The sequence below is a fragment of the Roseateles sp. FW301-B2 genome (genome assembly GCF_058788955.1).
The window spans coordinates 110,959-157,872 of sequence record NZ_JBYTBE010000009.1; the positions used below are offsets into that span (position 1 = coordinate 110,959).

The 46,914-nt window shown below is 70.2% G+C and carries 37 protein-coding genes, 1 tRNA gene and 1 riboswitch (1 of these 39 only partly in view); of the genes, 22 read left to right on the forward strand and 16 right to left on the reverse strand.

Annotated elements, in window-relative coordinates:
* Together AC3WQY_RS08680 and AC3WQY_RS08685 are read right to left on the reverse strand one after the other, a co-directional pair.
* On the reverse strand, positions 1 to 585 hold the 5' portion of the coding sequence (locus AC3WQY_RS08680) for a branched-chain amino acid ABC transporter substrate-binding protein (protein WP_492707487.1). It extends 558 nt beyond the left edge of the window; only the first 585 of its 1,143 coding nucleotides appear in the window; its start codon is at positions 583 to 585; its stop codon lies off the left edge, out of view.
* Between the two features lie 167 nt (positions 586 to 752).
* Positions 753 to 845: riboswitch (glycine riboswitch) on the reverse strand.
* A gap of 111 nt (positions 846 to 956) precedes the next feature.
* The gene (locus AC3WQY_RS08685) at positions 957 to 2,195 is read right to left on the reverse strand and encodes an FAD-dependent monooxygenase (protein WP_492707489.1); all 1,239 of its coding nucleotides are present in this window, start codon (positions 2,193 to 2,195) and stop codon (positions 957 to 959) included.
* A 111-nt stretch (positions 2,196 to 2,306) separates the two neighbouring features.
* Between AC3WQY_RS08685 and AC3WQY_RS08690 the strand changes: the two genes are divergently transcribed.
* On the forward strand, positions 2,307 to 3,287 hold the full coding sequence (locus AC3WQY_RS08690) for a potassium channel beta subunit family protein (RefSeq protein ID WP_492707491.1): 981 nt from the start codon (positions 2,307 to 2,309) through the stop codon (positions 3,285 to 3,287).
* Between the two features lie 65 nt (positions 3,288 to 3,352).
* Positions 3,353 to 6,523 carry a ligand-binding sensor domain-containing diguanylate cyclase gene (locus AC3WQY_RS08695; RefSeq protein ID WP_492707493.1) on the forward strand — a complete coding sequence of 1,057 codons (3,171 nt, stop codon included), beginning with the start codon at positions 3,353 to 3,355 and terminating at the stop codon, positions 6,521 to 6,523.
* Here AC3WQY_RS08695 and AC3WQY_RS08700 read toward each other — a convergent pair.
* The 3 genes from AC3WQY_RS08700 to AC3WQY_RS08710 form a co-directional block, all read right to left on the reverse strand.
* Positions 6,520 to 7,989, reverse strand: a complete 1,470-nt coding sequence (locus tag AC3WQY_RS08700) for a sensor domain-containing diguanylate cyclase (RefSeq protein WP_492707495.1) — start codon at positions 7,987 to 7,989, stop codon at positions 6,520 to 6,522. The two genes, AC3WQY_RS08695 and AC3WQY_RS08700, sit on opposite strands and share 4 nt — an antisense overlap.
* A gap of 64 nt (positions 7,990 to 8,053) precedes the next feature.
* The gene (murU, locus tag AC3WQY_RS08705) at positions 8,054 to 8,770 is read right to left on the reverse strand and encodes an N-acetylmuramate alpha-1-phosphate uridylyltransferase MurU (protein WP_492707497.1); all 717 of its coding nucleotides are present in this window, start codon (positions 8,768 to 8,770) and stop codon (positions 8,054 to 8,056) included.
* Positions 8,771 to 8,799: 29 nt separating this feature from the next.
* Positions 8,800 to 9,384 carry a hemerythrin domain-containing protein gene (locus AC3WQY_RS08710; RefSeq protein WP_285234044.1) on the reverse strand — a complete coding sequence of 195 codons (585 nt, stop codon included), beginning with the start codon at positions 9,382 to 9,384 and terminating at the stop codon, positions 8,800 to 8,802.
* 133 nt (positions 9,385 to 9,517) lie between these two features.
* Here AC3WQY_RS08710 and tkt point away from each other — a divergent pair, with 133 nt between their 5' ends.
* The 3 genes from tkt (at position 9,518) to AC3WQY_RS08725 (ending at position 14,761) form a co-directional block, all read left to right on the forward strand.
* The gene (gene tkt / locus AC3WQY_RS08715) at positions 9,518 to 11,572 is read left to right on the forward strand and encodes a transketolase (protein ID WP_285234043.1); all 2,055 of its coding nucleotides are present in this window, start codon (positions 9,518 to 9,520) and stop codon (positions 11,570 to 11,572) included.
* Positions 11,573 to 11,649: 77 nt separating this feature from the next.
* On the forward strand, positions 11,650 to 12,648 hold the full coding sequence (gene gap, locus AC3WQY_RS08720; protein WP_492707500.1) for a type I glyceraldehyde-3-phosphate dehydrogenase: 999 nt from the start codon (positions 11,650 to 11,652) through the stop codon (positions 12,646 to 12,648).
* 148 nt (positions 12,649 to 12,796) lie between these two features.
* Complete coding sequence (locus AC3WQY_RS08725; RefSeq protein WP_492707502.1) at positions 12,797 to 14,761, forward strand: S8 family serine peptidase; 1,965 nt, start codon at positions 12,797 to 12,799, stop codon at positions 14,759 to 14,761.
* On the opposite strand, the gene AC3WQY_RS08730 is transcribed toward AC3WQY_RS08725, so the two are convergent.
* The 3 genes from AC3WQY_RS08730 to AC3WQY_RS08740 are packed head-to-tail and all read right to left on the reverse strand — an operon-like array spanning position 14,762 to position 16,877.
* Positions 14,762 to 15,478: a hypothetical protein gene (locus AC3WQY_RS08730; RefSeq protein ID WP_492707504.1), complete on the reverse strand. Its 717-nt coding sequence runs from the start codon at positions 15,476 to 15,478 to the stop codon at positions 14,762 to 14,764. It abuts the gene before it with no gap.
* On the reverse strand, positions 15,478 to 16,341 hold the full coding sequence (locus AC3WQY_RS08735; RefSeq protein ID WP_285234039.1) for a biotin--[acetyl-CoA-carboxylase] ligase: 864 nt from the start codon (positions 16,339 to 16,341) through the stop codon (positions 15,478 to 15,480). The genes AC3WQY_RS08730 and AC3WQY_RS08735 overlap by 1 nt, the downstream gene beginning before the upstream one ends.
* 23 nt (positions 16,342 to 16,364) lie before the next feature.
* A complete protein-coding gene (locus AC3WQY_RS08740; protein WP_285234038.1) occupies positions 16,365 to 16,877 on the reverse strand; it encodes an SET domain-containing protein in 513 nt (170 codons plus the stop codon).
* A gap of 128 nt (positions 16,878 to 17,005) precedes the next feature.
* On the opposite strand from AC3WQY_RS08740, the gene AC3WQY_RS08745 reads away from it, so the two are divergent.
* Entirely contained in the window at positions 17,006 to 19,621 is a 2,616-nt protein-coding gene (locus tag AC3WQY_RS08745; RefSeq protein ID WP_492707506.1) for a DNA topoisomerase III, read from the forward strand.
* Here the strand turns inward: AC3WQY_RS08745 and AC3WQY_RS08750 are convergent.
* Positions 19,618 to 20,535 carry a LysR family transcriptional regulator gene (locus AC3WQY_RS08750; RefSeq protein WP_492707508.1) on the reverse strand — a complete coding sequence of 306 codons (918 nt, stop codon included), beginning with the start codon at positions 20,533 to 20,535 and terminating at the stop codon, positions 19,618 to 19,620. The genes AC3WQY_RS08745 and AC3WQY_RS08750 overlap by 4 nt on opposite strands.
* Positions 20,536 to 20,643: 108 nt before the next feature.
* Here AC3WQY_RS08750 and AC3WQY_RS08755 point away from each other — a divergent pair, with 108 nt between their 5' ends.
* The 9 genes from AC3WQY_RS08755 (at position 20,644) to AC3WQY_RS08795 (ending at position 29,347) form a co-directional block, all read left to right on the forward strand.
* Positions 20,644 to 21,243, forward strand: a complete 600-nt coding sequence (locus AC3WQY_RS08755) for a glutathione S-transferase family protein (RefSeq protein ID WP_492707511.1) — start codon at positions 20,644 to 20,646, stop codon at positions 21,241 to 21,243.
* Positions 21,240 to 22,151, forward strand: a complete 912-nt coding sequence (locus tag AC3WQY_RS08760) for a flavin-nucleotide-binding protein (RefSeq protein ID WP_492707513.1) — start codon at positions 21,240 to 21,242, stop codon at positions 22,149 to 22,151. Before AC3WQY_RS08755 ends, AC3WQY_RS08760 begins: the two co-directional genes overlap by 4 nt.
* A gap of 64 nt (positions 22,152 to 22,215) precedes the next feature.
* Positions 22,216 to 24,084 carry an ATP-binding protein gene (locus tag AC3WQY_RS08765; protein ID WP_492707515.1) on the forward strand — a complete coding sequence of 623 codons (1,869 nt, stop codon included), beginning with the start codon at positions 22,216 to 22,218 and terminating at the stop codon, positions 24,082 to 24,084.
* Positions 24,081 to 24,869 carry a substrate-binding periplasmic protein gene (locus AC3WQY_RS08770; RefSeq protein ID WP_492707518.1) on the forward strand — a complete coding sequence of 263 codons (789 nt, stop codon included), beginning with the start codon at positions 24,081 to 24,083 and terminating at the stop codon, positions 24,867 to 24,869. Before AC3WQY_RS08765 ends, AC3WQY_RS08770 begins: the two co-directional genes overlap by 4 nt.
* Before the next feature lie 3 nt (positions 24,870 to 24,872).
* Complete coding sequence (locus tag AC3WQY_RS08775) at positions 24,873 to 25,916, forward strand: AEC family transporter (RefSeq protein ID WP_492707523.1); 1,044 nt, start codon at positions 24,873 to 24,875, stop codon at positions 25,914 to 25,916.
* Positions 25,913 to 26,773 (forward strand): GNAT family N-acetyltransferase, encoded by an 861-nt coding sequence (locus tag AC3WQY_RS08780; protein ID WP_492707526.1) that lies wholly within the window; start codon positions 25,913 to 25,915, stop codon positions 26,771 to 26,773. Before AC3WQY_RS08775 ends, AC3WQY_RS08780 begins: the two co-directional genes overlap by 4 nt.
* A 50-nt stretch (positions 26,774 to 26,823) precedes the next feature.
* Positions 26,824 to 28,095 (forward strand): glutamate-5-semialdehyde dehydrogenase, encoded by a 1,272-nt coding sequence (locus AC3WQY_RS08785; protein ID WP_492707528.1) that lies wholly within the window; start codon positions 26,824 to 26,826, stop codon positions 28,093 to 28,095.
* Entirely contained in the window at positions 28,092 to 28,805 is a 714-nt protein-coding gene (gene queC / locus AC3WQY_RS08790; protein WP_285234028.1) for a 7-cyano-7-deazaguanine synthase QueC, read from the forward strand. Before AC3WQY_RS08785 ends, queC begins: the two co-directional genes overlap by 4 nt.
* Complete coding sequence (locus tag AC3WQY_RS08795; protein ID WP_285234027.1) at positions 28,802 to 29,347, forward strand: LemA family protein; 546 nt, start codon at positions 28,802 to 28,804, stop codon at positions 29,345 to 29,347. Before queC ends, AC3WQY_RS08795 begins: the two co-directional genes overlap by 4 nt.
* A 7-nt stretch (positions 29,348 to 29,354) precedes the next feature.
* On the opposite strand, the gene AC3WQY_RS08800 is transcribed toward AC3WQY_RS08795, so the two are convergent.
* The gene (locus tag AC3WQY_RS08800; protein WP_285234026.1) at positions 29,355 to 29,777 is read right to left on the reverse strand and encodes a BLUF domain-containing protein; all 423 of its coding nucleotides are present in this window, start codon (positions 29,775 to 29,777) and stop codon (positions 29,355 to 29,357) included.
* 10 nt (positions 29,778 to 29,787) lie between these two features.
* The gene (gene folE / locus AC3WQY_RS08805; RefSeq protein ID WP_285234025.1) at positions 29,788 to 30,507 is read right to left on the reverse strand and encodes a GTP cyclohydrolase I; all 720 of its coding nucleotides are present in this window, start codon (positions 30,505 to 30,507) and stop codon (positions 29,788 to 29,790) included.
* 116 nt (positions 30,508 to 30,623) lie between these two features.
* Here folE and rsmB point away from each other — a divergent pair, with 116 nt between their 5' ends.
* The 5 genes from rsmB to AC3WQY_RS08830 all read left to right on the forward strand — a co-directional run bounded on the left by rsmB (position 30,624) and on the right by AC3WQY_RS08830 (position 35,740).
* Positions 30,624 to 31,982 (forward strand): 16S rRNA (cytosine(967)-C(5))-methyltransferase RsmB, encoded by a 1,359-nt coding sequence (gene rsmB / locus AC3WQY_RS08810; protein ID WP_492707535.1) that lies wholly within the window; start codon positions 30,624 to 30,626, stop codon positions 31,980 to 31,982.
* Between the two features lie 8 nt (positions 31,983 to 31,990).
* Positions 31,991 to 32,620: a DUF4390 domain-containing protein gene (locus AC3WQY_RS08815; RefSeq protein ID WP_285234023.1), complete on the forward strand. Its 630-nt coding sequence runs from the start codon at positions 31,991 to 31,993 to the stop codon at positions 32,618 to 32,620.
* Positions 32,617 to 34,878, forward strand: coding sequence for a sensor histidine kinase (locus AC3WQY_RS08820; protein ID WP_285234022.1), 2,262 nt, complete (start codon positions 32,617 to 32,619; stop codon positions 34,876 to 34,878). The genes AC3WQY_RS08815 and AC3WQY_RS08820 overlap by 4 nt, the downstream gene beginning before the upstream one ends.
* 13 nt (positions 34,879 to 34,891) lie before the next feature.
* A complete protein-coding gene (locus tag AC3WQY_RS08825; RefSeq protein ID WP_285234021.1) occupies positions 34,892 to 35,596 on the forward strand; it encodes a response regulator in 705 nt (234 codons plus the stop codon).
* A gap of 68 nt (positions 35,597 to 35,664) precedes the next feature.
* Positions 35,665 to 35,740, forward strand: a tRNA-Phe gene (locus AC3WQY_RS08830).
* A gap of 156 nt (positions 35,741 to 35,896) precedes the next feature.
* Here AC3WQY_RS08830 and AC3WQY_RS08835 read toward each other — a convergent pair.
* Positions 35,897 to 36,865 (reverse strand): DMT family transporter, encoded by a 969-nt coding sequence (locus AC3WQY_RS08835; RefSeq protein ID WP_492707538.1) that lies wholly within the window; start codon positions 36,863 to 36,865, stop codon positions 35,897 to 35,899.
* Between the two features lie 152 nt (positions 36,866 to 37,017).
* Between AC3WQY_RS08835 and AC3WQY_RS08840 the strand changes: the two genes are divergently transcribed.
* Both AC3WQY_RS08840 and AC3WQY_RS08845 read left to right on the forward strand, forming a co-directional pair.
* Positions 37,018 to 37,905: a LysR family transcriptional regulator gene (locus AC3WQY_RS08840; protein WP_285234005.1), complete on the forward strand. Its 888-nt coding sequence runs from the start codon at positions 37,018 to 37,020 to the stop codon at positions 37,903 to 37,905.
* A gap of 119 nt (positions 37,906 to 38,024) precedes the next feature.
* Entirely contained in the window at positions 38,025 to 38,393 is a 369-nt protein-coding gene (locus tag AC3WQY_RS08845; protein WP_285234004.1) for a hypothetical protein, read from the forward strand.
* A 6-nt stretch (positions 38,394 to 38,399) separates the two neighbouring features.
* Here the strand turns inward: AC3WQY_RS08845 and AC3WQY_RS08850 are convergent, their stop codons facing one another.
* The 4 genes from AC3WQY_RS08850 to AC3WQY_RS08865 all read right to left on the reverse strand — a co-directional run bounded on the left by AC3WQY_RS08850 (position 38,400) and on the right by AC3WQY_RS08865 (position 46,892).
* Complete coding sequence (locus AC3WQY_RS08850; protein ID WP_492707541.1) at positions 38,400 to 38,828, reverse strand: Hsp20/alpha crystallin family protein; 429 nt, start codon at positions 38,826 to 38,828, stop codon at positions 38,400 to 38,402.
* Positions 38,829 to 38,971: 143 nt separating this feature from the next.
* On the reverse strand, positions 38,972 to 40,540 hold the full coding sequence (locus AC3WQY_RS08855) for a methyl-accepting chemotaxis protein (RefSeq protein ID WP_492707543.1): 1,569 nt from the start codon (positions 40,538 to 40,540) through the stop codon (positions 38,972 to 38,974).
* 130 nt (positions 40,541 to 40,670) lie between these two features.
* Complete coding sequence (locus AC3WQY_RS08860; RefSeq protein WP_492707545.1) at positions 40,671 to 41,246, reverse strand: YcbK family protein; 576 nt, start codon at positions 41,244 to 41,246, stop codon at positions 40,671 to 40,673.
* 21 nt (positions 41,247 to 41,267) lie between these two features.
* Positions 41,268 to 46,892 (reverse strand): DUF7379 domain-containing protein, encoded by a 5,625-nt coding sequence (locus AC3WQY_RS08865; protein WP_492707547.1) that lies wholly within the window; start codon positions 46,890 to 46,892, stop codon positions 41,268 to 41,270.
* Positions 46,893 to 46,914 lie beyond the last annotated feature (22 nt).

Consider the following 46,914-nt stretch of genomic DNA (forward strand, 5'->3'; position numbering starts at 1 on the left):
CGCGCCGGCGGCCTTCGCGGCCTTCTCGAACTCGCTGGCAACGCCCTGGCCATAGGCGGTGCGGTCGTCGATGACCGCAACGGTCTTCGCCTTCAGCGTCTGTGCAGCGTAGCGGCCCAGCGTGCCACCGAGCTGGGCGTCGTCGGCGACCATCCGGAAGGTCGTCTTGAAGCCCTGGCGGGTGTAGCGCGGGTTCGTCACCGACGGCGCAATCTGCGGGATGCCGGCGTCGGCGTAGATGCGCGCGGCAGGGATTGCGGTGCCCGAATTCAGGTGGCCGACGACGCCGTTGACTTTGTTGTCCACGAGCTTCTGCGCCGCGGCAGTGCCTTGCTTGGGGTCGCCGGCGTCGTCCTCGGCCAGGAGCACGAAGCGGGCCGGGCGGCCGCCGATCTGCAGACCCTTGGCGTTCAATTCCTCGATCGCCATGCGGACACCGCTTTCGTTGTCACGCCCGAGGTGTGAGGCGGGGCCGCTGAGTGCGGCGACATGGCCGATCTTGACCACGAGGGGCTCCGCTGCGTGCGCGGACATGGCGAGGCAGGCCAGGGCGATGCCGCCGAGGCGTGATGGGGTAGGTTTCATGAAATCTCTTTTGTCGACGTCGGTGGGTCAAGTGACGCCACCGGACCGCGGTGGTCGTCGCCCCCTCTGTTGCTGACACCTGAGAGATTCGTGCGGCCCCCGGGGGCCAGACTTGCTCCTTCGGCGTACCGGCGGACGTCAGGCAGCCGGCAACTCTGCAGAGTTCATCCGCGACATCGGTCCGTTTGCCTGAGAGTTTCCGGGGCGGTTGCTCCTTCGGCGCCGCGCGGGTGGCACGCGGACTCTCCCGACGTCGCTCGGGCTCGTGGCCGGCAAGACGGTCGACAAGCGACCTCGGTCTTGCGGTGAAGTCGATGACTATACCTGAGGCAAGGGTTAACCCTTGTTGCGGCCGCCTCGACGCCGGCGCCTCAGCGCCTTCCGAACATCATCTGCCGCGCCAGCGCGCGCTTCAGCGGCGGGGCGGCCTGCAGCGCGGCCAGCGCCAGGCCGCGTGCGCCCGGCAGGCCGGGCCAGCGCCAGGCAAAGCTGCGCGCCAGGAAATCGGTGGCGGCGATCATGCTCCAGCGGTCGGGCGCGCGCTGCCATTCCACGCGGCGCAGCGCGCTGTCGATCGCGCCCTCCGTGCGCAGCGCCTGCACCAGCGCATAGGCGTCGCGCAGGCCCAGGTTGAGCCCCTGGCCGGCCACCGGGTGCAGTGTCTGGGCGGCATTGCCGATGCGGACAACGCGGCCCTCCACCAGGGTGCGCTCGGCGTTCAGGCCGAGCGGGAAGCACTTCAGCGCGCCGATGCCGCGCAGCGGCGGCAGGCCCGGCGGCAGCAGGGTGTTGAGCACCGCCAAGCGCTGCGCGTCGCTGAGCGTGCCGATCTCGTCCTCGGCCTGCGGCAGGCACCAGACCAGGGCCGCACGGCGCTGGCCGGCACGCTCGGGCAGGGGCAGCAGGGCCAGCGGGCCGTTGCGGGTGAAGCGCTCGTAGGCCACGCCCGGCGGCGCGGCCGGGTCCAGCTCCACCGTGCCGACCCAGGCGTTCTGCGCATAGTCGCGCGCCACCGCCTTGCGGGCCTGCTCGGCAAACACGCCGCCCTCGGCCACCACGGCGAGGTCGAAGCGCTCGGCCAGATGGGCATCGCCGGCGTCGATCTCCACGCCCGAGCCCTCGGGCTTGATGGCCGACACGCCCTGGCCGAAGCGCGCGGACAGGCGATGCGGCGCGCGCGCGCAGGCTTGCAGCCAGGCGGCCTGCAGCGGCGCCACCAGCTGGCCGTAGCTGAGCACGGCACCGAGCTGCTCCACGCCCTGCTCGCGCGCGCTGATGCTGACCTCGGGCTGGCCGCCGGCACCGAACAGCCAGGGGTGGCTGAGCGTGGGCGGGGCCTGGCTCACCTGCACCTGCAGGATCGCCTGCGCCTGCGCGGCCTGGCCCGCCTGCCAGGTGCCCAGGCGCTGCAGCAGCTGCACGCTGCCCAGCGAGAGCGCGAGGGTGCGCGGGTCGCCCGAGACATCGCGTTCCAGCGGCCGCGCGTCGAACAGGCTGATGGCCGCCTCCGGCAGCAGCTGAGCGGCCAGCAGGGCCAGGCTCAGGCCGGCCGGCCCGGCGCCCACCACGGCGAGTGACATGCGGGTCGGCGTGCTGGCTTCGGTGGGCATGGTGCGCATAGCGTATGAATTCGGGGTACGCCGGCGGGCTTTGCCGTGCGCCGCCCACTATAGCGGCGGGAGTCCGCTACGCTCTGGCCCTTCTCGATAGGAGTCCAACACATGCAATACCGTCGCCTGGGCCGCAGCGGCCTCAAAGTCTCCGAGCTCTCGCTGGGCTCCTGGGTCACTTATCACAACCAGGTCGACACCAAGGCCGCCACCGAGATGCTGGCGGCCGCCTTCGACGCCGGCGTGAACTTCTTCGACAACGCCGAGGTCTATGCCATGGGCAAGAGCGAGGTGGTGATGGGCGAGGCCTTCAAGGCGCTGAAATGGCCACGCCTGTCCTACATCGTCTCGACCAAGTTCTTCTGGGGCATCAGCCGCGAGGCCAATACCGTCAATGCCAAGGACACGCTCAACCGCAAGTACCTGATGCAGGCGATCGATGGCTCCTTGCAGCGCCTGGGCCTGGACTTCATCGACCTGGTCTATTGCCACCGCCCCGATCCGCACACGCCGATCGAGGAGACGGTGCGCGCGATGAGCGACATGATCACCCAGGGCAAGGCGCTCTACTGGGGCACCAGCGAATGGTCGGCCGCCGACATCCGCGCCGCCTGGGAGATCGCCGAGCGCCACCACCTGCACAAGCCGGTGATGGAGCAGCCGCAGTACCACCTGTTCCATCGCCAGCGCGTCGAGCAGGAGTACGCGCGCCTGTACGAGGACCTGGGCCTTGGCCTCACTACCTGGAGCCCGCTGGCCTCGGGCCTGCTCACCGGCAAGTACAAGGCCGGCATTCCGGAGGGCAGCCGTGGTTCGCTGGAGAACATGGCCTGGATGCGCGAGCAGCTGCAGGATGCCGCCAAGAACGCCGCGGTGGCCGAGCTGGAGAAGCTGGCCGCCGAGCTGGGCGGCAATGTGGCGCAGCTGGCGATCGCCTGGGCCAACCACAACCCGCATGTCTCCACCGTGATCCTGGGCGCCAGCAAGCTCAGCCAGCTGCAGGACAACCTCGCCGCCCTGGCGCTGGCGCCCAAGCTGACGCCGGAAGTGTTGGAACGCATCGACGCCGTCACCAAGCCGCTGGCCAAGTAAGGCAAGAACTGACCCCGGCCGCATTGCACTGCCTGGGTGGCGTCGCGGGCCGCTAATATCGCGGCATGCTCGGGCGCGCCTTGATCCTGTGGTTTCTGTGCCTGCTGTGCGGCCCGGCGGCGGCGCAGCAGCCGCTGCTGGCGGAGCCGCGCTTCGATTCGGTGGGCGATGCCGGCTCGATCGCCGACGGCGTGGTGGCGGCGATCGCCCAGGACGGCAGCGGCTTCATCTGGGTCGGCACCAGCGTTGGCCTGGTGCGCTTTGATGGCTATCAAGTCAAGTCGGTGGCCATGCACAACGAGCAGCGCCGCCAGCTCGGCACCAGCTTCGTCCGCTCGATCCTGGCGGCGCGCGATGGCCGGCTGTGGGTGGGCACCGAAAGCGATGGCCTGGGCCTCTACGACCCCGCGGCCGACCGCTGGACCTTCTACCGCAGCAATGCCGCCGATCCCAAGTCGCTCGCCCCCGGCACGGTGCGGGCGCTGGCGCAGGACCGCGATGGCAGCATCTGGGTCGGCACGATCGGCGGCGGGCTGGACCGCGTCGACCCCGCCAAGGCGGTGTTCCAGCATTTCAACCGCGCCGGCGGCGGCATTCCCGACGACCGCATCCAGAGCCTCTATCTGGACCGGCGCGGCCAGCTCTGGGCCGGCACCTGGAACGGGCTGGCGCGGCTGAGCCCGGGCGGGCAGCGCTTCGAGCCGGTGTTCTCCGATGCGGCGCAGCCGCAGCAGCTGGCGGGCAAGATCATCTCGATGCTGGCCGAGGCGCCCGACGGCCGCCTCTGGGTCGGCACCCAGCAGGGCGAGCTGGCCATCGTCGATCCCGTCAGCGGCGCCGGCCGTTGGCTGGCGCGCGCGCCCGCCGGCCAGGGCGGCAACAAGTCCAGCTCGGTCTATGCGCTGGCGGCGCTCAACGACACCGAGGTCTGGGTGGCCAGCGCCACCGGCCTGGAGCTGCGCGCGGTGCAGGACGGCGCCCTGCTCAAGCAGCTGCGCCACGACGACGCACGCCCCTGGGGCCTGGCCGCCAACGATGTGCGCGTGCTGCTGCGCGACGCCGCCGGCTGGATCTGGGTGGGCAGTTATGGCGGTGGCCTGCAGCGCCACAACCCGGCGGCCACCGGGCTCTGGGTGCGGCGCGCCGATGCCGATGCAGCGAGCGTGTTCGGCGAGGCCGATGTGCGCAGCCTGCTGCAAACCCGCGAGGGCGAGATCTGGGTCGGCACCAACGAGCGCGGCGTGGCGGTGATGGATGCGCAGCTGCGCGTGATCGGCGCGATCCGGCCGCAGCATGGCGTGGCCGGGCGCTTCCAGGGCGGGCGCGTGGGCGGTCTGGCGCAGGCCCTGGATGGCGGGGTCTGGGTGGGCACCGATACCGCCGTCTACGAATTCAGCCCGCGGCGCGAGCTGCTGAGTGTGCACAGCGCCGGCAAGGGCCGGGCGCGCTGTCTGCGCGCCAGCCGCGACGGCGCGATCTGGATCGGCACGCAGGACGGCCTGTACCGGCACGATCCGGGCGCGCGCGGGCTCGAGCGCGTGCAGCTGGCCGGCGGCCAGACCCTCAGCGGCGATGTCAACGCGCTGGTGGAGATGCCCGATGCCAGCCTCTGGGTGGGCGGCGAGAGCGGCCTCTACCGGGTGGCGGCGGGCGCGCGCGAGCTGCAGCCCATCGTCGCCAAGCCGGAGGCGGGCCTGGCCAGCAAATCGGTGCTGGGCCTGCTGGTGGACGCGCAGCAGCGGCTCTGGATCGATACCGCCGCGGGCCTGCACCGGCTGCAGGCCTGGGACGGCCGGCTGGCGAGCTTCGAGCGCGTGGCCGAGCGTCATGGCTTTGGCGGGCGCGGCTTCGGCGCCAATCTGCTGGCCGATGCCCATGGCCGCATCTGGACGCATCGCGCCGTCTTCGATCCGGCCGATGGCCGCTATTACGAGCTCAGCCCGGCGGATGGCGCCGACATCGGCACCGGCTGGTTCCGCGCCTATGCCCAGCTGGCCGACGGGCGGCTGGCCTATGGCGGCAACAAGGGGCTGCTGGTGGTGGAGCCCGGGCGCTTCAAGCGCTGGGCCTATGCGCCGCCGGTGGTGCCCACCGAGCTGCGCGTGGACGGCGAGCGCCGCCCCCTGGCCACCGTGGCGCAAGGCCTGACCCTGGCGCCCGGCGAGCGCGGTTTCAGCCTGGAGTTCGCGGCGCTGGACTACAGCAACCCGGCACGCAACCGCTACCGCTACCAGCTGCAGGGGCTGGACGCCGACTGGGTCGACACCGACGCCGATTTCCGCGTCGCCAGCTACAGCAATCTGAGCCCCGGCGACTACCTGCTCAAGGTGCGCGGCAGCAACCGCGTGGGCGACTGGAGCGCGCAGGAGCTGAGCCTGCCGGTGCATGTGCGGCCCACCTGGTGGCAGACCTGGTGGGCGCGCGCCCTGGCGGTGCTGCTGCTGGGCGGCCTGGTCTATGCGCTGGTGCAGTGGCGCACCGGCTATCTGCAGCGCCAGCAGCTGGCGCTGGAGGCCAAGGTGCGCGAGCGCACCCTGGCGCTGGAAAACCTCTCGCAGGCGATGCGCGAATCCAGCCTCACCGATCCGCTCACCGGCCTGCGCAACCGCCGCTTCCTGGCCCAGCACATCGAGGCCGACGTGGCGCTGGCGATCCGCCGCCACGAGGGCCATCAGCAGCATGGCGCGCCTCTGCACGACGACGCCGACCTGCTGTTCTTCCTGGTCGACGTGGATCACTTCAAGCAGGTCAACGACCAGCATGGCCATTCCGCCGGCGACGCGGTGCTGCAGCAGATGCGCGGCCGCCTGTTGTCGGTGTTCCGCGATGCCGACTACCTGGTGCGCTGGGGCGGCGAGGAGTTCCTGATCGTGGCGCGCGCCACCTCGCGCCATCATGCCGCCGAGCTGGCCGAGCGCGCTCGCGCCATGGTGGCGGACCGCCCCTTTGTGCTGGACGACGGCAGCCTGCTGCACAAGACCTGCTCGGTGGGCTTTGCCTGCTTCCCGCTGGCGCCGGCGCATGCGCGCGCGCTCGACTGGTCCAGCGTCATCGACGTGGCCGATGCGGCGCTCTATGCCGTCAAGCGCGCCGGCCGCAACGGCTGGCTGGGGGTGGTGAGCGCCAGCGCCGCGTCGGACGAGGAGCTGCGCGCCTGGCGCCAGCGCCCGCTGGCCGAATGGCTGGCCACCGGCGCGCTGCAGATGGCGGGCTCGCGCGAGCGGCCGGCGAACTAGGCTTCCGAGAACACTGGCGCCACCACGGCGCGGTCGCGCCCCTGCGACTTGGCCTGGTAGAGCGCCAGGTCGGCCTGGGCCAGCCATTGCGAGGCCGAGCTGCCGCGGTAGGGCACGCCGCTGACCATGCCGATCGAGAGCGTCAGCAGGCCACCGCCTAGCGGCGAGAGTTCATGCGCCAGGGCCAGGCCGGCCAGCAGCTCACGGCAGCGCGTGGCCACCGCCCGCGCGCCCTCGGTATCGGTCTGCGCCAGCAGCAGCACGAACTCCTCGCCGCCATAACGCGCCACCAGATCGGCCGGGCGATTGGCGCTGTTGCGCAGCACCGAGGCCACCGCCACCAGCGCATCGTCGCCGGCCTGGTGGCCGTAATGGTCGTTGTAGAGCTTGAAGTAGTCCACGTCGACCAGCAGCAGCGACAGCGGCGCGCCGGTGCGCAGGCCGCGCCGCCATTCGTCCTCCAGGCGCTGCATCAGCAGGCGGCGGTTCGCCAGCTCGGTGAGGGCATCGGTGGTGGACAGGCGCAGCAGCTGCTCGTTGGCATGCTGCAGCTCGATCTCGAAGCGCTTGCGTTCGGTGAGATCGCTGATCACCGCCACGAACAGCTGCTCGGCCTCGCTGCGCACTTCGGAGACCGAGAGCTGCACCGTGAGCGGCCGGCCGCTCTTGTGCAGGGCGTTGAACTCGCGCGCGCGGCCCATCAACTGGCCGCCCTGGCCCTGGCGGAAGCGCAGCAGGTAATGGCCATGGGTGCTGCGCTCGGGTTCGTCCATCAGCATCGCCACGTCCTGGCCCAGCATCTCGTCCAGCTCGTAGCCGAACAGGCGCAGCGCCGCCGGGTTGGCGCTGCGCATGCGCCCCTCGGCATCGGTGGTGACGATGGCCACGCCGGCGGTGCTGATGATGGCCCGCAGCTGGGCCTGGCTGGTCTGCAGGGCCTGCTGGGTGCGCACCAGCTCGGTGACGTCGGCGCGGATGCCGATGGTGCCGCCCGAGGCGGTCTTGCGTTCGTAGATGCGCACCCAGCGATTGCCGGGCAGCTCCTGCAGCCAGGGCTCGCCCGGCGCGCGGTGCATCTGCATGCGCTCGGCCAGCCAGGCTTCCTCCTGGCCGATCGCCGGCGTCACCTCGCCGGCGGCGATGATGCCGCGCAGCAAGTCTTCGTAGCGCATGCCGGGCCGCCAATGCGGCGCGCTGGCCGGGTAAAGGCGCGCAAAGGCCTGGTTGTAGATCAGCAGGCGGTCGTCGGCGTCGAACATCGAGTAGGCCTCGCTGAGCGTCTCGATGCCTTCGATCAGCTCGGCGCGCTCGGCCCGGGCGGTGCGTGCGAGCGCCTCGCACTGGCGCTGGGCATCGCGGGCGCGCCGCCAGCCATGGGCCAGCCAGCCCAGCGCCAGCAGCAGCGCCAACACCAGCCACCAGGCCAGGCTGGCGGGCAGGTCGGCGGAGGGTACGGCGGGCGTCATGGCGGGTGCGCGGTGCGCACCGATTCTCGCCCTCGCCCCGCCCGGCCCGGCCCTGGGCTAGACCCTAGCGCGTCACTGCATTCAGTGACGCGAGGCGCTCGGGCGTGCCCACGTCCTCCCAGGCCTGGGTGTAGAGCTCGGCACTGATGCGGCGCGCGGCGATGGCCATTTCCAGGCAGGGGCGCAGCGCGGCATGTTCGCCGACGCGCACGCCCTCGAACAGGGCACGCTTGAACAGGCCCACGCAGGACCAGGTGTAGCGCGGCCCGCTGGCGTCGGGCGCGCTGGCCGCGCTGGTGGCCAGGCCCTGGGCGTCGATGCCGAAATCGCCGCCGGGCTTGTGCGGCCGGTTCGGCACCATCCACAGATGGGCCAGCATGTCGCTGTGCGCAAAGGCCTCGGCGCGCGCCCCCGAGGCGCGGAAGTCCGGCAGGTGCACATCGGCCGAGGCGACCCAGAAGCTCTCGTCGCCATCGGCGCACAGCAGCGGCAGGGCCTTGGCAATGCCGCCGGCGGTCTCGAGCGCACCGCCATGGTCGCGCGCCTCGTCGCTGTAATGCAGGCGCAGGCCCCAGCGGCTGCCGTCGCCCAGCTGCTGCGGGAACTGCTCGGCCAGCCAGGCGGTGTTGATGACGATGTCGCGCACGCCGGCGGCCGCCAGGGCCTCGATATGCCAGACGATCAGCGGCTTGCCGGCGACCTGCAGGAGCGGCTTGGGTTGGTGGTCGGTGAGCGGCCGCATGCGCTCGCCGCGCCCGGCCGCGAGGATGATGGCTCGCATGGGCCGGGAGTGTAGTGAGATGCGGCTCGCTAGAGCGCCGGCCCCAGCCCGATCGGCGCCGGCACGGCCGCCAGCACCTTCTGGAACAGGGCCTGGTATTCCTCGGCCGCGGCATGGCCGGTGAGCGGGTCCTGGTTGGCGGCGAAGGCCTCGTCGAGGTCGGCCCAGTCGGCCGGGCTGAGCATCTTGACCGCCAGCGGCAGGATCTCGCGCTCTTCGGTTTCCATATGCCTGAGATAGGCCGTCACATAGCGCTGCGCCATCTCCTCGAAGGCGTCGCGGCGTGCCTCGCCCATCATCTCGAAGGCCAGCAGCGCATGCTCAAGCTCGCGGATGGCGCGCTCGCCGCGGCCATGGTCCTGGTCCAGCTGGTCCAGCACCTCGCGGATTTCCGGGGCGCGCGCGCGCAGCTTGGGAAACAGCAGCTCGCTCTCCTTGGGGTGGTGCAGGCGCTCGGGGAATTCGTCCACATAGAACAGCATCGCGCGCAGGGCGTGGAAGTCCGGCAGGCTGTTGTGGCGGCGGTGCTCGGCCAGCAGCAGCGGGATGGAGCGCAGCATCGCGGCGAGGGCGCGGTGCTCGTCGCGGATCACGGTGAGGGTCAGGGCTTGCATGGTCTTGTCTCCGTTCTATGCCAGAGGTTGAAGCCTAGCGGGCCGTGACGCATTGCTCTGGATCAAGATTGGCGCCGCCGCGGACGCACGTAAAATGCCGGGTTTTCCCCCGCAACTCCATCCCGCACACACCATGGCCGATACCGCTGCCCGCAACACCACCCTGATGGCCAACGCCATTCGCGCATTGGCCATGGACGCCGTGCAGCAGGCCAATTCCGGCCACCCGGGCGCCCCCATGGGTATGGCCGAGATCGCGGTGGCGCTGTGGAACCGCCACCTGCGCCACAACCCGGCCAACCCGCAATGGGCCGACCGCGACCGCTTCGTGCTCTCCAACGGCCATGGCTCGATGCTGATCTATGCGCTGCTGCATCTGACCGGCTACGCGCTGCCGATCGAGGAGCTGAAGGCCTTCCGCCAGCTGCACAGCAAGACCCCGGGCCACCCCGAGGTGGGCATCACCCCCGGCGTCGAGACCACCACCGGCCCGCTGGGCCAGGGCATCACCAATGCCGTGGGCCTGGCCCTGGCCGAGAAGATGCTGGCCAAGGAATTCAACCGTGAAGGCCACGACATCGTCGGCCACCACACCTACGCCTTCCTGGGCGACGGCTGCCTGATGGAGGGCATCAGCCACGAGGCCTGCGCCCTGGCCGGCGCCTGGAAGCTCAACAAGCTGATCGCGATCTACGACGACAACGGCATCTCCATCGACGGCCAGGTCGCGCCCTGGTTCATCGACAACACCGCCCAGCGTTTCGAGGCCTATGGCTGGAACGTGATCGGCCCGGTGGACGGCCACGATGTGGAGTCGGTCGACACCGCCATCAGCCTGGCCAAGATGAGCACGGACATGCCGACGCTGATCATCGCCAAGACCACCATCGGCAAGGGCTCCCCGAACCGCGCCGGCACCGCCAAGGCGCACGGCGAGGCCCTGGGTGGCGAGGAGATCAAGCTCACCCGCGAGGCGCTGGGCTGGGCCCATGAGCCCTTCGTGATCCCGCAAGAGGTGTATGCCGACTGGGATGCCAAGGCCACCGGCGCCACGCTTGAGGCCGCCTGGGATGAGCGTTTCGACGCCTATGCCACCGCCCACCCTGAGCTGGCCGCCGAGTTCCAGCGCCGCATGGCCGGCGTGCTGCCCGCCAACTTCGCGCAGACCGCGGTGGACGCGGTGATCGCCGCCCATGGCAAGGCCGAGACCGTGGCCAGCCGCAAGGCCAGCCAGCTGGCGCTGGAGGCTTTCACCGCCGCCGTGCCCGAGCTGCTGGGCGGCTCGGCCGACCTGACCGGCTCCAACCTCACCAACACCAAGAGCACCCCGGCCTTCCGCCTGGAGGCCGATGGTTCCTCGAACGGCGGCCGCCACATCAACTACGGCGTGCGCGAGTTCGGCATGGCCGCCATCATGAATGGCGTGGCCCTGCATGGTGGCTACATCCCCTACGGCGGCACCTTCCTGACCTTCAGCGACTACAGCCGCAATGCCATCCGCATGGCCGCGCTGATGAAGCAGCGCGTCATCCATGTGTTCACGCACGACTCCATCGGCCTGGGCGAAGACGGCCCGACCCACCAGTCGATCGAGCATGTGGCCTCGCTGCGCCTGATCCCGGGCCTGGACGTCTGGCGCCCCGCCGACACCACCGAGACCGTGGTGGCCTGGACCATGGCGATCGGCAATGCCCAGCGCCCCAGCGTGCTGGCGCTGTCGCGTCAGAACCTGCCCTATGCGCCCAAGACCGCGGTGGACGACATCGCCAAGGGCGGCTATGTGCTGGCCGAGCCCAAGGAAGTGGGCGTGAAGGGCAAGGCCCGCGCCGTCATCATCGCCACCGGCTCCGAGGTGCAGCTGGCCCTGCGTGCGCAGGAGCTGCTGGCGCTGGACGGCATCGGCGTGCGCGTGGTCTCGATGCCCTCGACGAATGTGTTCGACCGCCAGGACGCCGCCTACAAGAAGGCCGTGCTGCCCGCCGGTCTGCCGCGCATCGCGGTGGAAATGGGCGTCACCGACGGCTGGTGGAAGTACGGCTGTGCCGCCGTGGTGGGCATCGACACCTATGGCGAATCGGCGCCGGCCCCGGTGCTGTTCAAGCACTTCGGTTTCAGCGCGGAAAACGTGGTGGACACCGTCAAGGTGGCGCTGGGCGTGGCCAAGCTCAAGGTCAAGAAGAGCAAGTGATATGACGGGGGTGCCAGCGGCACCCCTTTTGCATAGGTTCGACGGTTTTTGTTTTCTTTTCTCTCAAGGAGACTCACGTGACGATCAAGATCGGTATCAACGGCTTCGGCCGCATCGGCCGCATGGTGTTCCGCGCTGCCATCGCCAACTTCAAGGAAATCGAAGTGGTCGGCATCAACGACCTGCTGGAACCCGACTACCTGGCCTACATGCTCAAGTACGACAGCGTGCACGGCAAGTTCGAGGGTGAGGTCTCGGTCGAGGGCAATACCCTGGTGGTGAACGGCAAGCTGATCCGCTTGACGCAGGAGCGCGATCCCGCCAACCTGAAGTGGAACGAGGTCGGCGCCGACATCGTGGTCGAGGCCACCGGCCTGTTCCTGGACAAGGCCGGTGCCGAGAAGCACCTCGCCGCAGGCGCCAAGAAGGTGGTGATGTCGGCTCCCTCCAAGGACGACACCCCGATGTTCGTGTTCGGCGTGAACGACAAGAGCTACGCCGGCCAGGCCATCATCTCCAACGCCTCGTGCACCACAAACTGCCTGGCCCCGGTCGCCAAGGTGCTGAACGACAAGTGGGGCATCAAGCGCGGCCTGATGACCACCGTGCACGCCGCCACCGCCACCCAGAAGACCGTGGACGGCCCCAGCAACAAGGACTGGCGCGGCGGCCGCGGCATCCTGGAAAACATCATCCCCTCGAGCACCGGCGCTGCCAAGGCCGTGGGCGTGGTGATCCCCGAGCTCAACAAGAAGCTCACCGGCATGAGCTTCCGCGTGCCCACCAGCGACGTGTCGGTGGTGGACCTGACGGTGGAACTGAACAGCCCCGCCACCTATGCCGAGATCTGCGCCGAAATGAAGGCACAGAGCCAGGGCGCCATGAAGGGCGTGCTGGGCTACACCGAAGACAAGGTGGTGGCCACCGACTTCCGTGGTGACGCCCGCACCTCCATCTTCGACGCCGACGCCGGCATCGCGCTGGACGGCACCTTCGTCAAGCTGGTGTCCTGGTACGACAACGAGTGGGGCTACTCGAACAAGGTGCTCGAGATGGTGCGCGTGATCGCGAAGTAATCGCGCTGCCATCGCGATGACGAAGGCCCCGCTTGCGGGGCCTTTTTTGTGTCCGCGACTGGCTTGTTTTTTTGCGTTTCTTTACGGCTGCGGAAATGGGCCCGACGCCTACACTGGGCCGGATAGCCATGCGTCTGGAGATCCTGCCGTGAAGACCTTTCGTCGAACCCTTGCCGCCAGCGCCTTGCTGGCCGGCCTGAGCCTCGCCGCCGTTTCGCCGCTGCCGGCGAGCGCGGCCGCCAGCAGCGTGAGCGCGAGCAGCCAGGCGCGCGTGATCGTGCGCTTCAAGGCCGCGGCCCAGAGCGTGCGCGCCAAGATCCTGGCCGCCGATGCGCTGCCCAGCCAGGCCATCCAGGTGGCGCAGACGCGCGGTACGGCGCTGGGCCTGCGCATGGGCCTCGCGCTGACCCATGCGGGCCGCAGCCTGGACGCGCGCACCCATGTCTATACGGCGGCCGGTATCGATGCGGCCACGCTGGCCAAGCGCCTGGCGGCCGATGCCGAGGTGGAGCTGGTGGCGGTGGACCAGCGCCGCCGCGCCACCGCGCTGCCCAACGATCCGCTGTTTGCCGAGGGCAACAGCGCCCTCGCGGCGGGCCAGTGGTATCTGCGCGCCCCGGACAGCACGGTGGTCTCCAGCATCAACGCGGTGAAGGCCTGGGACAGCAGCACCGGCAGCGCCGTGGTGGCGGTGCTGGACACCGGCGTGCGCTACGAACACCCCGACCTGGCCGCCAAGCTGCTGCCGGGCTACGACCTGATCAGCGAGACCCTGGTCGCCAACGACGGCAATGTGCGCGACAGCGATGCCAGCGACCCCGGCGATGGCGTCACCCAGGCCGATGTGGACGGCCCGCTGAAGGACATCTGCAGCAGCAGCGATGTGGGCGGCAGCTCCTGGCATGGCACGCGGGTGTCCGGCCTGATCGGCGCGGCCACCGACAACGGCGTGGGCATCGCCGGCGTCAGCTGGGGCAGCAAGATCCTGCCGGTGCGGGTGCTGGGCCGTTGCGGTGGCTACGACTCCGACATCATGGCCGGCATGCGCTGGGCCGCCGGCATCAGCGTGCCCGGCCTGCCGCTCAACGCCAACGTGGCACGCGTGCTGAACATGAGCCTGGGCAGCGACGGCTCCTGCGCCGCCAGCGACGCAACCGGCCAGCTCTACCGCGAGACCATCGCGGATGTGGGCGCCAAGGGCGCGCTGGTGGTCGCCGCCGCCGGCAACAATGCCGGCCAGGCGGTGGGCATCCCGGCCAACTGCCCGGGCGTGCTGGCGGTGGGGGCGCTGCGCCATATCGGCAGCAAGGTGGGCTTCTCGGCCGTGGGGCCCGAGGTGGGCTTGAGCGCGCCGGGCGGCAATTGCGTCAACGAGACCGGCGCCTGCCTCTACTCCCTCATCACCACCACCAACCTGGGCGCGCAGGCGCCGGGCGCCAGCGGCTACACCAACAGCAATGCCAATGTGGGCACGAGCTTCTCGGCGCCCCTGGTGTCGGGCACGGCGGCCCTGCTGCTGTCGACGCGGCCCAGCCTCAGCGTGGCCGAGCTGGTGAACGTGCTCAAGAGCACCACCCGGCGCTTCCCAACCAGTGGCGCCGCCAGCACGGTGACGCAATGCCGCGCGCCCGACAGCACCGAACAGCTGGAGTGCTACTGCACCACCGGCACCTGCGGCGCCGGCATGCTGGACGCGGCCGCGGCCGTGCAGGCGGTGGCGGCCGCCAACACCGCCTCGGTGCAGATCACCGCCGGCGCCGCCGCGGTGGCCGGCCAGACGCTCTCGCTCAGCGGCGCGGCCCTGGGCCTGGCCGCCGGACGCACGGTGGCGAGCTCGGTGTGGAGCATCGTCGACGGTGGCGGCATCGTCAGCGGCTTCGCCAGCCAGAGCGGCCTCAGCGCCAGCGTCACGCCCAGCGCGGCCGGCAGTTTCAGCGTCAAGCTGACGCTCACCGATGACCTGGGCTTTGTCTACAGTGCCAGCACCAGCATCAGCGTGGCGGCGGCACCGGTGAGCAGCAGCAGTGGCGGCGGCGGTGGCGGCGCGATGCAGGGCGCCTGGCTGCTGGCCCTGCTGGCCTGCGTGCCGCTGCTGCGGCGGGCGCGCCGCTGATCAGCGCGAGGCGCCGCTCGCCGGCGCCTGGGCGGATGATGCGGCCGCACTGGCCGCCGCCGCGGCCACCTCGGCGGCACAGGGCTTGAGGTTCAGGCTGCCGCCGTTCTTGATGGCGGCAAGCCGTGCCTGCAGGCCGCCATCGGCCTGGGCAAAACGCAGCAGGTGCAGGGCCTTGGGCGCCTGCAGGGGCAGCACGCGCAAGCCCTTCAGGGCGCGCTGCGAGAGCGCCTCGACCTGGTCCGCGGCGGCCTTCTCGCTGGCGTGGCGCGAGAGCACCATGCTGGGCATCTCGTCGGCCGGGCCGTCAAGGTATTCATAACTGATCTTGAGGCGCTTGTAGGTCTCTTCCTTGCGCGTCTGGAATTCCTTGTTGGGGAATTTGATGGTGGCCACGGCCCAGACGCCCGCCACCTCGCTGGCGATGTCCTGCCACTCGCCGGCGGCCACGCCGGCCTTGTCGAGCTGGGTCTGCAGGCCGTGCAAGGCTTCCTCGCCCTCCACCGGGCCCAGCTCCAGGCAGGCACGCGTCTGCAAGGCCTTGGCGGTTTGCGGCGAGACCAGGGTGAGGCGCTCGGGGTGTTGCTGCTGCTGCAGGCGTTCGGGTTCGCGGTCGCCCTGGGCGCGCAGGCCCGTGACGGCGTCCAGCCAGCCCTGGGTCCAGGCGAAGAAGGCCACGTTGGCGGCAAGCAGCAGGACCAGCAGGGCGCGTAGCATCAGCTACCCAGCCGCACGCTGACTTCACCGCCGCTCACCGGCAGCAGGCCATCGGCCGTCTGAACCAGCAGCTCGCCCTGGGCGCTCACGCCCTGGGCCACGCCTTCCAGGTTGCCGGCCACCACCTCGTGGCCGCGCAGCAGGTCGCGGCTGGCGTATTCGGCCTGCCAGGGTGCAAAACCGGCCTCGGCAAAGCGTTTCAGCGCCAGCACCAGGGGGCGCGCCACGCGCGCCAGCACGGCCGGGGCATCCAGCCCGGGTTCGAATTCGTCCAGGCTGGCAAAGCCGGTGCTGAACTGGCCCTCCAGGGCCTGCGGGGTCAGGTCTTGCCGGGCGACGTTCAGGCCGATGCCGATGATGGCCATGCGCTGGCTGCCGGCCGGCACGGTCTCGATCAGGATGCCGCCGAGCTTGCGCCCGTCCAGCCAGATGTCGTTGGGCCACTTGAGCTGCAGGCGCGGCTGCGCGGCCGGCTGCGGCTCCAGGCCCTGGGCGATGGCGCAGCCCACCGCCAGCGAGAGGCCCGACCAGTCGGCCAGGTCCATCGGCACCGCCAGCGAGAAGGTCAGCGAGGCGCCGGGCTGGGCATGCCAGCTGCGGCCCATGCGGCCGCGGCCATGGGTCTGGTGCTCGGCCACCAGCAGGCAGGGGTTCATGTCGTGGGCGCGCCGGCCGTAGGTGCCATGCTCGCCGCCGCGCTCGCCGGGGTGGCGCGTATCGCTGCGCACGCGCTCCAGCAGGGCGGTGTTGGTGGAGTCCACCCGTGCCAGCACCTCGATGGAGAGGCCCGGCAGCACCGGTTCCAGGTCTTGCCAGAGGGCTTCAACCCCCCAATGCTGGTGCGTAAGCGCGGAGTTGGGCACGCGTGCGGTCCTTGTCTGTCGGTCTAGCGTTTGGGCGCCAGCATCGTGCCACGGCAGTCGGCCGAGCCGCAACGGCAGGCGTATTCTTTTTTCAGCTTGGGGGTGTAGCGCTCGTCGATCACCAGGCCGTAGTCGTAGAACAGCTCCTCGCCGGGGAAGAGGTCGCGCAGCGCCTTGATGAAGACGCGGCCGTTGATCTCGTCGGCCTCGCAGTTGGGCTCGCAGCTGTGGTTGATCCAGCGCGCGCTGTTGCCGCCGTACAGCGCGTCGATCACCTCGCCGGTGTCGAGCTGGAAATAGAAGGTATGGTTCGGGTCGCTCGGGTCGTGGGGGTGGCGGTCCATCGCCTCGTCCCAGCTGATGCGTTCGCCGGTGTACTCGATCAGGGTTTCGCCGGCCTCGATATGGGCCATCGCGTAGACGCCGCGGCCATGCACGCCCGAACGCCGCACCTGGATGCGCCTGCCGCTCGTCTTGATGACATGGGCAGCATGGCGCGCGGCAAAGGGCTTGGCATTCGGCTTGGCTTGCGGCATGGCTCGAGTTGGTTACATTGAAATCATGGGTGCGCGCGTGTGCGTGTGCGCGCGAGGCCGCATTGTAGGCATGGCTTCGAGCACCCCGTATCAGGCCGCAGTTTGGCGAACAGAACAACGAAGGAACCATGAGCAAGTCACTGATCATTGCCGAGAAGCCCAGCGTGGCCCAGGACATCGTGCGAGCGCTCACGCCCGCTTCGGGCAAGTTCGAGAAGCACGACGAGTATTTCGAGAACGACGACTACGTGGTCAGTTCGGCCGTCGGCCACCTGGTCGAGATCAAGGCGCCGGAGGAGTTCGACGTCAAGCGCGGCAAGTGGAGCTTCAACAACCTGCCGGTGATCCCCCCGCATTTCGATCTGAACCCGATCGACAAGAGCAAGGGCCGCCTCAACGCGCTGGTCAAGCTGATCCGCCGCAAGGACGTGACCAGCCTCATCAACGCCTGTGACGCGGGCCGCGAGGGTGAGCTGATCTTCCGCCTGATCGTGCAGTACGCCGGCACCGCCAAGGCCGCCATCAGCAAGCCGGTGTCGCGGCTGTGGCTGCAGTCGATGACGCCGCAGGCGATTCGCGACGGCTTCGACAAGCTGCGCAGCGATGCCCAGATGCTGCCCCTGGCCGACGCGGCGCGTTGCCGCTCCGAGGCCGACTGGCTGGTGGGCATCAACGGCACGCGCGCCATGACGGCCTTCAACTCGCGCGACGGCGGCTTCTTCCTCACCACCGTCGGCCGGGTGCAGACGCCCACGCTCTCGATCGTGGTGGAGCGCGAGGAAAAGATCCGCAAGCACATCTACCGCGACTACTGGGAGGTGCGTGGCAGCTTCGACGCGCAGGCCGGCCAGTACGAGGGCAAGTGGTTCGACCCCAAGTGGAAGAAGAACCCCGAGGATGCCGAGCAGCGCGCCGACCGCGTCTGGAGCCGTGCCGAGGCCGACGCGATCGCCGCCGCGGCCAAGGGCCAGCCCGCCAGCGTCAGCGAGGAAAGCAAGCCCAGCACCCAGGCCAGCCCGGGCCTGTATGACCTGACCACGCTGCAGCGCGAGGCCAACTCGCGCTTCGGCTTCTCGGCCAAGACCACGCTGGGCCTGGCCCAGGCCCTGTACGAGAAGCACAAGGTGCTGACCTACCCGCGTACCGACTCGCGCTACCTGCCCGAGGACTATCTGGCGGTGGCCAAGCAGACCGCCGAGATGATCGCCTCGGAGGACCTGCCCGGCCCGCTGATGGCGCTGGCCCAGCATGCCAGCACGGCGCTGAAGAACGGCTATATCAAGCCGACCAAGAAGGTGTTCGACAACGCCAAGGTCTCGGATCACTTCGCCATCATCCCGACGCTGCAGGCGCCCAAGAGCCTCACCGAGGCCGAGGCGAAGCTCTACGACATGGTGGTCAAGCGCTTCCTGGCGGTGTTCTTCCCGGCGGCCGAGTTCCAGGTCACCACGCGCATCTCCACCGTCAAGAACGCTGGCAAGGAATACGCCTTCCAGACCAATGGCAAGGTGCTGGTGAAGCCGGGCTGGCTGGCCATCTATGGCAAGGACAGCCAGGTCGACGACGCCGCCGATGGCACGGGCGCCAACCTGGTGCCGGTGGCCGCCGGCGAACTGGTGCGCACCGAGAGCACCGACGTGAAGGCGCTGCAGACCAAGCCGCCGGCGCGCTACACCGAAGCCACGCTGCTCTCCGCCATGGAAGGCGCGGGCAAGCTGGTGGACGACGACGAGCTGCGCGAGGCCATGGCCGAGAAGGGCCTGGGCACGCCAGCCACGCGCGCCGCCACCATCGAAGGCCTGATCACCGAGAAGTACATGCTGCGCGAGGGCCGCGAGCTGATCCCCACCGCCAAGGCCTTCCAGCTGATGACCCTGCTGCGCGGCCTGGGCGTGGAGGACCTCACCAAGCCCGAGCTCACCGGCAACTGGGAATTCCAGCTCGCCGAGATGGAGAAGGGCCGCCTCAACCGCGACGCCTTCATGGCCGAGATTGCCGCCATGACCCAGCGCGTGGTGCAGAAGGCCAAGGAATACGACCGCGACACCATCCCGGGCGACTACGCGACCCTGAAGACGCCTTGCCCCAAGTGCGGCGGCGTGGTGAAGGAGAACTACCGGCGCTTCACCTGCACCGGCAAGTCAGGGGATGCCGAGGGCTGCGGCTTCTCCATTGGCAAGATCCCCGGTGGCCGCAGCTTCGAGCTGGCCGAGGTGGAGCAGTTCCTGGCGCACAAGAAGATCGGGCCGCTGGAAGGCTTCCGCTCCAAGGCGGGCTGGCCCTTCACCGCCGAGCTGGCCCTGGTCTACGACGAGGAGCTGGCCAACTGGAAGCTCGAGTTCGACTTCGGCGAGGACGCCAAGAAGGCCGAGGAAGAGGGCGAGCCGGTGGACTTCAGCGCCCAGGAATCGCTGGGCCATTGCCCCAAGTGCGGCGGCGGCGTCTACGAGCATGGCACGAACTACATCTGCCAGAACGCGGTCGGCGCCAAGGCCGCCTGCGATTTCAAGAGCGGCAAGATCATCCTGCAGCAGCCGGTGGAGTTGGGCCAGATGAGGAAGCTGCTGGAAACCGGCAAGACCGATCTGCTGGAGAACTTCGTCTCCAACAAGACGCGCCGCAAGTTCAAGGCCTTCCTCGCTTTCGACAAGAAGGAGGGCAAGGTGATGTTCGAGTTCGAGCCGCGTGCCGCCAAGGTGCCGGGCAAGGCGCCGGCCAAGAAGGCAGCTGCCAAGAAAGCCTAGCCCAGGCCGCCGCCCTGCAGGATCGGCTCGGCGCGCAGGCGCTGGCCGGCCAGTTCGATGAAGGCGCGCACCTTGGCGGGGGCGCGCCGCCCGGCCGGGTAGACGATGTGCACCGGCACCGGCGGGCGCTCGAACTCGGCCAGCACGATGCGCAGCGCGCCGCTCTGCACATGCTCGGCCACTTGGTAGGCCAGGCCGCGCGTCAGGCCATGGCCGGCCAGGGCCGCGGCAATGCCGATCTCGCTGGTGTTGGCCACCCAGTCCATGCGCGGCTGCACCTGCACCCGCGCCGCGTCGGGCCCGAAGGCCCAGGGCTCGGGCACCAGGCCGTCGAAGGAAAAGCCCACCGCCCGGTGCAGGGTCAGGTCTTGCGGGCTGCGCGGTTCGCCATGGCGCGCCAGATAGTCCGGCGAGGCCACCACCAGGCGCCGCAGGCTGCCCACGCGCAGCGCGGTGAGGCCCGAGTCGGGCAGCCGGGCGATGCGTATCGCCACGTCAATGCCCTCGTCCTGCAGATGCACGATGCGGTCGACGAACAGGCTGCGCAGCTGCACCCTGGGCTGGGCCTGCAGAAACTCCATCAGGATGGGCACCACATGCAGGCGGCCGAACATCGCCGAGGCCGTCACCGCCAGCACGCCGCTGGCCTCGTGCTGCAGCCCCGCCACCTGGCCCTCGGCCTCGTCCAGATCGGCCAGGATGCGCCGGCAGTCCTGCAGAAAGCGCTCGCCCACCTCGGTGAGGCGCAGGCTGCGGGTGCTGCGTTGCAGCAGCAGGCTGCCCAGGCGCGCCTCCAGCGCCGCCAGCGCGCGCGTGGCCGTGGGGGCCGAAAGCCCCAGGCGCCGTGCCCCGGCGGCCAGGCTGCCGAGTTCGGCCACGGCGACAAAACAGCGCAGCGAGTCGAGATGGTCCATTCTTTCAGGCCCTGAAATTCTGTATGGCTTTATAGCGCCGTTCCCTCGGGCGGCCGGATTGCCTACGCTGCGGGCATCTCTCTTTCTCCCTTCCGCACAGGAGCGCCCATGTCCCGCCGCCTCTACCAGTTCGCCATCTCCGGCCATTGCCACCGTGTCGCCCTGATGCTTGCGCTGCTGGGCCTGCCTTACGAGCGCGTGGAGGTGGACCTGTTCAAGCGCGCCCAGCGCGAGCCCGGTTTTCTGGCGCTGAACCCGCTCGGCCAGGTGCCGGTGCTGGACAATGAGGGTCAGGTCTTGAGCGACAGCAACGCCATCCTGGTCTATCTGGCGATGCGCTACCCGGGCGGCCAGGCCTGGCTGCCCCAGGATGCGCTGGGCTGGGCGCGGCTGCAGCGCTGGTTCAGCCTGGCCGCCAGCTGGCTGGACGAGGGCCCGGCGACGGCGCGCTTCGCCAGGCTGAGCGGCCGCGAGGTGCCGGCCCAGGCGGTCCAGCTGGCCGAGCGGCTGTTCGGCCATATGGAGCAGGAGCTGCAACGCGCCGACTGGCTGCTGGGCGCCGCCCCCAGCCTGGCCGATGTGGCGCTCTACACCTACACGGCACATGCGCCCGAGGGCGGCATCGAGCTCGCGCCCTATCCGCGCCTGCGCGCCTGGCTGGCGCGCGTCGAGGCCTTGCCGGGCTTTGTGCCGATGGTGGCGGCATGACGGGCGGGCTGCAGGACCCCTTCCACGCCGGCGAGCAGGCCCTGCAGGCCGAGGTCGGCGTGCGCGCGCGGATGGCGGAGATCGGCCCCAAGCTGGTACGCGAGCACATGCCCGAGCAGCACCGCGAGCTGTTCGGCAAGCTGCCCACGCTGCTGCTGGCGGCGCTGGACGCCGAGGGCCAGCCCTGGGCCACCATGGTGGCGGGCGCGCCGGGCTTTGTCAGCACCCCGCATGAGCGCGAGCTGGCGGTGGCGCTGGGGCCAGCACCGGACGATCCGGTGCTGGCGCTGCTGGCCCCCGGCGCACCGGTGGGCGTGCTGGGCCTGGAGCCGCACACGCGCCGGCGCAATCGCATGAACGGCCGCGTGCTGGCGCATGCCGAGGGCCGGCTGCGCATCGAAGTGCTGCAGAGCTTCGGCAACTGCCCCAAGTACATCCAGGCGCGGCAGCCGCTGCCGCGCCCGCCCGGCCCGGCGCCGACCAGCCAGATGCTCGGCCCCGGCCTGGACGCAGCGGCGCTGGCGCTGATCGCCCGCAGCGACACCGCCTTCATCGCGAGCGCCTCGGCGCGGGCGCACAGCCCGGGCCGCAGCGAGGGCCTGGACGTCTCGCACCGCGGCGGGCCGCCGGGCTTTCTGCGCCGCCGCGCGCAGGGCGGCCAGCTCTGGCTGGAGCTGGACGACTACCCGGGCAATCTGTTCTTCAACACGCTGGGCAATCTGGCCGTGCATCCGCAGGCCGGCCTGCTGCTGGTGGACTACCGCGACGGCGGCCTGCTGCACCTGCGCGTGCGCGCCCAACTCGAGGGGCATGATCTGCGCCTGGCGGTGCTGGGCGGGCTGTGGCGCCCCGGCGTGCTGCCCTGGTGCTGGAGCGAGGCCGAGCCGGCGCCGCAATTCCGCCCCTGAGCGCGTTTTTTTGGGCGACACTCCGGCCCAAAGCTGCCGGTGCGGCAGCGTACAGGAGAGGAGCTTGCGCCTGTCGCCCAGAGTGCTCAGCATCCAGACGCGCTTGATCGCCGGCATAGGCCTGGCCGCCACGGCCCTGGTGGTGCTGATTGGTTGGTACTGGACCGGCCGCGAGGAGCGCGAGCTCAACGCGGCCCTGGAGTTGCGCGAGGCGCGCATGGCCCAGTTGCTGGCGCGCGGCTTTGCCGGCCCGGTGTGGAACCTCGACAACGCCGCCATCGCCAACCTGCTGGATGCGGTGATGGCCGACCCCGAGGTGCATGGCATCACGCTGACGGCCATGGGGGTCGAGGGCCTGGTGCTGTCGCGCTCGCGCAAGGAGGCGGCGGTGCAGCCGCTCGCGCATCGCTTCGAGGTGATCTACCAGGCGCGTGCCGGCAGCGCCTCCAGCGTGGTCGGCCATGTGGACCTGGTCTACACGCGTGCCCTGGTGCGCGCGAGCGTGGCCAGCACGCAGCGCTTCGTGGCCAGCCTGCTGGCCGCCGTGCTGCTGGCGGTGGTGGGGGCCAGCTATGTGCTGGTGAACCGGCTGGTGAAGCGGCCGGTGTCGCGCCTGGGCGACCTGGCCAGCCGCGTCGCCGAGGGCGAGCTGGGCGCCCAGCTGCCGGTGGAGCGGGCCGACGAGATCGGCGTGCTGACCTCGCAGCTGAACGCCATGAGCCTGCAGCTGCAGCAGAGCTCGCTGGGCCTGCGCGCCAGCGAGGAGCGCTACCGCAGCCTGTTCGAGAACGCCAGCGAGGGCATCTTCCAGGCCGATTCGCATGGGCGGCTGCTGAGCCTGAACCGCGCGCTCTCGTCCATGCTGGGCTATGCGCGGCCCGAGCAGGCCAGGCTGCAGGGCGCCAGCCTGCGCCGCCTGGCGCATGTGCAGCCGGACGAATACCGCCGCATCGCGCGCGCGCTGCTGCGCCACCGCCTGCTGCAGCAGGTGCCGATGCTGGTGGCCACGCGCGACGGGCGCGAGCTCTGGATCGAGCTGAGCGTGCACATCGTCACTGACGCCCAGGGGCGCCAGCGCGTCGAGGGCATGGTCAGCGACATCTCGCAGCGCCGCCTGGCCGAGCAGGAACTGACGCGCCACCGCGATCATCTGGAGGAGCTGGTGGCCGAGCGCACCCAGGAGCTGAGCCAGGCCAAGCAGCGCGCCGAGAGCGCCAACCAGAGCAAGAGCCGCTTCCTGGCCACCATGAGCCATGAGTTCCGCACCCCGCTCAACGCCATCCTGGGCTTTGCCCAGCTGCTGCAGATGGACGCCAGCCTGCAGGAGGGGCAGCAGGGCAAGATCAGGCTGATACGCGATTCGGGCGAGCATCTGCTGAGCCTGATTACCGATCTGCTCGACATGGCCAGCATCGAGGCCGGCAAGGTCAGCCTGCAGACCGCCACCCTGGACCTGCTGGCGCTGGTGGAGATGGTCTGCGACGCGGTGCGCCTGCGCAGCCATGAGAAGGGGCTGGAGTTCCGCCTCGAGCTGCACCCCGGCGTGCCCACGCGGGTGCGCGCCGACGGCCAGCGCCTGCGCCAGGTGCTGCTGAACCTGCTCTCGAACGCGGTCAAGTTCACCGACCATGGCCATGTCAGCCTGCGCCTGGACCTGCTGGCCTACCAGGGCGGCATGGCACGGGTGCGCTTCGAGGTCAGCGATACCGGCATCGGCATTCCGGCCGAGCAGGTCGCGCGCCTGTTCCAGCCCTTCGAGCAGGTCTCGGAGGCGACGCGGCGCCAGGGCGGCACCGGCCTGGGCCTGTCGATCAGCCAGGAGCTGGTGCGGCTGATGGGCGGCCAGATCGAGGTGCAGACCGAGCTCGGCCGCGGCAGCAGCTTCCAGTTCGTGCTCGAGCTGCCGGTGCAGGCGATGGCGGCGCTGCCATGAGGACCTGGGCCTGGCCGCTGCTGCTGACGCTGGCGATGGCCGGCGCCGGTGCGCATCCGCTGTGCCGCAAGCCGATCGACGTCGGCTTCTACGACTTCGGCGCGCATTACGACGCGCGCAACGGCGAGGGCATCGATACCGATCTGGTGCGGGCGCTGGGCGAGCGCAGCGGCTGCAGCTTCCGGCCGGTCTACCTCTCGCGCGTGCTGATCTGGCGGCGCCTGGCGAGCGGCCAGCTCGACATGACCGTCTCCGGCCTGGCCACGCCGGAGCGCCAGCGCTACGCGGAATTCCTGCCCTATATGCAGACCCGCAACGTGATCCTGATGCGTGCCGAGCTGAAGGGGCTGAACTCGCCGGCCGAGTTCGAGGCCATGCCGGCGCTGCACCTGGGCGTGGTACTGGGCTACAAGCATGGGGCGGGCTGGGACGATTGGATCGAGGGCCTGCGCAACAGCGGGCGGGTCGAGACCGCCGGCGACCTGCCGACCCTGATGCGCCTGCTGGACAGCGGCCGCGTCGACGCGGTGCCCATCATCCCGACGGTGCTGCCGGGCCTGCTGCAGCAGCGCGGCGAGCAGGCGCCGCCCCTGCTCACCCAACCCTGGTTCAACCAGCAGCCCAAGCAGGAGGCCTGCCTGGCGATGAGCCGTCAGCGCATGACGCCGGCGCTGCGCCAGCATCTCGCCGCCAGCCTGGCGCAGCTCAAGCGCGAGGGCGTGCTGAGCAAGATCCTGCACAAGCACCTGGGCGATGAGGAGGCGCGCGCGGCCACACTGCCTTGACGCATGTGGACATTACCGACGGCGCTGGCGCGTGCCGACGGTGATACTGGCCGCATGACGGTGGTGGTGTTCTACAAGCTGCTGGCGATCTTCATCGCGGTGGCCATCGGTTGGTTCGTCGGGCGCATGCGCTGGCTGGGTGACAGCCAGGCGGGCGGCAGCGGGGGCGACCCCGCGCGCGTGCTGTCCAGCGCGGCCTTCTACATCTTCGTGCCGGCGCTGCTGTTCCGCACCACCGCGCGGGTCGAGTTCGCGGCGCTGCCCTGGGCTACGCTGACGGCCTTCTTCGTGCCGGTGATCGGGTTGATGCTGGGCGTGTACGGCGTGCAGCGCTGGCGCGGCGCCGGCCGCGCGGCGGTGGCCGTGCCCAGCGTGCAGGCCATCACCGCCAGCTTCGGCAACACCTTGCAGGTGGGCGTGCCGCTGGCCGCCGGCGTGTTCGGCGAGGCCGGCCTGGCCATCCACATCACGGTGGTGAGCCTGCACGCGCTGACCCTGCTGACGGTGCTGACCCTGCTGGTGGAGCTGGACCTGGCGCGCGAACGTGCGCGCGACCAGGCCGAGAGCCTGCTGCGCACGCTCGCCACCACGGTGCGCAACACCGTCATCCATCCGGTGGTGCTGCCGGTGCTGGCCGGCCTGCTCTTCAATGCCGCCGGCTTCACCCTGCCGGCGGTGCTGGACGAGGTGCTGCAGATGCTGGGCACCGCGGTGGTGCCGCTGTGCCTCACCCTGATCGGTATGTCGCTGGCCTATTACGGCTGGCCGCGCGCCTGGCGCGGCGCGCTCGGGCTGGCGGCGCTCAAGCTGCTGTTGCTGCCGGCCCTGGTGCTGCTGCTGGCGCACTGGGGCCTGGGCCTCTCGGGCATGCCACTGGGCGTGATCGTGATGATGGCGGCCCTGCCGGCCGGTTCCAACGCGCTCATCTTCGCGCAGCGCTACCGCTGCATGGAGGGCGAGACCACCGCCGCCATCGTGATCTCGACGCTCTGTTTCGTTCTCAGCGCGCCGCTCTGGCTGGCGCTGCTCGCCTACCTGAAGTTATGACGCAAGACCTGACCCCCATCGATGTGCGGCCCGCCGATGCCGTGCCGGCCGAGCGCCTGCATGCCGCCTTCGGCGCGGCCTTTGCCGATTACCTGATCGGGCCCTTCCAGCTCAGCCCGGCGCAATGGCCGGGCTTTCTGGCGCGCCAGGGGGTTGAGCTGGGGCTCAGCCGCGTGGCCGTTCGAGAGGGTGTTGGCGAGGGCGAGATCCTGGCCTTTGCCTTCACCGCGCCGCGCCCCGGCATCGGCCGCTGGCGCCTCGGCACCATGGGCGCGACACCGGCGGCGCGCGGCAGCGGCGCGGCGCCGGCCCTGCTTGACGACTTCATCGCGCGCGCCCGCAAGGCCGGCATGGCGGCGGTGGAGCTGGAGGTGTTTGCGCAGAACGAGCGCGCGCGCCGGCTCTACGAGGGCCGCGGCTTTGCCCTGCTGCACGAGCTGCATGGCTATCTGGCCGAGCCCGGCAGCGTGGCGGCGCGGGCCCATGCGGTGCAGCAAGTCACGCAGGCCGAGGCGCTGGCCTGGCTGGATGCGCTGGCGCTGCCCGACCTGCCGCTGCAGGTGACGCCCGCCATCCTGGGCCAGTCGGCGTTGCAGGCCTGGCGGCATGGCCAGGCCCAGCTGCTGTTCTCGTTGCCGGACGAGGCCCATGTGCAGATCGCCTGCCTGGTCGATACCGGCCCGGCCCAGGCCGATGCGCGCGCCCTGCTGCAAACGCTGGCGGCCGAGTTCCCGCAGCGCCGCCTGCGCGTGCCGCAGCTGCAGCGCCTGGACCTTGGGGGTCAGGCCTTGCGCGAACTCGGTTTCGCGCTCCAGCCCCTGCATCAATGGCTGATGTGGCGGCCGCTCAGCGCGTGATGGGCGCGTGATGAGCGCGTGATTTTTGGGCTTGGGCGAGAATGCTCGCCATGAACGCAGCAGTCCTCCCCAACGATCTCGCGCCCTATATGCGGCAGCTGGGCGAACGCGCCCGCGCCGCCGCCACCCTGATGGCCGCGGCCTCCACGGCCGCCAAGAACCAGGCCCTGCTGGCGCTGGCGCGCCGCCTGCGCGAGGCCGGCCCGGCCCTGCAGGCCGCCAACGAGCGCGATCTGCAGGCCGCCAGCGGCCTGGATGCACCGATGCTGGACCGCCTCAAGCTGGCGCCCAAGGTGCTGGCCACGGTGGCCGAAGGCTGCGAGCAGATCGCCGCCATGCCCGATCCGATCGGCGAGATCAGCGGCGTGAAGCGCCGCCCCAGCGGCATCAGCGTGGGCCAGATGCGCGTGCCGCTGGGCGTGTTCGGCATGATTTACGAGAGCCGGCCCAATGTCACCATCGAGGCCGCCTCGCTGGCGATCAAGAGCGGCAATGCCTGCATCCTGCGCGGTGGTTCCGAGGCCCTGCATTCCAATCTGGCGCTGGCCGCGCTGGTGGCGGCGGCGCTGCAGGAGGCCGGCCTGCCCGCCGACGGTGTGCAGCTCGTCAACACCACCGACCGCGCCGCGGTAGGCCTGCTGATCGCCATGCCCGAGTATGTGGATGTGATCATCCCGCGCGGCGGCAAGGGCCTGATCGAGCGCATCAGCCGCGAGGCGCGCGTGCCGGTGATCAAGCACCTGGACGGCAACTGCCACAGCTATGTGGATGCCGATGTCGATCTGGAGCTGGCGCTGAAGGTGGTGGACAACGCCAAGACGCAGAAATACAGCCCCTGCAATGCCACCGAATCGCTGCTGGTGCACAGCAAGCAGGCGGGCGCCTTCCTGCCGCGCATCGCGGCGATCTTCGCGGCCAAGGGCGTGGAGATGCGCGGCTGCCTGCGCACCCTGGCCCTGTTGCCAGCTGCCAAGCCGGCCACCGAGGCCGACTGGAGCGAGGAATACCTGGCCCCCATCATCAGCGTCAAGGTGGTGGACAGCCTGGACGAGGCGATTGCCCATATCAATCGCTACGGCTCGCACCACACCGATGCCATCCTCACCACCAACCACCCGAACGCGATGCGTTTTCTGCGCGAGGTCGATTCGGCCAGCGTGATGGTGAACGCCAGCACGCGCTTTGCCGATGGCTTCGAGTACGGCCTGGGCGCCGAGATCGGCATCTCCACCGACAAGTTCCATGCCCGCGGCCCGGTGGGCCTGGAGGGCCTGACCTCGATGAAGTGGCTGGTGCTGGGGCAGGGCGAGGTGCGCCAATGAGCGCGGCGGCCACGCGCAAGGCGCTGGTGCTGTTCTCCGGCGGCCAGGATTCCACCGCCTGCCTGGCCTGGGCGCTGCAGCGCTATGCCGAGGTGGAGACCATCGGCTTCGATTACGGCCAGCGGCATCGCGTCGAGCTGGACTGCCGGCAGGTGGTGCGGCGCGAGCTCGCCGCCGCCTTTCCGGCCTGGGCCGCCAAGCTGGGCGAGGACCATCTGCTGGACCTGGGCCTGCTGGGCCAGATCTCGGACACCGCGCTGACCGAGGCGCGCGCCATCGAGATGCAGGCCAACGGCCTGCCCAACACCTTTGTGCCGGGCCGCAATCTGCTGTTCCTCACCTTCGCCGCCACGCTGGCCTACCGCCGCGGCGCCTCGGTGCTGGTGGGGGGCATGTGCGAGACCGATTTCTCCGGCTACCCCGACTGCCGCGACAACACGCTGAAGGCCTTGCAGGTGGCGCTGAGCCTGGGCCTGGACGCGCCCATGACGCTGGAGACGCCGCTGATGTTCATCACCAAGGCCGAGACCTGGGCGCTCACCGCGCAGCTCGGCGGCGCGGCGCTCAACGAGCTGATCATCGAGCACACCCACACCTGCTACCTGGGCGAGCGCAGCCAGCGCCATGCCTGGGGTTATGGCTGCGGCAGCTGCCCGGCCTGCGAGCTGCGCGCGCGCGGCCATGAGGAATACCGGGCCGGGGTGCGATGAACACCTGGTCCTGGGCCGGCTGGGTCAGCCTGGCCGCGCTGTTCTTCTGGGCCGTGGGCGCCTACAACCGCGTGATGCGGCTGCGCAATGCCATCGTCGCGGCCTATGCCCAGCTGGACGAGGCGCTGAACCAGCGCGCCGCGCTGTGCGCCAAGCTGCTGAGCCTGCTGCGCCCGCTGCTCAGCAACGAGCAGGCCACCTTCGATGCGCTGGAAACGGCTCAGGCCGAGGCCCATGCGGCGGCCCAGACGGTGCGCGCGCGCCCCTTCGCGGCCGACCCGCTGGCCAATCTGGCGGTGGCCGCGGCCGTGCATGCGGCCGCGCTGACGCGCCTGATGTCGCTGATCGAGCACCATGGCGAGCTGCGCGAGCACCCCGAGGTCTATACCCTGGCGGACGAGCTCAAGATGGTGGAGCGCCACCGCGCCTTCGCGCGCCAGGTCTTCAACCAGGCGGTGGGCGCCTACAACCAGGCGGTGCAGCAGTTCCCGACGCGGGTGCTGAGCAGCTTCTTCGGCTTCGCCGAAGCGCGTTCGCTCTGATGCGCGTTCAGCTGCAGACGATGGCGCCCGAGCTCACCAGTTCCTGGAACAGCGCCATCACCGCGCGGCCGCTCATCGCGTAGGGGTCGAGCCGGGTGGAGTCGCAATACTTCAGCACCAGGGCGGGGTTGAGGCGGTGCAGATTCACCTGGCCCATGGTCCAGCCGGCGAACTGGCGCTCGGGCACTTCCTCGTAGCTGAGCAGGATCACGTCCTTGTGGCGCGTGTCGCCGACGATGTGCTTGTAGCGCGCGTTCACCGCGTCGCGGCCGCCCTCCAGCACCTGCATGAACACGCCCTCGCTGTAGCACAGCAGGCCGGTCAGGCCCTCGGCGGGATTGTGCTCGCGCGACTGCTTCAGGATGGTGGCGAGATCGGCGTCGCTCAGGGGCTGGACGGCGCGGCTGGCATAGAGGAGGCGGACTAGCATGATGGTGGGGTCACTTCTTGCTGAGCAATGAGAGGAACTCGCGACGCAGGTTGGGATCCTTCAGGAAGGCGCCGCGCATCACACTGTTGGTCATCATGGACTCGCTGTCCTTGACGCCGCGCCAATGCATGCAGAAATGGTCGGCTTCCATCACGATGGCGAGGCCGTCGGGCTGCACGCGTTCCTGCAGCTCGTTGGCCAGCATGGTGACGGCCTCTTCCTGGATCTGCGGCCGGCTCATGATCCAGTCGGTCAGGCGCGCGTACTTGGAGAGACCGATCAGGTTGGAATGCTCGTTGGGCAGCAGGCCGATCCAGACCCGGCCCATGATCGGGCAGAGGTGGTGCGAGCAGGCGCTGCGCACCTTGATGGGCCCGACGATCATCAGCTCGTTGAGGCGCGTGACGTTGGGGAACTCGGTCACCGGCGGCGCCTCGACATAGCGGCCCTTGTAGATCTCGCGCACGAACATCTTGGCCACGCGCTTGGCGGTTTCCTGGGTGTTGTGGTCGCTGTCGGTGTCGATCACCATGGCGCGCAGCACCTCCTGCAGCTTGGCCTGCACCTCGGCCTGCAGCTCGTCCAGCTCGCCCGCTTCGATGAAGGCGGCGATGTTGTCGTTGGCGTGGTGGCGGCAGTTGGCGCTGATGAGGCGGTAGCGGATGCGCTCGGAAGCGGGCAGGGCGGCCAGTTCGGCGGCGGCCAGCTGGGGCGGATTCTTGGCGGGCATGGGCTTCTCGTCTCTCGGCAGGTAGCTCGGTTGCCGGGATTGTGGCCGGATTGGCAAAACCTTGCAGGTCGGGCCCGGCCCCGGCGTGGCCCCCGGGGTGGCTCTACACTGCCGCCGTGCCAAAGCCCGCAGTCCCCTCTTCGCCTCAGTCCGCCACCCTGCAACGCCTGCTCCTGCAGGTGGCCGATGCCGTGCAGGCCGTGCGCGCCGGCCAATCGCTCACCGAGCTGCTGGGGCGCTGCCCCGCCGCCCTGCGTCCGGGCACGCAGGCACTGAGCTTTCTGGTGCTGCGCCGGCTTGGCACGGCCCAGGCCCTGCGCGCCCTGCTGGCGCCCAAGGCGCCGCCGCCCAAGGTGGACAACCTCTTGATCTGCGCGCTGGCCCTGCTGCTGCCCCCGCAGCGTGAGGAGGCGCCGCCCTATGCCGAGCACACCGTGGTGGACCAGGCGGTGAGCGCGGTGCGCCAGCGCGCCCAGGGCAGCGCCAATTTCGTCAATGCGGTGCTGCGCCGCTTTCTGCGCGAGCGCAGCGCCCTGCTGGCGCAGTTGCAGGCCGATGCGGTGGCCGGCCACAACCACCCGGCCTGGTGGATCGAGCAACTGCGCCAGGATTGGCCGGAGCAATGGCCCGCCATCCTGGCCGCCAACAATCTGCACCCGCCGATGACCCTGCGCGTGAACGCCCGCCACGGCACGGCCGCCGCCTACCTGGAGCGCCTGGCCGTGGCCGGGATTGCCGCCCAGGCCCTGGACGGCGTGACGCCGCAGGCGGTGCGGCTGGCCAAGGCCGTGCCCGTCACTGCCCTGCCGGGCTTCGAGGCGGGCGAGGTGTCGGTGCAGGACGCCGCCGCCCAGCTGGCCGCCCCGCTGCTGTTGCAGTGGCAGCCGCAAGACCTGACCCCGGGCGCCCGGGTGCTGGATGCCTGCGCCGCGCCGGGCGGCAAGACCGCGCACCTGCTGGAACTGCGGCCCGATATCGAGCTGCTGGCCCTGGATGCCGACCCCAAGCGCCTGCAGCGCGTGCAGCAGAACCTCGACCGCCTGGGGCAGCGCGCGACGTTGAAGGCCGCCGATGCGCGCCAGCCCGCCGCCTGGTGGGATGGCCGGCCCTTCGACGCCATCCTGCTGGATGCGCCCTGCAGCGCCTCTGGCATCGTGCGCCGCCACCCGGACGTGCGCTGGCTGCGCCGGCCGGGCGACATCCCCCAGCTGGCGGCCATCCAGGCCGAGCTGCTGGAGGCCTTGTGGCCCACGCTGAAGCCGGGCGGCCGCCTGGTCTACGCCACCTGCTCGGTGTTCAAGGCCGAGGGCCAGGCGCAGACCGACGCGTTTTTGCAACGCCATGCCGATGCCAAGTCCATCGCGGTGCAAGGCGTCACGGGTCACCTGCTGCCCCTGGCCGACAATGAGACGCATGTGGAGGGAGCCGCGGCTTTGGACGGCTTCTACTACGCCCTCATCACCAAGCAAGCCTGAACCGCGCCTTGATCCTCAGCACGCCCTTCTCGTCCACCTCCAGGCCCGCCAGCGCCGCCCGCCCGGGCCGGGCGCTGCTGTGGCTGGCCGGGCTGCTGCTGTGGCTCGGCCTGGGTCTGGGGCTGGCGCGCGCCGACGGCGTGCTGCTGAACCAGCTCAGCACCGAGCGCGTGGATGATGGCCTGGCGCTCAACTTCAGCACCCGTTTCGAGCTGCCCAAGCCGGTGGAAGAGGCGCTGGCCAAGGGCGTGCCGATCTATTTCTCCGCCGAGGCGGCGGTGCTGCGCAACCGCTGGTACTGGCGCGATGCCCGCGTGGCGCGCGCCTCGCGCAGCTGGCGCCTGGCCTGGCAGCCGCTGACCCGGCAGTACCGCGTCAGCACCGGCGGCCTGAACCAGAGCTACGAGAGCCTGGCCGAGGCGGTGGCCTCGCTGCGCGGCGTGTCGGGCTGGCGCATCGCCGAGGCCAAGGAGCTGGAGGACGACGGCCGCTACTACCTGGAGTTCAGCTACAAGCTCGACACCAGCCAGCTGCCGCGGCCGATGCAGATCGGCCTGGGCGCGCCGCAGGGCTGGGACCTGAAGGTTGAGCGCACGCTGAACCTGAACCCGGACTTCAGCGCCAAGCTGGCGCCATGACAAAAGCGGCGCGTTGGGCCTGGGTGGTCTCCCTGGTGGCGGTGACCGGCGCCTGCGGGGTGCTGGCCTTCCTGCTCTCGATCGGCGCCACCGCGCCGCGCGGCTTCTTCGAGCGCCACTATGTCTGGCTGTTCTGGCTCAACGTGGTGGTGGCGGCGCTGCTGGTGCTGGTGATCGGCATCGCCGCGGTGCGCCTGGTGATACGCGTGAAGCGCGGCAAGTTCGGCAGCCGCCTGCTGCTCAAGCTGGCGGCCATCTTCGCGCTGGTGGGGGTGGTGCCGGGGCTGTTGATCTACACCGTCTCCTACCAGTTCGTGAACCGCAGCATCGAGAGCTGGTTCGATGTGAAGCTGGCCAGCGCGCTGGACGCCGGCCTCAAGCTGGGCCAGGGCACGTTGGACAGTCTGGTGGACGACCTGGGCGTGAAGACGCGCAGCGCCGCCGAGCGCCTGGCCGAGCTCAACAGCATGCCGCAGACGCTGGCGCTGGAGCGCGTGCGCGAGCAGCTCTCGGCGCGCACCGTGGCCCTGGTGGGGCCCAACGGCCAGATCCTGGTGGGCGTGGGCGGTGACACCCATTCGCTCACCCCCGACCGGCCCCAGCCCGAGCTGCTGCGCCAGGCACGTGCCCGGGGCCTGGTGAGCAAGATCGACAGCCTGGAGGAAGACCCGCCGCGCCTGCGCGCGCTGGCCCTGCTGCCCTCCAGCGATCTCAGCCTGGGCGGCGGCGACCGCTACCTGATGGTGGTGCAGGCCCTGCCCGCCAGCATGGTGGCGAATGCGCTGGCGGTGCAGGCGGCGAATGCCGAGTACCTGCAGCGCGGCCTCGAGCGCGACGGCCTGCGCCGCATGTACCTGGGCACCCTGACCCTGGTGCTGGTGCTGGCGGTGTTTGCCGCACTGCTGCTGGCGGTGACGCTGGGCAACCAGCTGGCGCGCCCGCTGCTGCTGCTGGCCGATGGCGTGCGCCAGGTGGCGCAGGGCGACCTGACGCGCAAGCCGGTGCTGAGCTCGCGCGACGAGCTGGGCGGCCTGACGCGTTCCTTCGCCGACATGACCCAGCAGCTCGCCGATGCGCGCGGCCTGGTGGAGCAGAGCGTGGCCCAGCTGGAGAGCGCGCGCACCAATCTGCAGACGATTCTGGACAACCTCACCGCCGGCGTGATCGTGTTCGATGCCCAGCAGCGCATCGACACCGTCAACCCCGGCGCCACCCGCATCCTCAAGCTGCCGCTGGCGGCCTACCGCGGCCGGCAGCTGGACGAGGTGCCGGAGCTGGCGGCCTTTGCCAAGGCGGTCTGGCAGCGCTACGACATGAATGCCGGCACCCGGCTGGGCACCGAGGGCGCGGGCGAGCGCGACCATTGGCAAGAGGCGTTCGAGCTGCAGCTGGACCAGAGCCAGGACGTGCTAACCCTGCTGGTGCGAGGCGCATCCTTGCCGCATGATGCGCGCCTGATGGTGTTCGACGATATCTCCGAGGTGGTCTCAGCCCAGCGCTCCCAGGCGTGGAGCGAGGTGGCGCGCCGCCTGGCGCACGAGATCAAGAACCCGCTCACGCCCATCCAGCTCTCCGCCGAGCGCCTGCAGCACAAGCTCGAGGCCAAGCTCGAGGGTACCGACCAGGCCATGCTGGTGCGCTCGGTGGCCACCATCGTCAACCAGGTGCAGGCGATGAAGCAGCTGGTGAACGAGTTCCGCGATTACGCGCGCCTGCCCGCCGCCAGCCTCAAGGGCCTGGACCTGAACGCGTTGGTGAGCGAGGTGCTGATGCTTTACGCGCCGGCGCAGGAAGCCGGCCGCCTGCATGCCGAGCTGACGAGCGAGCCGCCCCTCATCAACGGCGACGCCACCCAGCTGCGCCAGGTCATCCACAACCTGGTGCAGAACGCGCTCGACGCCGTGAGCGAGCGGCCCGACGGCCATGTGACCGTGCGCACGCAGAAGGCTTTCAGCGATGCCGGAGAGCTGCGCGGCCTGCGTCTGCAAGTGACGGACAATGGGCCCGGTTTTGCGGAGAAGGTGCTCAAGAGGGCCTTCGAGCCTTACGTGACGACCAAGTCCAAGGGCACCGGCCTCGGGCTGGCGGTGGTGAAGAAAATCGCAGATGAACATGGCGCCCGCATCCGCCTGGTGAATCTGCACAAGGAAGGCGACGAGGCGCTGCCGGTAGTGGGCGCTCAAGTTTCGTTATCATTTTCAAAACTCGCGACTGCACCGAGCCCGGCCGAGACGCCAGAAACGCGCCGGCCCGCGTGAACAGTAGGCATACATGGCAACCATTCTTGTAGTCGACGACGAACTGGGCATCCGAGCCCTCTTGTCTGAAATCCTCTCCGACGAGGGGCACACCATCGAACTGGCGGAGAACGCCGCCCAGGCCCGCAGCGTGCGCGAGCGCATGCGCCCGGACCTGGTGCTGCTGGACATCTGGATGCCCGATGTCGATGGCATCACGCTGCTGAAGGAGTGGGGCAGCTCGGGCCAGCTCTCGATGCCGGTGATCATGATGAGCGGCCACGGCACCATCGACACCGCGGTGGAAGCCACCAAGTTCGGTGCCATCGCCTTCCTCGAAAAGCCCATCACCCTGCAGAAGCTGCTGCGTGCGGTGGAGCAGGCCCTGGTGAAGACCGCGCCGCGCCCCGCGCCCACGGTGACGATGGCCAGCTTCGAGCGCAACGACATGGTGGGCGGCCTGCCCATCTCGCATGCGCCCACCGGCCTGAGCGTGGCGCCCGCGGTGGCCCTGCCGCCCCAGGGCCTGGCCTCCGAGCAGGTGTTCGAGCTGGACCGGCCGCTGCGCGAGGCGCGCGATGCCTTCGAGAAGAGCTACTTCGAATTCCACCTCGCCAAGGAGAACGGCTCGATGACCCGCGTGGCCGAGAAGACCGGCCTCGAGCGCACCCATCTGTACCGCAAGCTCAAGCAGCTGGGTGTCGATCTCACAAGAAACAAGCGCAACAGCGGAATTTAGTGCTACACTCTTGGTCTTCGCTGATTTGGGCGGCTTGAAAAAGCCACCAAGCAGCGGTGACTAGACAAGGCCTGGTAGCTCAGTTGGTAGAGCAGCGGATTGAAAATCCGCGTGTCGGTGGTTCGATTCCGCCCCAGGCCACCAAACGCAAATGGCTCCCCTCGTGGGAGCCATTTTCGTTTGGCGGTTCGCGGAGCGGATGAGAACCACGTTCGCTCTATGGCAGCCAGTGGCTGCCATAGGACGTTGCGCAGCAACGGTCCGAAGTGCCTGGGAGGGCACGGAGGATGACTGATCGGCCTAAGCCGAGCAGGCACAACCCGCAGCGCCCGTTTGCGGCCGCCTTGCCGCATGGCCGCCCACACCAGCCGTCAGCTTCCTCCCCGCCCAGGCATTCACCGCCAAGGCCAGCGCCACCAGCCCCGCACCGCCCAGTTCCGCCGCGCTCGGTGTCTGCCCCATCAAGGCATGTACGCCCAGCACCGAGACCGGCACCATATTGATGAACAGCGTGCCGGCCACGGCGCCCAGGCGGCGGACGCCGAAATTGAAGGCCATGGCCGCCAGCACGGTGGGCAGCACGGCGATGTAGAGCAGCGCTGGCAGCCGGCTTGCCAGCACGCCGATGGCCGGGGCCGGCGCCAGGCCCAGCAGCGTGGCCACGAGCGCGGCCAGCAGCATCCAGGGCCAGGCCGCCACGGCCGTGAGTGCCGTGTATTCAAGCGGGCTCAGCTCGGGCATGGCGGCGGCGCCGCGCGTGTACAGCACCCAGCCCAGGGTGCCGGCCAGGCTGAGCAGATCGCCCAGCAGCATGGGCGCGTCGGCCGCCTGCGCCGGGCTGAAGACATTGGCCACGGTGGCCACGCCGGCCAATGCCATGGCGGCGCCGACCAGCGACATGGCCGAGGGGCGCTGCCCGTCCAGCGCCCAGCGCAGCAGCAGGGTGGTGAAGGGCATGCTGGCCATGATGACCGCGCCATGCGAGGGCAGCGAGCGCGCCAGGCCGTAGAACACCAGCACGCTGAAGAAGCCGTAGCCGGCCAGCCCCAGCAGCGTGAGGCGGCCGAGCCGGGCGCGCAGCTTGCGCCAGGGCGTCGAGCCGAAGAGCTGGGCCAGCGCGCCGAGCAGGAGGGCGGCCAGCAGATAGCGAATGACGGTGAACCACAGCGGGTCCAGCACGCTCAGCAGCGGCTTGCCGACAAGAAACAGGCTGCCCCAGGCGCTGGTGGCGCAGAGCAGGGCGACGACGGGAGCGAGCGCGGTAGGCATGGTGGTGAGGACGGCAGGCGCGCGTGGCGCGATGCGGAGTGGTGGATGGCTGCAGTCTGGCGATGCCGGCCGCGCCGGTCCATTTGCTTCGGCGGCACGCGCCGTTCGGAATTTCGACATGCGGCCACGACCCGCCTGGGCAGAATGGCGGCATGGAGATCTACCAGCTGAAGACATTCATCGCCGTGGCGGCGGAGGGCAATCTCACGCGTGCGGCCGAGCGGGTGTTCACCAGCCCGCCGGCCGTGAGCGCCCAGCTCAAGGCGCTGGAAGACGAGCTGGGCGTGCGGCTGTTCGACCGCACCGCACGCGGCATGTCGCTCACCGTCGCGGGCCAGCGCCTGCTGGCCGAGGCGCAGCGCACCATCGCCGCCTCGCAGGCCCTGCAGGCGGCTGCGGCGCAGATCCGCGGGCAGGCGCGCGGCGCGGTGCGCATGGGCACGGTGAGCGATCCGGTCTCGCTGCGCCTGGGCGAGGTGTTCGTGCAGCTGGCCGAACGGCATCCGCAGGTGGCGCTGCAGCTGCAACAGGGCCTGTCGCTGCGCACCATGCAGGCGGTGCGGCGCGGCGAGCTGGACTGTGCCTATGTGCTCAACGAGCAGGCGCAGCTGGATGGCCTGGAGGTGCTGCGCCTGACGCCGGTCGACATCGTCGCGATGCTGCCGCCGCAGTGGCGGGCCGACAACCTGCCCGGCTCGCTCAGCGCCCTGACCGAGCTGCCCTGGGTGGCGACGCCGACCGAATGCGGCCTGCGTCTGCAGCTGGAGACGCTGTTTCGCAGCGTGGGCAGGGAGTTGCCGGTCGGCCCCATGGCCGATACCGAAGCGGCGATGCGCGCCATGGTGGCGAGTGGCCTGGGCGCGGGGCTGATGCGGCGCGATCAGGCCGAGGAACTCGAGCGCCAGGGGCAGGGCCGGGTCTGGCCGGGCTGGCGCGGGCAAACCTGGCTGTGCTGGGTCGGCCCGCAGGCGGCAGCCGAGCTGCCGGCGCTCACGGCGGTGCGGGAGTCGGTGCTGCAGGTCTGGGGCTTGGCGGGCTAGCGATACATGGCTGCAAGGCCGGCGCGGGCCGAACAGGCACAATCCGCCTCTTGCCCGGCCGGTCCGCCCATGGACCGGCTTGCTCTGATTCCTCTTTCGTGGGCTCAAGATCCATCGACATGAACCCACCCACGCCAGCCGAAGCCATCGCCCCGCAAGACCACGCCGCCCTGCTCGCCACCGTGATCGCTGCGCTGAGCACGCGCAGCCTGAACCATTTCGCAGCCGAGGCGCGGCTGGACGGCGAGAGCCTGCAGCAGGCGGTGGAACGCTACGAGATCGATTACGCCTGGCATGTGCTCGGCTCGGCGCGCCTGCGCGAGGCCACCGTGGCGCGGCTGGAGGCCAGGCTCAAGCAGCCGGCCAGCGCCGCGCAACAGCGCTGCATTGCCGAGGTGCTGCACGCCGCCGCCAGCGCTCAGGATCCCGAGCTGCTGATGAGCTTCGACAACGACGTGGCCGAGCAGCTGGCCGCAGCGCTGGGCTGAGCGCGCTCAGTCGATCTTCAGCTGGCGGCTGCCCGTGCCCTGCTTCTTCGGCAGGGTGAGCGTCAGGATGCCGTTCTCGTACTTGGCGCTGGCATGGCCTTCATCGACCTCGGTGCCGAGCTGGAAGCTGCGCGACACGGTGCCGAAATAGCGCTCTTCGCGCAGCGACTTCTCATCGCGGCTACGCGCGTCGAACTGCTTCACCTCGGCGCTGACGGTCACCATATTGCCGTCCACGGCAACCTTGATGTCGTTCTTGTTCACGCCGGGCAGTTCGGCATGCACGGTGAAGAGCTCGGCCGACTCCTTCACGTCGATCTTGATCTTGTCGGGCGAGGGCAGCGGGTCGCCGTGCAGGGGCCGGACGTAGAAGCCGGTGTTGAAATCGCGCAGCAGGTCGTCGAACAGATGGCTGCGAGTGATCAGGGAGCTCATGATGGTCCTCCATAAGCCGCGGGTTGCGGCAAGATCGCCCGTGCAGCGCCAGACGGCGCCGGACGGTCGCAAGCAAGTATTTGGCGCTATCCGCGGCCAAGTCAAAGCCGGCGACACATGGGTTTGCGCGGCATCAACGATGCCTATCCCAACCTGAACGCGCTCACCGCGTTGACCAACTGCGCCGCCTGTTCGCGCAGGCTTTGCGAGGCCGCCGCACTCTGTTCGACCAGCGCGGCGTTCTGCTGCGTGGCCTGATCGAGCCGGGTCACGGCGTCGCCCACCAGGCTCATGCCACTGGTCTGTTCCTGGGTGGCGGTGCTGATGCCGCTGATGAGTTCGTTGACCTTGCGGACCTGATCGACGATGCCGGCCATGGTGGCGCCGGCATCACCGACTAGTTGGCTGCCGGCCTGCACTTTCTCGACGCTGTCGTTGATCAGGCTTTTTATCTCGCGGGCGGCCTGGGCGCTGCGCTGGGCCAGCAGCCTCACCTCGCCGGCCACCACGGCGAACCCGCGCCCCTGCTCGCCGGCGCGCGCCGCCTCGACCGCCGCATTCAGCGCCAGGATATTGGTCTGGAAGGCGATGCCATCGATCACGCCGATGATGTCGGCGATCTTGCGGCTCGACGCGGTGATCTCGTCCATCGTCGCGACCACGCGCCCCACCACCTCGCCGCCCTCGCGCGCGACCAGGCTGGCCGCGCTGGCGAGCCGCGTGGCCTCGCGCGCGGTATCCGCGCTGCTGCGCACCGTGCCATTGATCTGCTCAAGCGCCGAGGCGGTCTGCTGCAGGTTCGAGGCCTGCCGCTCGGTGCGCTGGCTGAGGTCCTGGTTGCCGGTGGCGATCTGGCCGGCGGCGGTGGCAATGCTGTCGCTGCCCGAGCGCACGCTCAGCACGATGCGGCCCAGGCTGTCCGTCATCGCCTGCAGCGCATGCAGGAGCGTGCTCAGCTCGTTGTTGCCGCGCACCTCGATGCGCACGCTGAGGTCGCCACCTGCCACCCGGTTGGCTACCGCGATGGCCTGGTCCAGTGGCGCGGTGATGCCGCGCACCAGCAGCAGGCCACAAGCGGCCGCCAGCGCCAACGCGGCGAGCGAGGCGGCCCACATCAGCAGGCGCTGCCGGCTCAGATCCTGCGCGACCTGCGCCTGGTTGGCCCGAGCGCGCGCGCCCAGCAACTTGGAGAGCTCGGCGGCCGCGGCGTTGCCGCTGCGGTAGCCCGGGTTGATGGTCTTGATCAGCACCGCCTCGGCGCCGTCCCATGCGCCGCTGCGCACCAGGCCGGCCGCCTCGTCCACCGCCACCAGACCCAGTCCGCCACTCTTGTCGAACCATTCGCGCGCGAGTCGGCGTTCGGCCTCGTCGGCCATGGTGGCGCTGTAGTCGTCCCAGGCTTTGCGCAGCTCCTCGCTGCCGGACTTGATGGCCGCAAAGTGCAAGTCGAGCGGGTGGTCGTGCAGCTTGGCCCACTCAAAGCCCGGGTTGTGCTGGAGCGCCTGCAGGATCTGGCTGCGGTTGGTTTCCATCTGCCACTTGATCTGCGCCAGTGCCCGTTCGGAGCGGGCATCGCGCAGCAGCAGGTCCTTGTAAACCGCCTCGGTATGGCTGGCGCCGTAGTGGCCGAGGCCGCCGACGATGCTGACCAGCACCATCAATAGCCCGAGGGTGGACGCGATCAGCGTCTTGATCTTGAATGAACTGAACATGATGGCTGCCTCTTGGGTGGTGGGCAATAGCGCGCACCATGGGCTTTCCCCGGCTCATGGCGCACACCGCGCCAGACCATCCTAACGCCCAAACATCCCGTCCACCGCAAATTTGTGGCCGCCCGCGGCCTCAGCCCATGGCGGCTTGCAGGCCTTCCACGTAGACCAGCTTGTCGCTCGCCGCATCGACCACATAGCTGAGCAGCTGGCGCCGGTTCTTGCCCATGCCGGGCGGCAGCAGCGAGATGTGCACCCAGCCCGAGTTGGGCCCTTTGCGCGGGTCGTAGCACTCGCAGATGATCTGGTCGTAGTCGGGCAGGTTCGCGCTCGCCCAGCGCGCCAGCTCCAGCGTGGCCATGCCGGCGATCTCGACATCGCAGGCGCGGCCCTCGGTGTGCTGGCTGGTCGAGATCCAGCTGGCCGGGCGGTCCTTCAGCAGGCGCTCCAGCGCCTGGCTGCGGTACACGCTGTTGGGCGTGAAGCGCCCGAAGCGATCGCGTATCGGCTGCAGCACCGCGCGCGCCAGGTGCACGGCGCTGCGCAGGGCCGCGTCGTCGTGGAGGGCGTTGTCGATGCCGCGCCGCGCTGCCAGCTCCGAGACGGTGAGCTCGTAGAGCTGGAAGTTGGGCGCGATCAGGTCCTCGGGCCGCACCGTGGCGGTGCTGAGGCTGGCCAGCGCGGCCTTGCTGAGATCTTGTCCTGCCATGATGGGTAAGCCTCCCTGCGGTCAAACGGCGCGCCGCATCGTCTGCAGCGCTTCATGCACGGCCAGGTCCCAGGGCGCGCGCCGCTCGCCGGTGAGCTCGATCAGGAAGTCCAGATGCTCCTGGATCGTGGCGGCCTCGCGCAGGCTGGCGCCGCGCGCCAGCGCGGCCTCGTAGCGCGCCGTGGCGGCCTGTGCCAGCGCCGCGCAGCGCTCGCTGTCGCGCGCCGCCAGCAGCAGCTGCACCACCGCCAGGTCGCCCAGCGCGCATTCGCCCCAGAAGCTGGGCGAGGCCTCCAGCTCGGCGCCGGCCGCGCTGGCCTGCTGCTCGCACTGGGTGTCGAGCGCGGCATGCCAGTCGCCGCGCGCATAGGCCGGGTCGTAGGCCTCCAGCAGCAGGCAGGCCAGGGCCCAGTTGCTGAAGGCGTAGGCGTCGGGCCGGGCGTCGAAGGCCTGGCGGTAGTAGGCGGCCATATTGAGCAGGGCCTCGCTGCGGCCATGCTCGATCTGCACCCAGGCCAGGCGCTTGCAGGCGCTGCCCATCAGCTTGAGGCGCTCGCCGCTGCTGGCGCGCGCATTGATGACGTCGAGCTCGCGCAGCGCCTGCTCGATGCGCTCGGCGATGGCGCGGCGCTGCAGCTGCAGGCCGGGCCCCGCCCCGGCGCCCGCGCGCTGGCGCAGCGCCACCCATTCGAGTGCGGCCAGGCGCACGCGGTAGTTGGCCGCCTGTTCGGCCGCGCGCACCGGGCATTCGCCCTGGTCGGAGGCGAGCGCCTTGTCCAGCCAGACGAGTGCGTCCTCGAACATATTGCCCTCGCCATAGGCAAAGCCCAGCGCCGCGCAGACGTCCGCGCGCGCCAGCCAGTCGCCGGTGCGGCAGTCGGCGCGGTCCTGCGCGGGAATGCGCTTGAGCAGGGCGTCGATGCGGGCGCGCAGCTGGGCCTGCAGCGCGGGTTCGTCGCAGTCCTTTTCCTTGGACTGCATGCGCGTGTCCTCGGCGCGGTTGCGCAGCTCCACCACCAGCTCGGCGGCCGAGCAGAAGGGCGGTCTGGCGGCGCGCTCGGCCTCGCCATCCTCGCGCACCAGGCGGTAGCCCGGGTCGCCATAGCATTGGTAGGCGCCCCAGGTGTTGGCGCCGGGGTGGCGCTCCCAGGCGGCGCGGCGCGCCTCCAGCACGGCCTGGCCAAAGGTCTTGCCGTCCAGCATGGCGCCGTAGAAGGACTGCGCAAAGGTGAGGGCGGCGGCATCGTCCACCGCCCAGCCGGCGCAGATCACCGCACGCACCCCCATGCGGATGAAGCCCACGCCGAGGTTGGCGGCCAGCAGGTTCTGCCCGCCCAGGCTGCCGCCGGTCTTGCCCAGCTTGCAGCAGTTGACGAACACCAGCTCGGGCACATAACGCATCTGCTCCACGTCACCTGGCGTCAGGAAGACGCCCTTGCCGATCACCATGCCGGAGTACTTCCGGCGCTCCGGCAGGCGCTGGGCGCTGCTGCCATCGGGCAGGGTGATGCTGAGCTCGGCGGGCGCGGCCTCCTGCGCGACCTCGAACTCGTGCTCGCCATGGCCGGCCAGATGCAACACCCGCAGCGGCCGGCCGTGCAGGCCGGTGAGGATGCTGGAGGCGTTGGCGTCGATGCTGGCCGTGACGTCGTAGCCGCCCTGGGCAAACAGCTGGCGCACCTGCTCGGCCTCCTGGCGCGCGCCCGGCAGGTCGACAAAGCCGTCCCAGCCGTCCAGGTCGGGGTTGCCCACCACGTAGACGCTGTTCTGGTAGGCGTAGTTGGGCTGGGCGCGGAACAGCTCGGTCTTGAGCTGGCGCACCATGCCGCTGACCACCGCCGGCGGTCGGCCCAGATGGCTCCAGCGGTCTTCCAGCAGCTCCCAGGGAAAGCGCGCCGAGGCCTCGTCGAGCAGCAGCACCATGGCGCGCTGGTCGGGCGCGCTCTCCTTGAGGCGGTTCGGCAGCAGCATCTCGAACAGGGTCTTGGAGACCTCGCTGTTGTTGCCGGCGCTGCCGCAGGCCTGGGCGATGAAGCCGTCCGCCAGGCGCAGCTGGCCGAAGGCCAGGATCGCCTCGGCGCGCGCGCGGTCGCCGGTGACGACGAAGCGCAGCCGGTCGGCCTTGCGGTCCTCGGTGATCTCGATGCGCTGCCACCAGCTCTGGTCGGCGTCGAAGCGGCTGCGCTGCAGCCGGCCCTCGCCTTCCTCGACCACCGGGCAGGGCCAGTGTAGCTTGGGCCCGAGCTCGGCGCTGGCCAGCAGGCGTGCCAGGTCCTTGGCGGCGCCGATGGCGAGATCCTGGAACAGCTCGACGAATTCCACGCCATCGATCAGCACCTGCTGGTCCAGTTGCGCGTCCTCGAGCTTGCGGTTCGCGGCCAGCGCGCCGCGCAGCACCGCTTCCATCGATTCCTGCGGCGACAGGCTGCTGGCGCCGGTGCCCACCAGCAGGCTGCTGAGGCTGGCGCTGATGCGGCCGTCTTTGTCCTGGTCGCGCGGCGCGCCCTTGCGGGCCAGGGCATCGCGCTGCAGCAGCTGCAGCGCGTAGTCCAGCAGCAGGTCGCGCACCCCGGCCTCGAGGCGGCCGGGCGAGAGCTCGCCCACCTGGCCCAGACCCACCACCAGGGCGCCGCTGGGCGAGCGCTCGGCGATCTCGTTGAAGAACACCGCATGGCTGCCCGCCGCACCCGGGTAGAGGCCCAGCTCGCGCTTGCGCGTGAGCGGGCCCAGCGCCTGCCGGCCGCGCAGGCGCTGGTCCAGCGAGGCCTCGGCGCTGACGATGGTGTCGTCCTGGTAATGGCCCACCAGCACCGGGTGGCGCGCGTAGCGCAGATCGCCATGGCGCAGGCTGACGCGCAGGCGCGCACTCTGCGGCCTGGCCCCGGCGCCGCGCCGGCGTGCGCGCGTGCCGCCGAAGCCCAGCCCGCGCAGCGCCGCCGCGTCGGGCAGCTCGTCGAACACCGGCAGCTCCGGCAGCACGAAGCGCTCGGCCGCGCCGCCGGCGCGCGCGCGCGTCGGCGGCGTGCTGGAGAGCTGATCGGTGTTGCCGCTCAGCAGCAGGTCCACATAGCCGCGGAAGATGCTGCGGTCGTCGGCATTGCTGCAGAGCTGGTCGTGGCCGGTGTCGGGCGCGTAGAAGGTGCGCACATCCTTGAGCCGCCCCGAGGCCCAGGGCACCGTGCCATCGCCCTCGCTGCTGGCGATCCAGCGCAGCTTCTTGCGCGCCAGGCCCCAGCCCTCGTCCACCACCTCATGGTCCACCACGGTGGCGCTCTGGCAGCCCGCCACGTAAATCATGTGCTCGGGGTCGATGGCGGCGTCGCGCAGCAGCTTCCAGGTGGCGGCGGCCTGGCGCAGCACCGCGTCCTCGATCGGCGTCCAGCTGGCGTTGATCTCCTTCTTCAGCGCCTTCCAGGTGGCGGACTGGGCCCAGGGGTTGGGCTCCTGGTCCCAGGGCAGCAGCTCGGCCAGGCCGGGGAAGCGCCGCACGATATCGATCACGCCATCGGCGCCGCGCGTCAGGTCCAGCAGGATCAGCTTGGCCTGGGTGGGGTTGTTGCCGGTGAGCCAACGCACCGCCTCGTGCGAGCCGCGGTTGGGCGTGCCCAGCATCAGCAGCCGGCTGGCCGGCAGCGCGCACAGGCGCCGCCAGGCCTGCGCGCCGGCGCCGCCATCGGCGATCATGGCGCGCGCCACCAGGCCGCCCATCGAATGCGCGACGATGTGCACCGGCTGGTGGCTGCGCTCGGCCTCGGGCAGCACCGCCTCGAGCTTGGCGGTGAGGCGCTGGGCGGCCTCGCGTACCGAGAGCCGCCAGTCATAGGGCAGGATCTCGACGCGGTGGGTGCGCGTCAGATGCTCCAGCAGCGGGCCGTAGAAATCGCCCAGCAGGTCCACCGCCTCGATATCGCCGGCCTCGATGCCGATCTCGCCCAGCCCGCCCTTCAGCAGCGGCCAGTATTCCAGCCAGATCGGATCGCCCCTGGCCTTGAGCGCGCTGCCCATGGTGCCGGGCACGACGATGGCGATCGGCCGTGGCGTGCTGGCCGCGCGGCTGGCGCTGACCGCCTTCCACCAGCTCGGCGCCTCGGGCTTTTCCATCGCTTCGGCGATGGGCAGGAAGCCGGCGTCGCTGCCGTCCTTGCGCGCCAGCGCGGCGGCCAGCCAGTCGATCGAGAGCTTGTTGCGGAAGTAGTTGAAGTGCGAGACCTGCTCGCCCTGGTCGCGGCGGTAGCGCGCGCCGCCCGCCGGCCGCGCGATGCCGCCCAGCATCGAGGCGGTGTTGACCACCAGGTCGTGGTCGGCGGCGTAGAACCAGTCGATCGCCAGCAGCTTGAGCTGGCCCAGCAGGCCCTTGCCCTCGATGTCGCCGGCGATCACGCTGAGGTCGGCGCTGGTCGTGAGCCCGGGTGTCTGCAGCAGGCGCGTGAGCGCCGAGCCCGGCATCATTGCCTCCAGGCCGGGCAGGGTGCGCGGGTCGGTGCGCTCCTTCACCACCGCCAGCAGGAAGTCCATCGCGTCGCCGAACAGGCCGCCGGGCACGAGCTTGCCCAGCACCGTGTCAAGGACGCTCAACCAGCGGTCCAGGCGGCCGGAGGCCAGGGTAGTGCCGCGCGCCGGGCAGGCCACGCGCGCAAAGCGCAGCACGCGGATGCGGCGCTCGTCCAGCTGGGTCAGCAGCTCGCCGAGCAGCCGGCGGTCTTCCTGGTAGCCGCCGCTGCGCAGCTTGGCGGCCTCGCCGATCAGGGCGCCCAGGCCCAGCTGCTCGGCCGCGGTGCCGTCCTGCGCGAACAGCTGGTCCAGCAGGGCGGCATTGAGCGGGTCGTCGCCGCTGCGCGCGCGCTGGCCCAGGGTCAGCAACTCGCCCACCAGGCCGCCGCGCGAATGCGACACCAGGTGCAGCTGCGCCCCCACCGGCAGCTGCTTCACCAGCTCCAGCGCATTGCGTATCGGGCTCTCGCTGAGCGTGCGATGCTCCCAGGCATAGACCTCGGCGCCATAGCGCTGCGCGATCTGCTGGCGCAGCGCCGCGGCGGCGCGGCCGCCCTCATCGGTGGTGCTGGCTGCGGTGGCGGCCAGTGCCGCATAGCTGCCGGCAAAGCTGGACATGGTGCCGTGCAGGAACAGCAGCACCGGCGCATCGCTCTTCATGCTGGCGGGCCCGTCGGCCACCGCGCTCATGCCCAGCTGCGGCTGCAGCGCCACGCGGTAGAGGCCGGGTTCGTTGCCGAGCTGCTTTCGTTCGAACGTGAGGCCGATGCTGCGCGCGGTGGCGCCGGCCAGGTCGATGCCGATGAAGTCCAGCGCCTTGATGCCCAGGCTCAGCAGGCCGCGCTCGCTGCTGGGCTGGATGTCGTCGCGGTAGGCGCCGATGCGCGCGCCGGCGTCGATCTCCCAGCTGGCCTCGCCATCGCCGCGCTGCGCGCCCTTGCGGCCGCGGTCGCGCAGCAGGTCGTCGGCGCGCACCCACATCACCAGGCCGTTCTCGTACTCGACGCGCACCACCTCGTCGGCCTGCACGTTCAGCGTGCCGGCCGCCTGGCCGGCGTCGCGCGAGGCGCTGAGCGGCCGCACCCGCCGCGGCGTGCCGCTGATCCTGACCTGGCTGGTGGCCAGGGTGGTGGGCGTCAGGCCATCGCTGGCCACGCGCAGGGCGATGGTGGCGGGG

Excerpts from the sequence above, each read along its gene's own strand:
- AC3WQY_RS08685 (WP_492707489.1), bottom strand. The coding sequence starts at position 2,195 with ATGCCCACCGAAGCCAGCACGCCGACCCGCATGTCACTCGCCGTGGTG.
- AC3WQY_RS08690 (WP_492707491.1), top strand. The coding sequence starts at position 2,307 with ATGCAATACCGTCGCCTGGGCCGCAGCGGCCTCAAAGTCTCCGAGCTC.
- AC3WQY_RS08695 (WP_492707493.1), top strand. The coding sequence starts at position 3,353 with ATGCTCGGGCGCGCCTTGATCCTGTGGTTTCTGTGCCTGCTGTGCGGC.
- AC3WQY_RS08700 (WP_492707495.1), bottom strand. The coding sequence starts at position 7,989 with ATGACGCCCGCCGTACCCTCCGCCGACCTGCCCGCCAGCCTGGCCTGG.
- murU (WP_492707497.1), bottom strand. The coding sequence starts at position 8,770 with ATGCGAGCCATCATCCTCGCGGCCGGGCGCGGCGAGCGCATGCGGCCG.
- AC3WQY_RS08710 (WP_285234044.1), bottom strand. The coding sequence starts at position 9,384 with ATGCAAGCCCTGACCCTCACCGTGATCCGCGACGAGCACCGCGCCCTC.
- tkt (WP_285234043.1), top strand. The coding sequence starts at position 9,518 with ATGGCCGATACCGCTGCCCGCAACACCACCCTGATGGCCAACGCCATT.
- AC3WQY_RS08730 (WP_492707504.1), bottom strand. The coding sequence starts at position 15,478 with ATGCTACGCGCCCTGCTGGTCCTGCTGCTTGCCGCCAACGTGGCCTTC.
- AC3WQY_RS08740 (WP_285234038.1), bottom strand. The coding sequence starts at position 16,877 with ATGCCGCAAGCCAAGCCGAATGCCAAGCCCTTTGCCGCGCGCCATGCT.
- AC3WQY_RS08745 (WP_492707506.1), top strand. The coding sequence starts at position 17,006 with ATGAGCAAGTCACTGATCATTGCCGAGAAGCCCAGCGTGGCCCAGGAC.
- AC3WQY_RS08750 (WP_492707508.1), bottom strand. The coding sequence starts at position 20,535 with ATGGACCATCTCGACTCGCTGCGCTGTTTTGTCGCCGTGGCCGAACTC.
- AC3WQY_RS08755 (WP_492707511.1), top strand. The coding sequence starts at position 20,644 with ATGTCCCGCCGCCTCTACCAGTTCGCCATCTCCGGCCATTGCCACCGT.
- AC3WQY_RS08760 (WP_492707513.1), top strand. The coding sequence starts at position 21,240 with ATGACGGGCGGGCTGCAGGACCCCTTCCACGCCGGCGAGCAGGCCCTG.
- AC3WQY_RS08770 (WP_492707518.1), top strand. The coding sequence starts at position 24,081 with ATGAGGACCTGGGCCTGGCCGCTGCTGCTGACGCTGGCGATGGCCGGC.
- AC3WQY_RS08775 (WP_492707523.1), top strand. The coding sequence starts at position 24,873 with ATGTGGACATTACCGACGGCGCTGGCGCGTGCCGACGGTGATACTGGC.
- AC3WQY_RS08780 (WP_492707526.1), top strand. The coding sequence starts at position 25,913 with ATGACGCAAGACCTGACCCCCATCGATGTGCGGCCCGCCGATGCCGTG.
- AC3WQY_RS08785 (WP_492707528.1), top strand. The coding sequence starts at position 26,824 with ATGAACGCAGCAGTCCTCCCCAACGATCTCGCGCCCTATATGCGGCAG.
- queC (WP_285234028.1), top strand. The coding sequence starts at position 28,092 with ATGAGCGCGGCGGCCACGCGCAAGGCGCTGGTGCTGTTCTCCGGCGGC.
- AC3WQY_RS08795 (WP_285234027.1), top strand. The coding sequence starts at position 28,802 with ATGAACACCTGGTCCTGGGCCGGCTGGGTCAGCCTGGCCGCGCTGTTC.
- AC3WQY_RS08800 (WP_285234026.1), bottom strand. The coding sequence starts at position 29,777 with ATGCTAGTCCGCCTCCTCTATGCCAGCCGCGCCGTCCAGCCCCTGAGC.
- folE (WP_285234025.1), bottom strand. The coding sequence starts at position 30,507 with ATGCCCGCCAAGAATCCGCCCCAGCTGGCCGCCGCCGAACTGGCCGCC.
- AC3WQY_RS08820 (WP_285234022.1), top strand. The coding sequence starts at position 32,617 with ATGACAAAAGCGGCGCGTTGGGCCTGGGTGGTCTCCCTGGTGGCGGTG.
- AC3WQY_RS08825 (WP_285234021.1), top strand. The coding sequence starts at position 34,892 with ATGGCAACCATTCTTGTAGTCGACGACGAACTGGGCATCCGAGCCCTC.
- AC3WQY_RS08835 (WP_492707538.1), bottom strand. The coding sequence starts at position 36,865 with ATGCCTACCGCGCTCGCTCCCGTCGTCGCCCTGCTCTGCGCCACCAGC.
- AC3WQY_RS08840 (WP_285234005.1), top strand. The coding sequence starts at position 37,018 with ATGGAGATCTACCAGCTGAAGACATTCATCGCCGTGGCGGCGGAGGGC.
- AC3WQY_RS08845 (WP_285234004.1), top strand. The coding sequence starts at position 38,025 with ATGAACCCACCCACGCCAGCCGAAGCCATCGCCCCGCAAGACCACGCC.
- AC3WQY_RS08850 (WP_492707541.1), bottom strand. The coding sequence starts at position 38,828 with ATGAGCTCCCTGATCACTCGCAGCCATCTGTTCGACGACCTGCTGCGC.
- AC3WQY_RS08855 (WP_492707543.1), bottom strand. The coding sequence starts at position 40,540 with ATGTTCAGTTCATTCAAGATCAAGACGCTGATCGCGTCCACCCTCGGG.
- AC3WQY_RS08860 (WP_492707545.1), bottom strand. The coding sequence starts at position 41,246 with ATGGCAGGACAAGATCTCAGCAAGGCCGCGCTGGCCAGCCTCAGCACC.